General features: G+C 69.9%; 44 protein-coding genes. 24 read left to right on the top strand and 20 right to left on the bottom strand.

Annotated features, from left to right (window positions below; translation table 11 throughout):
- Positions 1–201: 201 nt before the first annotated feature.
- The 5 genes from D7V88_RS05385 to D7V88_RS05365 all read right to left on the bottom strand — a co-directional run bounded on the left by D7V88_RS05385 (position 202) and on the right by D7V88_RS05365 (position 7,780).
- Positions 202–3,405 (bottom strand): AAA family ATPase, encoded by a 3,204-nt coding sequence (locus D7V88_RS05385; RefSeq protein ID WP_120539518.1) that lies wholly within the window; start codon positions 3,403–3,405, stop codon positions 202–204.
- Positions 3,402–4,652, bottom strand: a complete 1,251-nt coding sequence (locus tag D7V88_RS05380; protein ID WP_120539517.1) for a metallophosphoesterase family protein — start codon at positions 4,650–4,652, stop codon at positions 3,402–3,404. Before D7V88_RS05380 ends, D7V88_RS05385 begins: the two co-directional genes overlap by 4 nt.
- A gap of 239 nt (positions 4,653–4,891) precedes the next feature.
- Complete coding sequence (locus D7V88_RS05375) at positions 4,892–5,347, bottom strand: hypothetical protein (protein WP_208726125.1); 456 nt, start codon at positions 5,345–5,347, stop codon at positions 4,892–4,894.
- A 148-nt stretch (positions 5,348–5,495) separates the two neighbouring features.
- The gene (locus D7V88_RS05370; protein ID WP_120539516.1) at positions 5,496–6,458 is read right to left on the bottom strand and encodes an SAM-dependent methyltransferase; all 963 of its coding nucleotides are present in this window, start codon (positions 6,456–6,458) and stop codon (positions 5,496–5,498) included.
- Positions 6,455–7,780, bottom strand: coding sequence for a sensor histidine kinase (locus tag D7V88_RS05365; protein WP_341870652.1), 1,326 nt, complete (start codon positions 7,778–7,780; stop codon positions 6,455–6,457). The genes D7V88_RS05370 and D7V88_RS05365 overlap by 4 nt, the downstream gene beginning before the upstream one ends.
- A 312-nt stretch (positions 7,781–8,092) precedes the next feature.
- On the opposite strand from D7V88_RS05365, the gene D7V88_RS05360 reads away from it, so the two are divergent.
- The 3 genes from D7V88_RS05360 to D7V88_RS05350 all read left to right on the top strand — a co-directional run bounded on the left by D7V88_RS05360 (position 8,093) and on the right by D7V88_RS05350 (position 9,733).
- Positions 8,093–8,713 carry a hypothetical protein gene (locus D7V88_RS05360; RefSeq protein ID WP_120539514.1) on the top strand — a complete coding sequence of 207 codons (621 nt, stop codon included), beginning with the start codon at positions 8,093–8,095 and terminating at the stop codon, positions 8,711–8,713.
- Positions 8,714–8,804: 91 nt separating this feature from the next.
- Complete coding sequence (locus tag D7V88_RS05355; protein WP_120539513.1) at positions 8,805–9,167, top strand: hypothetical protein; 363 nt, start codon at positions 8,805–8,807, stop codon at positions 9,165–9,167.
- Complete coding sequence (locus tag D7V88_RS05350; RefSeq protein ID WP_120539512.1) at positions 9,164–9,733, top strand: GNAT family N-acetyltransferase; 570 nt, start codon at positions 9,164–9,166, stop codon at positions 9,731–9,733. The genes D7V88_RS05355 and D7V88_RS05350 overlap by 4 nt, the downstream gene beginning before the upstream one ends.
- A gap of 4 nt (positions 9,734–9,737) precedes the next feature.
- On the opposite strand, the gene D7V88_RS05345 is transcribed toward D7V88_RS05350, so the two are convergent.
- Complete coding sequence (locus tag D7V88_RS05345) at positions 9,738–10,481, bottom strand: class I SAM-dependent methyltransferase (protein ID WP_120539511.1); 744 nt, start codon at positions 10,479–10,481, stop codon at positions 9,738–9,740.
- Between the two features lie 193 nt (positions 10,482–10,674).
- Here D7V88_RS05345 and D7V88_RS05340 point away from each other — a divergent pair, with 193 nt between their 5' ends.
- Both D7V88_RS05340 and D7V88_RS05335 read left to right on the top strand, forming a co-directional pair.
- Entirely contained in the window at positions 10,675–11,463 is a 789-nt protein-coding gene (locus D7V88_RS05340; RefSeq protein WP_120539510.1) for an alpha/beta fold hydrolase, read from the top strand.
- Between the two features lie 46 nt (positions 11,464–11,509).
- Positions 11,510–11,944: a hypothetical protein gene (locus D7V88_RS05335; protein ID WP_120539509.1), complete on the top strand. Its 435-nt coding sequence runs from the start codon at positions 11,510–11,512 to the stop codon at positions 11,942–11,944.
- Between the two features lie 3 nt (positions 11,945–11,947).
- On the opposite strand, the gene D7V88_RS05330 is transcribed toward D7V88_RS05335, so the two are convergent.
- Positions 11,948–13,189 (bottom strand): radical SAM/SPASM domain-containing protein, encoded by a 1,242-nt coding sequence (locus tag D7V88_RS05330; RefSeq protein ID WP_120539508.1) that lies wholly within the window; start codon positions 13,187–13,189, stop codon positions 11,948–11,950.
- Between the two features lie 169 nt (positions 13,190–13,358).
- Here D7V88_RS05330 and D7V88_RS05325 point away from each other — a divergent pair, with 169 nt between their 5' ends.
- Complete coding sequence (locus D7V88_RS05325; RefSeq protein ID WP_120539507.1) at positions 13,359–13,730, top strand: hypothetical protein; 372 nt, start codon at positions 13,359–13,361, stop codon at positions 13,728–13,730.
- 1 nt (position 13,731) lies between these two features.
- Here D7V88_RS05325 and D7V88_RS05320 read toward each other — a convergent pair whose 3' ends face one another.
- Both D7V88_RS05320 and D7V88_RS05315 read right to left on the bottom strand, forming a co-directional pair.
- Complete coding sequence (locus D7V88_RS05320) at positions 13,732–14,436, bottom strand: molybdopterin-dependent oxidoreductase (protein ID WP_120539506.1); 705 nt, start codon at positions 14,434–14,436, stop codon at positions 13,732–13,734.
- On the bottom strand, positions 14,429–15,088 hold the full coding sequence (locus D7V88_RS05315; RefSeq protein ID WP_120539521.1) for a cytochrome b/b6 domain-containing protein: 660 nt from the start codon (positions 15,086–15,088) through the stop codon (positions 14,429–14,431). Before D7V88_RS05315 ends, D7V88_RS05320 begins: the two co-directional genes overlap by 8 nt.
- Positions 15,089–15,420: 332 nt before the next feature.
- On the opposite strand from D7V88_RS05315, the gene D7V88_RS05310 reads away from it, so the two are divergent.
- Complete coding sequence (locus tag D7V88_RS05310; RefSeq protein WP_147448627.1) at positions 15,421–18,036, top strand: right-handed parallel beta-helix repeat-containing protein; 2,616 nt, start codon at positions 15,421–15,423, stop codon at positions 18,034–18,036.
- Between the two features lie 204 nt (positions 18,037–18,240).
- A complete protein-coding gene (locus tag D7V88_RS05305) occupies positions 18,241–20,049 on the top strand; it encodes a penicillin-binding transpeptidase domain-containing protein (RefSeq protein WP_244237991.1) in 1,809 nt (602 codons plus the stop codon).
- Positions 20,050–20,112: 63 nt separating this feature from the next.
- On the opposite strand, the gene D7V88_RS05300 is transcribed toward D7V88_RS05305, so the two are convergent.
- Genes D7V88_RS05300 through D7V88_RS05285 form a run of 4 tightly spaced genes read right to left on the bottom strand, consistent with a single transcriptional unit; the run spans position 20,113 to position 23,760 of the window.
- A complete protein-coding gene (locus D7V88_RS05300) occupies positions 20,113–20,913 on the bottom strand; it encodes a hypothetical protein (protein WP_120539503.1) in 801 nt (266 codons plus the stop codon).
- The gene (locus D7V88_RS05295) at positions 20,913–21,500 is read right to left on the bottom strand and encodes an imm11 family protein (protein ID WP_120539502.1); all 588 of its coding nucleotides are present in this window, start codon (positions 21,498–21,500) and stop codon (positions 20,913–20,915) included. Before D7V88_RS05295 ends, D7V88_RS05300 begins: the two co-directional genes overlap by 1 nt.
- 12 nt (positions 21,501–21,512) lie before the next feature.
- Entirely contained in the window at positions 21,513–22,469 is a 957-nt protein-coding gene (locus D7V88_RS05290) for an AHH domain-containing protein (protein ID WP_158625006.1), read from the bottom strand.
- Positions 22,470–22,488: 19 nt separating this feature from the next.
- Positions 22,489–23,760: a hypothetical protein gene (locus D7V88_RS05285; RefSeq protein WP_147448626.1), complete on the bottom strand. Its 1,272-nt coding sequence runs from the start codon at positions 23,758–23,760 to the stop codon at positions 22,489–22,491.
- 15 nt (positions 23,761–23,775) lie between these two features.
- Between D7V88_RS05285 and D7V88_RS05280 the strand changes: the two genes are divergently transcribed.
- Complete coding sequence (locus D7V88_RS05280; RefSeq protein ID WP_120539499.1) at positions 23,776–25,260, top strand: serine hydrolase; 1,485 nt, start codon at positions 23,776–23,778, stop codon at positions 25,258–25,260.
- A gap of 87 nt (positions 25,261–25,347) precedes the next feature.
- Positions 25,348–25,920 carry a glutathione S-transferase family protein gene (locus tag D7V88_RS05275; RefSeq protein WP_120539498.1) on the top strand — a complete coding sequence of 191 codons (573 nt, stop codon included), beginning with the start codon at positions 25,348–25,350 and terminating at the stop codon, positions 25,918–25,920.
- 22 nt (positions 25,921–25,942) lie between these two features.
- On the opposite strand, the gene D7V88_RS05270 is transcribed toward D7V88_RS05275, so the two are convergent.
- Positions 25,943–26,857: a LysR family transcriptional regulator gene (locus D7V88_RS05270; protein ID WP_120539497.1), complete on the bottom strand. Its 915-nt coding sequence runs from the start codon at positions 26,855–26,857 to the stop codon at positions 25,943–25,945.
- A 104-nt stretch (positions 26,858–26,961) separates the two neighbouring features.
- On the opposite strand from D7V88_RS05270, the gene D7V88_RS05265 reads away from it, so the two are divergent.
- The 8 genes from D7V88_RS05265 (at position 26,962) to D7V88_RS05230 (ending at position 36,704) form a co-directional block, all read left to right on the top strand.
- Positions 26,962–27,717: an SDR family oxidoreductase gene (locus D7V88_RS05265; protein ID WP_120539496.1), complete on the top strand. Its 756-nt coding sequence runs from the start codon at positions 26,962–26,964 to the stop codon at positions 27,715–27,717.
- A 97-nt stretch (positions 27,718–27,814) separates the two neighbouring features.
- Positions 27,815–29,722 carry a M23 family metallopeptidase gene (locus D7V88_RS05260; RefSeq protein WP_120539495.1) on the top strand — a complete coding sequence of 636 codons (1,908 nt, stop codon included), beginning with the start codon at positions 27,815–27,817 and terminating at the stop codon, positions 29,720–29,722.
- Positions 29,723–29,819: 97 nt separating this feature from the next.
- Positions 29,820–30,371: an RNA polymerase sigma factor gene (locus D7V88_RS05255; protein ID WP_120539494.1), complete on the top strand. Its 552-nt coding sequence runs from the start codon at positions 29,820–29,822 to the stop codon at positions 30,369–30,371.
- Positions 30,368–31,078 (top strand): hypothetical protein, encoded by a 711-nt coding sequence (locus tag D7V88_RS05250; RefSeq protein ID WP_120539493.1) that lies wholly within the window; start codon positions 30,368–30,370, stop codon positions 31,076–31,078. The genes D7V88_RS05255 and D7V88_RS05250 overlap by 4 nt, the downstream gene beginning before the upstream one ends.
- Before the next feature lie 50 nt (positions 31,079–31,128).
- Positions 31,129–31,632, top strand: a complete 504-nt coding sequence (locus tag D7V88_RS05245) for a hypothetical protein (protein ID WP_120539492.1) — start codon at positions 31,129–31,131, stop codon at positions 31,630–31,632.
- Position 31,633: 1 nt separating this feature from the next.
- On the top strand, positions 31,634–34,525 hold the full coding sequence (locus tag D7V88_RS05240) for a CHAT domain-containing protein (protein ID WP_120539491.1): 2,892 nt from the start codon (positions 31,634–31,636) through the stop codon (positions 34,523–34,525).
- Between the two features lie 89 nt (positions 34,526–34,614).
- Positions 34,615–35,856 carry a GAF domain-containing sensor histidine kinase gene (locus D7V88_RS05235; RefSeq protein ID WP_244237990.1) on the top strand — a complete coding sequence of 414 codons (1,242 nt, stop codon included), beginning with the start codon at positions 34,615–34,617 and terminating at the stop codon, positions 35,854–35,856.
- A gap of 53 nt (positions 35,857–35,909) precedes the next feature.
- Positions 35,910–36,704 (top strand): ABC transporter ATP-binding protein, encoded by a 795-nt coding sequence (locus D7V88_RS05230; protein WP_120539490.1) that lies wholly within the window; start codon positions 35,910–35,912, stop codon positions 36,702–36,704.
- A gap of 26 nt (positions 36,705–36,730) precedes the next feature.
- Here D7V88_RS05230 and D7V88_RS05225 read toward each other — a convergent pair whose 3' ends face one another.
- On the bottom strand, positions 36,731–38,137 hold the full coding sequence (locus D7V88_RS05225; RefSeq protein ID WP_147448625.1) for a DUF8189 domain-containing protein: 1,407 nt from the start codon (positions 38,135–38,137) through the stop codon (positions 36,731–36,733).
- Between the two features lie 348 nt (positions 38,138–38,485).
- Between D7V88_RS05225 and D7V88_RS05220 the strand changes: the two genes are divergently transcribed.
- Positions 38,486–39,214: a TetR/AcrR family transcriptional regulator gene (locus tag D7V88_RS05220; protein ID WP_158625005.1), complete on the top strand. Its 729-nt coding sequence runs from the start codon at positions 38,486–38,488 to the stop codon at positions 39,212–39,214.
- Between the two features lie 13 nt (positions 39,215–39,227).
- Here D7V88_RS05220 and D7V88_RS05215 read toward each other — a convergent pair whose 3' ends face one another.
- From D7V88_RS05215 to D7V88_RS05205, 3 genes are all read right to left on the bottom strand, one after another.
- On the bottom strand, positions 39,228–40,625 hold the full coding sequence (locus D7V88_RS05215) for an amidohydrolase family protein (RefSeq protein ID WP_120539487.1): 1,398 nt from the start codon (positions 40,623–40,625) through the stop codon (positions 39,228–39,230).
- 87 nt (positions 40,626–40,712) lie between these two features.
- Positions 40,713–41,351 (bottom strand): M23 family metallopeptidase, encoded by a 639-nt coding sequence (locus tag D7V88_RS05210; RefSeq protein WP_120539486.1) that lies wholly within the window; start codon positions 41,349–41,351, stop codon positions 40,713–40,715.
- Positions 41,348–42,214: a TolB family protein gene (locus D7V88_RS05205; RefSeq protein WP_120539485.1), complete on the bottom strand. Its 867-nt coding sequence runs from the start codon at positions 42,212–42,214 to the stop codon at positions 41,348–41,350. Before D7V88_RS05205 ends, D7V88_RS05210 begins: the two co-directional genes overlap by 4 nt.
- A 211-nt stretch (positions 42,215–42,425) precedes the next feature.
- On the opposite strand from D7V88_RS05205, the gene D7V88_RS05200 reads away from it, so the two are divergent.
- The 4 genes from D7V88_RS05200 (at position 42,426) to D7V88_RS05185 (ending at position 46,942) form a co-directional block, all read left to right on the top strand.
- Complete coding sequence (locus D7V88_RS05200) at positions 42,426–43,391, top strand: hypothetical protein (protein WP_120539484.1); 966 nt, start codon at positions 42,426–42,428, stop codon at positions 43,389–43,391.
- A gap of 111 nt (positions 43,392–43,502) precedes the next feature.
- Entirely contained in the window at positions 43,503–43,850 is a 348-nt protein-coding gene (locus tag D7V88_RS05195; protein WP_120539483.1) for a helix-turn-helix domain-containing protein, read from the top strand.
- Between the two features lie 82 nt (positions 43,851–43,932).
- Positions 43,933–45,099 (top strand): type II toxin-antitoxin system HipA family toxin, encoded by a 1,167-nt coding sequence (locus D7V88_RS05190; RefSeq protein ID WP_244237989.1) that lies wholly within the window; start codon positions 43,933–43,935, stop codon positions 45,097–45,099.
- Positions 45,100–45,148: 49 nt separating this feature from the next.
- Positions 45,149–46,942: a Vps62-related protein gene (locus D7V88_RS05185; RefSeq protein WP_208726121.1), complete on the top strand. Its 1,794-nt coding sequence runs from the start codon at positions 45,149–45,151 to the stop codon at positions 46,940–46,942.
- Between the two features lie 21 nt (positions 46,943–46,963).
- Here the strand turns inward: D7V88_RS05185 and D7V88_RS05180 are convergent, their stop codons facing one another.
- Complete coding sequence (locus tag D7V88_RS05180; RefSeq protein WP_120539481.1) at positions 46,964–47,872, bottom strand: CPBP family intramembrane glutamic endopeptidase; 909 nt, start codon at positions 47,870–47,872, stop codon at positions 46,964–46,966.
- 202 nt (positions 47,873–48,074) lie between these two features.
- On the opposite strand from D7V88_RS05180, the gene D7V88_RS05175 reads away from it, so the two are divergent.
- Complete coding sequence (locus tag D7V88_RS05175; protein ID WP_120539480.1) at positions 48,075–49,397, top strand: ferritin-like domain-containing protein; 1,323 nt, start codon at positions 48,075–48,077, stop codon at positions 49,395–49,397.
- 53 nt (positions 49,398–49,450) lie between these two features.
- Here the strand turns inward: D7V88_RS05175 and D7V88_RS05170 are convergent, their stop codons facing one another.
- Positions 49,451–50,725 carry a DEAD/DEAH box helicase gene (locus D7V88_RS05170; protein WP_120539479.1) on the bottom strand — a complete coding sequence of 425 codons (1,275 nt, stop codon included), beginning with the start codon at positions 50,723–50,725 and terminating at the stop codon, positions 49,451–49,453.
- Positions 50,726–50,786: the final 61 nt, after the last annotated feature.

Below are 50,786 nucleotides of genomic sequence, written 5' to 3'. Positions count from 1 at the left end.
AAGCAGGACGGAAGCGGGTCTTTGGGGGCCGCTTTCGATGAGGGGGACCCCTCGGGGGAGGGGTTGAGTCACTGGGAGCGCGTCGAGGGGGCGCGCTCCCAGTGTTTTTTCAGGGGTCGGCCTGGATCCGCGCGGGGGCGCTGGGTCGGCTGGCCCGTTTCATTTCTGGAGGGAGAAGACGGTGGGGAAGGCACTTCCCGCCTACCCCCCGGAGACGACGCGCAGCGGCTGGGTGCCTTCGCGCGTCGGCAGCCTCGTGGCCCCGGCCAGCTCCAGCACATGCGCGCCTTCGGCCTCGAAGTGCGCGCGCAGCCAGGGGTGGCAGGTGAAGGCGATGACCTGATGGTGTTCGGCCATCCGCGCGAGGAGGCGTACCGCGCCGCGGGCCCGCTCTGGATCGAAGTTCACCAGCACGTCGTCCGCGATGAGCGGCAGCGCGCCGCGCGTCTCCCCGAAGTAGCGGATGACGGCCAGCCGGAACGCCAGGAAGAGCTGCTCGCGCGTGCCTCGGGACAACTGCTCCGCGCTCCAGTCCCGGGCCCCGTCGCTCACCCGCAGCTCCCGCGCATCCCCCGCCGGGATGTAGACGCGGCGGTAGCGGCCTCCCGTCATCTCCAGGAAGGACTCGCTCGCGAGCTGGATGACGCGCGGCTGCTGCTCCTCCTCGAAGCGCCGCCGCGCCCGTCCCAGCAGCGCCAGCGTCAGCCGGTCCGCCGCGTAGCGCGTGGCCAGCTCCGACGCCTTCGCTTTCAGCGTCTCTTCCTGGATGCGCAGCCGGAACACCCGGTCGTCGTTCTCCCACTGGGACAGTTGCGTCTTCAGGCTGCCCTGCTCGGTGAGCACCGCCTTGAGCCGCTCGCCCTCGGTGCGGTAGCGCTCGCGCAGGCCGGACAGCCGCTCCTTCAGGCCCGCCTCCGCGCCCGCCGCGTGCACCTGCGCGCGCGCCACGTCCTCCTTGAGGCCCGTGAGCGCCTGCACCCGCTGGCCGTGCTCGCGCACCCGGAGGACCAGCTCCGCGTACCGTCGCGCCTGCACCGCGCGGCGGCGGAAGGTGGCCTCGTCCTGGCACCCGCCTTCCGCGAGCAGCGCATCCAGCGTCTGGTCCTCATCCAGCACCAACTGATCCAACCGGGCCTTCTCCGCCAGCAGCTCCCCGCGCTGTCCATCCAACTGGCGTTGATCCGCCGCCCTCGCGCGGACCTCCTCCAACGCCAGGGACACCCGCGCCGCCACCGTCTCCGCCGGCCCCTGGGGCAGGTGCGCCGCCTGGGCCTCCGCCAACAGCCGGGACGTCGTCGCGCCACACGCGGCCTCCGCCACGGTGAACTCCTCCTCGTCCGTGCGCAGGTCCAACAGCCGCTGTCGCAGCGCGGAAGCATCACGCCACAACGTCAGCGCCGACGCCGGGGCCAGGGCCACCGGGAAACGCCGCGCCACCAGGAACGCAGCCCACTCCTCGCGCAGCGCGTCCGCGCGTTGCTCCGCGCGCAGTCGCAGCTCCTCCACGCGCTGCTCCTCGCGCACCGCCCCGTCCCACGCCGTGCGCTGCGAGTCCTCCTCGCGCACGAGCAGTTCACGCCGCTCGGCCTGCGTCAGCCGCTCCGCGAGCAGGGACTCCTGCGCGGCCAGGTCGGACAGCGAAGCGCCTGGGGACATGCCCGCCGCGCCGGAGGCATGCAGGAGCTCCCGCTGGAGCAGCTCCTCGCGCGCGGCCATCGTCGCCTGCGCCGCGCGGAAGCGGTCCTCCTCCTGCTTCCGCCAGCGGTGCCGAGCCGCCTGCGCCTCCAGGCTCGCATGCCGCGCCGTCTCCACACGGTGACGCACGAGCAGCAACAACCCCACGAGCAATGCACCACCCACCGCGCACAGCACGCCCACCGAAACACCCGCGAGCACCGCCGCGATCACCGCGAAGCCCAGCGCCACGCCTCCCGCCGCCACCACCCACGACAGCGGCAGCAGCGAATGCAGGGGCACCGCGTCCGTGGGCGCCCGCACGCCGTCCATCTGTCGGCGCTGCTCCAGGCGCTGCTCGGCCAGCCGCTCCAGGTCTCCGCGCACCGCGCGCATCCGGCCCACTGCCGCCTGCCGCTGGCGCACCTGCGCGGGCCGCTCGTCGGGCAGTGACTCCAACTCCACCTGGAGCCGCGCCAGCGACGTCTCCAGCCGCGTCCGCTCCTCGCGCGTCCGCGCCTGCTCCGTCTCCGCCGCGCCGACCGCGCCGTCCGAAGCGTCCAGCCGGCCCGCCAGCGCCTCCATCTCCCCGCGCGCCCGGGCCCCCAGGTCCAGCGCGAGCAACCCGCCCGCGTCCACCGCGAGCCCCAGCTCTCCCAGCGCCTGCTCCAGTTGTCGCCGCCGCGAGGCGAGCGACGCCCTGCGCGCGGGCAGGGCGCGAAGCTGTTCCGAATGTCCCGCGAAGGCGGCCAGCGCCGTGCGCAGGGTCTCGGAGCGCTCGCGCACGGGCCAGGGCGCGGCGTGCCGTTCCCGCGCCTCGTCGATGGGCGCCAGCCGCTCATGAAGCTGCGCCTGCTGGGCCCGGTACGTCTTGCGTCGCTGAAGGACATCCTCCAGCCGCGTCTCACCGCCCGCGGGGAAGGTGTCCAGCACCGGCAGCTCGGACAGCTCCGCGCGGTCGCGCGCGAGCACCGACAAATCCCCCAGCGCGGACTCCAGCCGCACCGCGTGGTCCAGTTCGCGAGCGGCCTCCTTCTGCGCCACCTCCAGCGCGTGGCCCTCCGCGATGCGCCCCGTCAGCCGGTCGCGCGTGGAGAAGTAGAGCGCGGGCCGATCCCCCGCCTCGCGCAGCGCCTGCTGCACGTCCTCCAGGTCCTTCATCACCTTGTTCAGTTCGGGCTTCTGCCCTCGCGGCGCGTACAGCCCTTCCGCGTCCTTGCGCAGCCGCTCCAGCGCTTCGGGCAGCCGCCGCGCGCCCTGCATGCCGGCGGCGAACAGCGCTTCGGACACGCCGCGTTGCTGCGCCAGCCGCTGGAAGGACGACAGCTCATCCAGCCGGAAGGCGAACACCTCGAAGAACAGGTCGCGGGGCACGTCCGCCAGCGCCTGCGCGAGCAGCGTCTCCGGCAGCGGCTGCCCCTCCGGCGTCTGCACCGTGAGCGTGCCCTCCGACGCGCGCTTTCCCACGCGGCGGCGCACCACCAGCGGCCCCGCCTCCGTGTCCAACCACAGCTCGCCGCCGAAGAGCGCGCCCTCGGGTTCGTAGCGCTCCGGCTGGCCGCGCTTCTCGAAGCCGAACAGCACGCCGCGCAGGAAGGCCAGCAGCGTGCTCTTGCCCGCTTCGTTGGGGCCATACAGCAGCGTGAGCCCCGGGGCCGGCGCCCCCGAGTAGCCCGAGAAGTGCCCGAACCCATCCACCTGGAAGCGGTTGATGCGCAGTCCTGGCTTCATGACGTCTCCTCGTGGAGTTGCTCCACGCCGCGCTGTCCCGCCTGCGCCACCAGCTCCGGACGGGGCGCCTCCAGCGCGTCCACGCCCAGCCGCTTCAAGCGCTGGCCCAGCGTCGTCAGTTCCTCGTCGTCCCACAGCGCCGCGAGCGCCGCGTCGTCCTGCTCCAGGCTCCGGGCTTCCTCCAGCAGCGTGCCCATGAAGCCGCCACCGGCCCGCACCGCCTCCAGGTCCACCTCCGGGCGGCTGCCATCCCGGAGCGACTCCAGCAGCACCGGAGGATGCGCGCGCGACAGCCGCTCCCGCAGGTCCGCCTCAAGCTGCGCCCGAGCCCCCGGCCGCGACAGCTCCCGGTGCAGCGGCCCGCGTCCGGCCAGCGTGAGGCGCACCGCGTGCCCGTCGAAGTCCTCCGCGCACCGCGCCTCCACCACCTCCGTCGCCACCGCCTGGAGCGCGTCCAGCGAACCCACGCCGGCCAGGGGCACGTCCAGCCGGTGCCAGCGCACCCGGTCCACCGGCACGAAGCGCCTGCGCGCGACGCCGTCCTCCACGTCCACCACCACGCAGCCGCGCTCGCCCGTCTCGTGGATGTGCCGCCCCTGCGGATTGCCCGGGTACACCGCCACGCCGCCACCGGGCAGCAGGTGCTCCGCGCGCGTATGCACGTGGCCCAGGGCCCAGTAGTCCAGCCCGCCCGCCGCCAGGTCCGCGGCGGTGCAGGGCGCGTAGTTCGCGTGCCCCGCGTCGCCGCCCAGGTTCGCGTGCAAGAGGCCCACGCTGAAGTGCGTGCCGGTGCGGCGGAATCTCGCGGACAGGTTCTCGCGCACCTCCACGTCCGGATAGGACACGCCCTGCACGTGGCACAGGCGCCGGCCCTCGCGCCGCACCTCCACGTCCTCCCACTCCGGCCCGAACACCTTCACCGAAGAGGGCAGCCCCAGCGTGCCGGTGTCCCCGCTCAACGGATCATGGTTGCCGTGGACGATGAAGGTCTGGATGCCCGCCCGGTCCAGCCGCGCCAGCTCCGAGCGCAGCGCCAGCCGAGCGCGCACGGACCGGTCCTTCACGTCGAACAGGTCCCCGGCCAGCAGCAGGAACGTCACGCGCTCTCGCAGACACACGTCCACGATGCGCGCGAGCGCCAGGAAGGTGGATTGCTGGAAACGCTCCAGGAGGGGCCCGTGCGTGGCGACCCCCCGAAATGGCGTGTCCAGGTGCAGATCCGCGGCATGGACGAACGAGAAGCGCATCGTGTGGGCAACGTACCCGAGTCTCCCCGCACGCCCGACTTTCCCTCCCCGGAGGGTGATGCACCGGTGGACACACGGGATGTCCTGGAGTCGCACCGAGCGTCCGACTTCGGAAACCCGCCACGTCGTCCCGCGCCCAAGGCCTCGCGTCGCGCGCTCGCACGCAAGCGGGAGGCGCGGGCCGGCAGTCCACCCTGCCATGCCCGCGCCCCTCGTCTTCCAGAACGATGCCCCTGCGACTAGCGCGTCGTTTCGTTGCCCGAGCCGCCCATGTTGCCGCCGGTCCCGGTGGTGTTGTTGCCGCCGGACGTGTCCATGTCGTTGCCGGTGGCGCCGGAGCTACCCGGGGAGTCCATCGGGTCCTGCATCATTCCGGAGCCTCCGGTGCCGGAGTCCATGCCCATGCCGGAACCTCCCGTGCCCGCGTCCATCATGCCGGAGCCGCCCATGCCCTCTTCCGTAGGTGAGGTCTCCATGGTGCCCGTGTCAGGCGGGGGCTCCGTCTGGGGGCTCGGTGCGGGCTCCGTCTGGGTGGGGGACTGCATCGTGCCCCCGGTGCCCTGGGTGCTGCCGGAGCCACCCGTGCCCTCTTGCGGCGCCATGCTCTCCGACGAGCGGTCCCGATCCTGACACCCGGAGAGGGCCATCGCGCCCGCCACCGCCCCCATCACCAGCCATCGCGTGTAACCCGTCATTCGCGCTACCTCCCATTGGATGTGACGAACCCAAGGCTGGGAGTGATGGCGCGTGGCGGCATCGTCCTGGCTGGCCAAAGCCGTCGGTTCGCCCACCCTGCCTGCCGTGGGGTGGGCGCTCGCCGGGTCGTCCACTCCAGGGCAGGCGTCAGGGTTCGCGACGCAGCACGAGCAGCGCGTACTCCAGCCCGCCATCCATCAGGCCCTGTTGCAGCCACAGGTGGTCGCGCTGCGACTCCATCCGCACGGCGTTGAGCGCGGCGCGCAGGTTTCGGGCGTTCGCGGGCGCGTGCGCCATGTGCTCGTGGACGAGCAGCTCCGACGTCAGCGTCCAGAAGCCCACCGTGCGCGCGGACACGTCGTCATGCACCTCCAGCTCCAGGCCCGCCTGCTGCGCGGCGGCGAGGAATTCGTTCACGCGGCCCAGGTGCGTGCGCCACGCGTCGCCGGACGGGTGCACCGCGCCGGGACGCACCCAGAAGCAGTCCGCGATGGCCAGCAGCCCGCCGGGCTTGAGCCGGCTGCTCGCGACCCTCAGCCAGTCCGCGCGGGGCAGGTCGCACGCGTTCTCCACGGCGATGATGGCGTCGAAGCGCGCGCGGCCCCGCGACTCCTCCGCGGAGGTCATCCGGGCCTGCACGCGGTGCCCTACGCCCGCCTCGTGCGCGAACCGGCGCACCTGCTCCACGTGTTCAGGCACGTTCACCATCGCCGTCACGGACGCGCGGTGTTCCTGGGCCCAGTACAGCGCGCTGCCGCCCAGGCCACTGCCCACGTCCATCACGTCGCCGCCGTCCGGGAAGGGGCCCATGGCGCGCGCCAGCTCCGCGAGCAGCGCCTCCTGTGAGGCCCGCAGCCGTTCGCGCAGCTCCGTGGCCGGCGTGCCGGGCGTGGGCAGCCGGTCCACCAGTCCCATGTGGCAGTGCACCCGGGGGCCGGGGCCATAGCGGGCGAGTCCCCGCGTGGCGAGGGCTTCGTGGTAGGCGCGCAGCTCGTTCGGGAGCGCGTGCGGGCGCGAGCCGCCGCTGGCCGGGAGCGATTCGCTGGCGCCGCCCCGGCCCGGTTCTCCCGGGGCGGGGTGCGTCTTGTGGAAGGCTCTCAGGGGCTTCATCGGTACTCCCGGGGAAGCAGGATGCGAAGCAGGGCACCGCCGCCCGGCGCGTTGTGGCGATGCAGCAGGCCCCCGCTGGCGCGCAGCAGGCACTCACTGGTGTAGAGGCCCAGGCCCGTGCCCTGGGGTTTGGTCGTGTGGAGCTCTTCCGCGGGCGCGGTGAGTCGCTCGGGGGGGAAGCCGGGTCCGTCGTCCTCGATTTCGACCTCCAGCCGTCCGCTGAGCGGTTCGGTGCGCGCGCGGATGAAGACCTGGGAGGCGCCCTGTTCGCCATTGCCCTCGCATGCGTTGACCACCAGGTTCTCCACCACCCGGCGCAGCGTGATGGGGCCTCCGCGCAAGAGCGCGAGCTGGGGACGGGGCGGCTCCAGCTCCACGTGGATGTCCACGTCCGGGAAGCGCAAGGAGACCTGGGCCTGCACGGCCTCCAGCACGGGCCCCAGCTCCACGGGCTCGGGTTCGGTGCCGGCGAAGCGGCGGCCCTTGGCGCGCACCTCCTTCACCATCTCCTCGATTTGCCGGAGGCTGTCCTGGAGCTGGCGGGCCTGGTCCTCGAACTCGGAGCGCGCCAGCAGGCCGCGCTGTCCGCCGATGGCCTTCATCATGTCCGCCGCGCTGCCCGCGTGGAGCAGGGCCTGCTCCATGTCGTGGTGGTGGCGCAGCATCTCCGCCATGGCCTGGGTGAGCTGGCCTACGTCGCGCTCCTGCTGCTCGATGAGCTGCGCGTGCACGGCGGCGCGAAGGCGCTCCGCGTCGGCGCGGGCCTGGTCATGGCGCACGGCGAAGGCGCCCAGGTACACCTGGGCGAACAGGACCGAGGGAATCACGACGGCGAAGAGCACCGCGTGGTCGGGGCTGACGCGCAGGGGCAGGGCGCACAGCATGCCCACGAGCGTGCCCACCGCGAGGAAGGGCTGGCGCCACGTCACGCGGTACTGGCGGCCATGCACGGCGGTGGTGAAGACGAGCACCAGGGCGAAGACGAAGGCCCCCGGCATCGCGGCCAGCGCCATGAGGCTCGCGAGGAAGAAGTGCAGCGTGGCCATGCAGGGCAGCCGCCAAAGCCAGCCCCAGGTGGCCAGCCGCGTCCGGCGCGAGTGCACGAAGGAGAAGGCCAGCCCGTTGACGATGCCGGGCACGAAGCACGCGAACGCGGTGGAGAAGGGGATGGCGAAGAACGTGCGCGCGCCGGGGGCCCACGCGATGGCGGCGAGCAGCGCGGTGCCCGCGAGGACGGTGCCCACGCAGGAGCCCACGCGTTCGGAGGCGAGGATGTGGGCCGCGTCCTGGGCGCGCATCCAGCGGCGGAATGCCGTCACCACCCAGGAGGACGATTCTGGCGGGGTGCTCCTGCGCGGACCGCGAGGCATGCGGGGGGCAATCCGCGGCGTGGCATCGCCCGCGCGAGGCCGGCCATGGGCGTGCCCGGACGGATGGCTGTGGTCCTGTTGCGGCCTCATGCTGGTCACCCCCCTGCACCAAGCACAGCCTTCTGCGTCGCGAAGCAAAGGCGAACCCGGGTGCCCGGTCAAACCGGAGGGAGGGGCACTGTTGGCCAGTCCGCCGTGCTGGTCTGTCGTCCCGATGCGTTACGCGCTTGGGTGCGCGTGTGGGGCGGAGTAGAGGGGGCGCCCATGCGTGACAGAATCCAGACGGTGTTGCGGCAACTGGTCCAGTCCTCCGAGTTGGAGGTGCGGTGGCTGCATACGTTGTCGTTGCTGGAGTTCATCGGGGCGCGGAAGATTTCGCGCACGGTGGCGGACCGGCATCCGACGTTGGAGGTGTTGGGGCACCTGGCGGACGAGACGCGCCACGCCTTCACCTTCAAGCGACTGGCGTGCGAGGTCGCGGGCCGCGAGGACGTGACGGAGTTCCTGAGCGTGGGCGCGGCGTCCACGTGGTTCCAGTCGCTGGACCGCGAGCTGGCGACGTGGGCGATGCAACTGACGGGGCAGACGGACGTGCACCTGCACTATCTGCTCACCACGGCGGTGGTGGAGCGCCGGGCGATGGTGCTCTACCCGCTCTACAAGGCGGCGACGCGGCACGCGGTGGTGCGCGAGGAGTTGGGCCGCGTGGTGGTGGAGGAGCAGGGCCACCGGCGCACCATCGAGGACGCCTGCGCGCAGCGGCTGGCGATGGTGGGCGCGACGCTGGAGCCCGCGCTCGCGCTGGAGGCACGCCTGTTCGAAACGTTCCTGGGCGTGCTGGAAAAGGACGTGGCGACAGCGCTCGAAGGGTCCCGGGCGGCCTGAAGGGGCGGATTGCAAAACCCTGGCACGGGGACTAATTGATTCACTTCCGCCTCAGAAGTGAATCAAAAGTGCCCGCCAGGGAGCGCCCGCCATGTCCCACCGCCTGCAGCCCACTGTTTCGGACCCCGTCATGGAGCAGGTCCAGCGGCTGCGACGCGAGCTGGGTGGGGACATCTCGGAGGTCATCACCGAGGCCATCAGCCTGTTGGACAAGGTGGTGCTGGAGGCGAGGCGAGGCGCGCGGCTCACGTTCGTGCCCCTCCAGCCCGGGCAGCCGGTGCGCGAGTACAGCTCCCCGGCGCTGACCCGCCTGGAGTGGAGGGCGCTGGAGGAGCAGTCCATCGTCCTGCCCGCGAAGGACTTCGACCGGGTCGCCGCCGCGGTGGAATCCCCAGCGAAGCCGGCACGCGCATTGCGTGAGCTCTCCCGCCGACGTCGGCGAGAGCGTCCTTGAACAAACCGAAGCCCCCCGTCATCCCCGCGCCGTACACCGAGGCCCTGAGCCGCGAGGACGCGGCCAGTGGCTTCCAGTGCGAGCACGAAGCGCTCAACCGCTTCTTCCAGCAGGACGCTGGCCAGAACCAGCGGAGGGATGTCAGTCGCACCTGGGTGCTTCACCGTCCGGACACCCGTCCTGACTGGCCCCGGGTGCTCGGCTACTACACCCTCACCGTGGGACAGGTGTCCCGGTCCGAAGCGCCCGAGGACGTCATCAAGCGCCTGCCGCGCTATCCCCTGCCGGCGGTCGTCATCGGAAGGCTCGCGAGGGACTCGCGCGTCCGCGGCGCGGGAGTGGGTGAGCAGTTGCTGGACGACGCGCATCGCCGGGCGTTGGCCATCGGTGAGAACGCGGGCGTCGTGCTCGTCATCGTGGATGCGAAGGATGCTCCGGCGGCGCGCTTCTACACGCGCTTCGGCTACCGACCGCTGCTGTCTTCCTCGCCCGACGCGCCGGAATGGCCCCGGAGGCTGTTCCTGCCCGCGAGCCACCTGCGCGCGTCTTTCGAGGACGACGCCTGAAGCCTCACGCCTCGTCCGGCGCGTCCGGCGAATCCTCGCCCCCGCCCGCGCCGGACAACAGCACCAGCTTGGAGCCATTCCACGTGGCCTGGAGGTTGCGGGCCCGGCGGGCTCTCTTGCGGCTGAGCTCCACGCCCACCGCGTCCATGCCCAGCGCGTTGGCCACCGCGAGCGCCGTGCCATGGCCGCAGAACGGATCCACCACCGTGCGCGTGCGCGTCTGCTCCAGGATGAAGCGGCACGCCACCAGACATGCGGACAGCCCCATGCCGCGCGTCCACGTCACCTCGCCGGCCTCCGGCAGCACGTCCGCGGTGGACTTTCCCGCGTCCGCCTTCAGCCCCTTGGAGAAGCACAGCAGGTGCGAATACGCGGGCCGCCCGAACGTCACCGTGCCCGGCGTTCGGCGACACACCACCTTGTGCCAGAGCGTCTCGAAGCCCGCCGCGTCCGCCGCCTTGGACACCAGGTAGCCCTTGTCCACCCAGGCCCCGTCCTTCTTCACGTCGGACTGGTAGAACACCGCCACCCCGTCCTCCGGCACCCGCGACAACACCCGCGCCGCCGCCCCCACGAACCAGTCCTTCCACTGGGGCACCGTGAGCGACGGGAACTCCGACACGTCCGGCATGGACGCCACCACCGAGCACCCCGCCAACACCGGGCGTGCGTCCAGCCACGCCAACGCGTCCTCGCAGTACACCGTGCGCTTGGGCCCCGCCGCTCCGCTTCGCTCGTCGTCCGTCATGACGCGACGCAGTCTGCCAGAGCGCACCCGCTCCCACCCTTCATTCCCATCGAGCCCTACCTGCTGGGGAAGCCCGTCCTTCCAGGGAACAGGCAACCCCCGAGCATATGGACGCCCCTGCCTCGTCGTGGCTTGCTACACTTTCCGTCTAACCCTGCTTGACCCACTCCCCCCGGAGTAAGGATTCCCCCTCATGGCCACGACGACCGCGACGGATGGCACCCTCTTGCATTACCGCGTGCTGGGCGACGGACCCCGCACCGTGGTGCTGGTGCATGGGTGGATGGTGTCGGGCTCGGTGTGGGACGCGATGATCGAGAAGCTGGACCTGACGGGGCTCCGGCTGGTGGTGCCGGACCACCGGGGCACCGGCAAGTCTGGACGTCCGACGTCTGGCTATTCGCTGGAGCAGTACGCGAAGGACGTGCTCGCGGTGGCGGACCACTCGGAGGCGAAGCGCTTTGCGCTCGTTGGCCACAGCATGGGCGGGCAGATCGCCAAGTGGGTCGCGTCCGAAGCGCCCGAGCGCGTGTCGGGGCTGGTGCTGCTCAACTCGGTGCCCGCTTCGGGGCTGCCTTTGCCTCCGGACGCGGCGGGCCTGTTCCGCACGTCGGCGGGGGACCGGGAGAAGCAGAAGACCATCCTCGGCCTGGCCTGCAAGCAGTTGTCGCCGGAGTCGCTGGAGAACCTGCTGAAGGACTCCGGTGACGTGTCGAAGGACGCCATCGAGCAGTGCTTCGACGCCTGGACGGCGGGCGGCTTCGCGCACCGGTTGGCGTCCATCACGGCGCCCACGCTGGTGGTGGCCACGGATGATCCGTTCCTGCCGCCGGTGTTCCTGAAGCAGGCGGTGGTGGCGCTCATCCAGAACGCGCGCCTGACGCACCTGCCGGGGCCGGGGCACTACCCGCAGGTGGAGCGTCCGGCGGAGACGGCGGCGTTGTTGGGTTCGTTCCTCGCGGGCAGCTCCGCCCAGGCCTGAAGCAGCATCCTCCAGTCGGTTGGACCGGGAAGCAGGAGCGAACGCGATGGCCTGGAGCATGTCCTTCGAACACGACGCCGAACACGACGTGGTGACGGCGAACTTCACCGACTGCATCCTCGTGTCGGACGAGGACGTGTATCGCTGGCGGCGCGAGGTGGAGGAGCAGTTCGCGAAGTTCAACGGCCGGGTGGATCTGCTCATCAACCTGGATGGGCTGGTGGTGCGCCACACCGCGGGGCGCACCTTCGGCAAGGAGCGCCGCGAGGTGCTGGAGCGCAACACGCACCGCTCGTTCCGCTACGGCGGCGATGAGACGACGCGCGTGTTCATCGCCACCAGCGGCGCCATCAACGGCGCGGCGGTGAACCACTACCCCACGCGCGAGGCCGCCCTGAAAGCGCTGCTGGCGGAGCGGGACGCCCTGCGCAAGGGCGGCTTCATGCCCTTCGTGTCCAACTACCGCAGCACCAAGCTCTGAGGCTCAGGCGGCGGGCCGGGGCCAGCGCTTCGTCTTGACGTATTCGCGCTTCAGCTCCGGCTTCGGGTCGGGCGCGTCCACCGGCTCCTCCACGATTTCGAAGAGGCCGTGGTCGAAGGGCCTGCCGGGAGCCGGGGCCTTGGGCAGCAGCCGCTCCCGCACGCCTTCCGCGGCGCGGGCCTTCGCGCGGTAGTGGCAGTAGGGGTTGTTGCCCGGCCGGCCGAACAGCGCGTGCGCGGTGAAGCTGCACCCGGCCATGCACGTTTCCGCGAACGGACACGTGCGGCAGAAGCCCCACAAATCCTCCACCGTGCGCGTCCGCGTGAAGGCAAGCTGGGGCGTGTCGTTCCAGATGCGCTCCAACGGCTGCTCACGCAGGTTGCCTCCCACGTAGTGGGCGCTCTGGAGGGAAGGGCAGCCCTTCACGGCGCCGTTGGACTCGATGCCCATCACGTATTTGCCCGCCTGACAGCCCTGCCAGTGGTCCCGGCCTTCGGAATGCACGGAGCGCAGCCGCGCCTCCTCCGGCCCGAAGTAGCCCAGGTTGTTGCCCGGCATGACGGTGATGCGGTCCTGGCGCGCGTGCAGCTTCAGCCGGTCGATGCGCGGCATCAGGTCCATCAGGTCCCACGGTTGCAGCAGCAGGTCCGGACGGTCCGCCGCGCGTCCGAGCGGCGCGGTGATCTGCACCTGCCACGCCCCGATGCCCTGCGTGCGCAGGTGCGCATAGAGGCCCTCCAGGTCGCCCTGGTTGAGCCGGTTGAGGTTGGTGTTGGCGGCGGTTCGCACGCCCGCCGTCTTCAGGAAGCCGAGCGCCGCCGTCGCGGAAGCGAAGCTGCCCTTGGCCGCGCGCATGAGGTCGTGTGTGGGCTCCAGTCCGTCGATGCTGACCGACGCCGCGTACAGCCCCGCCTGCGCCATCCGCGACGCCAGCTCCGCGGTGATGCCGCGTCCCCCCGTCGTCAGGCCCGGACGGATGCCCGCGGCCTTCAGCGCCTGGATGATGTCGAGGAACCCCGGGTGCAGGTACGCCTCGCCGCCAATCAGCACCACCTCCCGGGCGCGCATGGCCGAAAGCTGCGTCACCACCCCCAGCGCCTCCTCGGTGCTCAGCTCGCCCGGACGCGCGGTGCCCGCCCGCGAACCGCAGTGCGTGCAGGGTTGATCACACGCCAGCGTCAGCTCCCACACCACGTAGGCGGGGTGGTAGTCGGCGCGGCCCACATCGAGGCGACGTTTCACCATGGGCGCGCAGCCTAGCGGGACACTCCTGTCGGGTGCACCCGTGACATCCATGTCCTGGGGGGAGCGGCCTCCGGGGCCGTTCTGCTGCGGACTCTCAGGGGTGGGTCCTGGCACCCTGCTTGCTTTGAGCCGGCCGGCTTCAACCCCCACTCCGACAAGGATGTCCTGCATGTCCCCGCTGTCGAGCTGCCCGTCCTGCCAGGGCTTCAATCCCGCCGCCGCCCGCGCGTGCCTCCACTGTCAGCGCCCGTTGGGCCCGGGGCGTCCGCCTCGCAGGGCGTCGTGGGTGGCCACGCTGTGGACGCTCACGGGGGCCAGCGCGACGGCGCTCACGTTGATGGCCTGCTACGGAATGCCGCCCTGCGAGGACGGGACCTTCGATTGCGTCGAACCGCCGGACGCGGGCAACTGCGACGTGCGGGCGGAGGCGGATGGAGGCGATGTGGATGCGGGGGACGTGGACGCGGGGGACTGCGTGCCCGTACCCGACGACGCGGGTGTGGAGCGGGACGCGGGCATGGAGGCCGACGCGGGGCCGTGAGCTACACGCCGGCGAACCACTCGTAGCCCCGGTCCTCCCAGTAGCCGCCGCTGGCCGCTGGGAGGAACCGGACGGTGGTGAGGTACTTCACCATCTTGTAGCCCAGCTTCACGCCCGAATAGAGCCGCAGGGGCGCGCCGTGGCCGGGCTCCAGCGGCTGGCCGTTCATGCCGTACGCGAGGATTGTCTGGGCATGCAGGGCGCCAGGCGCGTCCCATGAGGAGTAGTAGCCGCTGTCGAACGAGCGGAACTCCACGAAGCCCGCGCGAGGGTCGGCGCCCACCGCCCGCGCCAGGTCGCTCACGCGCACGCCGTGCCATGACGCCACCGCGCTCCAGCCCTCCACGCAGTGGTGGCGGATCCGGTAGTCGGTGCGCGGCAGCCGCTGCAACTCCTCCAGCGAGAAGGAGCGAGGCTGGGACACGAGTCCGCCCACCTCCAGACGCCAGCCGGCCGGGGCCAGGGGCACGGTGTCGGAGATGAAGTAGTGGGGGAAGTCCCTGGGCGGGGTGAGTTGCTCGACGGGCTCTTCGGGCGCGAGCCGGGTGGGGCTGAAGAGGGCGGTCTGCGCGCGCTGGTTGAAGCGCTCCATCGCGCCGAGGAACCCTTCGCGCGGGCGGCTGGAATCACAGGCGCTGGTGGCGAGCGCGGCGGCGCCCAGCAGCACGCGGCGGCGGGTGAGGATTCGGGGCCCGGCCTCAGACATGGGGCTTCCTCCCGCCGGTCACCATCTCCCCGAGGGTGCGCGGGTGCAGGGCGACGAGCACCACGTGGCCCACGGTGAAGAAGGCGAGCAGCGCGAGCAGCAGCAGGTGCACCGCGCGCGCCGGGTCGTAGCCACCGAAGAGCGAGGTGAGCCAGCGCAACTGCACGGGCTTGTGGAGGGCGAGGCCGGACAGGACGGACAGCGCGCCCAGGACGAGCGCGGACGTGTACGCCAGCCGCTGGAGTCCGTTGTAGAGGCCGACCTGCGCGGGCGCGGGGCGGATCCGCAGGTAGTACGCGAGCGTGGCCACGGCATCGCGCGTGTCGCGGTGGGGAAGGAACAGGCGGCGGCGCCACTCGCCACTGAAGGCGAGGTAGAGCACGTACGCGACGCCATTGAGGGCGAGGAACCAGCCAAAGGCGAAGTGCCAGGCCCGTGCCCCCGCGAGCCAGTCTCCCAATCGCAGCCACGAAGGAGGCATGGCGCCCTGGAAGGGATAGAGCGCGTAGGCGTGACCGCGAGGACCCATGCGCGGATACGCCGCGAGGATCTGCAATCCACTGGCGGCGAGGATGGCGAGCAGCGGCACGTTGGCCCAGTGCATGAGGCGGATGGGCCACGGTTGGGGACGGCGCTGTTCAGGCGGGTGCACGCGGTGGAGCACAGCACCGGGGCCCGGGGCGCGGCCACGCGGGACGGTGACGGCTGCGCGTTGGAGAACGTCGCTGGGGGATTTCGTCGGCCAGTGGATGGCGGACGTGCGCGCGGGGGTAGGGATTGCCCTGTGCGCGCGGTGGAGCGAGCAGTATGCGAGCGAGCGAGGGCTTGCGGAGAAGTCGCGCCCGCCCAGAAGTCGCGGGCGAGTGGCGGACACTGGACGACGCGCCGCGCGAGACGACTCGGAGGAGCCCGGCGAATTGGACGTGGCAGGGCGACCCGGTATCGTCTCCCTTTGCCCAAGCGTCTTCCGAGGACGGTGCGACCATGCGACGAATCCATGCGGTGCACCTGGCGGGAGCCCTGCTGCTGACCACGTTCGGCTGCGTGCAGGAGGAGCCCTCCTTCGATGTGGCGCCGTCCGGTGGTGCGCGGCTGGTGGTCGCGCTGCCCCGTTCCCTGGTGGCGACGAGCGTGGCGGAAGTCACGTCCACGGCGACGAATGGCTCGGGGAAGGAGGCGTCGTCGAGTCTGGCTCTGGAAGACAACGCCAACGCCAACCTGTGGGTCGGCGAGATGGGGCCGGTGACGGTGGCGGGCGAAACCGTGGGCCTGCGCGTGGATGCCCGGGATGCCACGGGCGCGGTGGTGGCCACGGTGAGCGTGCCGACGGTGGCGCTGCCACCGTATGGCGATGCGCTGGTGGTCGCGGTGCCGCAGCCGGAGGCCGCGCCGGGAGAAGCGGGCGGCAACACGGCCCCGCGCATCGACGCGGTGGTGGCCTCGGTGTTTCGGGGGGTTCCGGGCGACCGCGTGGAGCTGCGGGCGTGGGCGCACGACCTGGATGCCGGTGAGGTGCTGGCCTACGCGTGGAGTGCTCCCGGCGATTCGCTGGAGTGCCCGGAGGACCCCACGCAGCCCACGTGCACGTGGACGGTTCCCGAGAACCCCGAGAGAAAAACTGACGTGGTGCTGGGGCTCAGCGTCTCGGATCCGCGAGGCGGAGTGTCCTCGCTCAGCTTCCGGTTCGCGCTGGGTGAGGTGGGCGCGGTGGCTTCGAACAAGGACATCCAGTTCAACCGCGCGCCCTTCCTGGAGGCGGCCGTGGACACCCAGCAGGTGGGCGTGGGGCTGCCCATCGCAATGGAAGCGAAGGCCACGGATGAGGACGGGGATGCGCTGACCTACACGTGGAGCGCCACCTGCACGGGCAGCTTCGAGGGTGGCAACACGTCCAGCGTCATCTTCACCCCCACGGAGGATCCCGCGGAGTGTGGTTGTCAGGTGGAAGCCCGGGTGGAGGATGCCTTCACGGGCGCGGACACGGCGATCGTCGCGAAGCTGTGCGTGCGGCGCAGCGAACCGCCCGTCATCGGCCCCCCGACGCAGTCCGCCCCGAGCGCCCGCGCGGGCGAGCGCGTGACCTTCACCGTGACGGCGACGGACCCCCGGAGCGAGCCGCTGACCTTCACCTGGAAGACGAGCGCGGGTGCGGTGGGCACGGCGGTGGGCGACGGCACGACGAGCACGGTGGACTGGACGGAGCTGTCCTGCGTGCCGACGGACGTGGCGCCTACGGTGGAGGTGACGGTGACGAACGCGTCAGGTTCGAGCGCGCGGCACACCTTCACGGTGGAGTGGACGGACCGGCGCTGCGGCGCGCTGGCCGGAGCGTGCGCGTTCACGATGGCGCAGACGCAGGTGACGCTGTCCGCGGACTGCGTGACGCAGGGACCGGTGTTCATCCCGGACGGCTTCACGTTCGACGGGGCGGCGCACACGGTGACGGCCGTGGAGGACGTGGACGCGGGGGAGCACTTCCAGGGCGCGGTGCTGCGCAACCGGGGGCCGGTGGCGAGCGTGCGCAACGTGACGGTGACGGCGCGCAACCTGTCGGATGTGTGTGACGCGGGCGCGGCCCGGCTGCGCGGCATCTTCCTGGAGGGGGCGAGCGGCGTGGTGGTGGACACGGTGGTGACGGACCTGCACCAGAAGGGAAACCTGAGCGGGTGCCAGGAGGGTGTCGCCATCGAGGTGCGCAATGACGTGGTCGGCGCCACGCCGGTGAAGGTGGACGTGCTGCGCAACCGGGTGACGGGCTACCAGAAGGGGGGCGTGGTGGTGGTGGGGCAGGTGGTGGCGACGGTGGAGGCCAACATCCTGGAGGGTGGAGGGCTGGTGGACCACATCGCGCGCAACGGCCTCCAACTGGCTTACGGGGTTTCGGGCCGGGTGGAGGGCAACCAGGTGACGGGCCACGCGTACACGGGCGAGGACACGGGGTCCGGCATCCTGGTGGTGGGAGGTTCGTACTACGGCGCGGGGCGTGCGCTGTGCCACGACCTGTTCATCCAGGGCAACGAGCTGACGGGAAACGACGTGGGCGTCAATCTGGCGCAGGCCGAGGGGGCCGAGTTCAGCGCTCCTTCGGAGCCCACCCGCATCCAGGTGCTGGAGAACGTGCTGAGCAATGACGCGCTGACCAACGGGTACGTCTATCAGGCGGCCATCTCGGACTCCGGGACCGGAAACCTCATCAGCCTCAACAGGATCAGCGGGGATGGCTACGACCCCGTGGCGCATCCAGACGAGGCGTTCTCCGTGGACGTGGTGACGGTGAGCGGGGAACGCGAGGTGGCCTTCGCCACGCCAGCACGGTCGGTGGAGGGAGGGACCTGCTCCGAAGCGCTGGTGGTGCAGGGGCGGGATGTCGCGGACAACCTCGCCTCGCTGGTGGATCCGACAGTGGAGCTGACCGCGTCGGAAGGCGGAACGGCGTTCCACCTGCAACCAGATTGCTCGGATGCGTCTGTGGCGTCGGTGGAGCTCGCGGGTGCGCAGCGCGAAGCGGTCTTCTACGTCCGGGCCGGAGCGGCGGGCGTGGTGACGGTCACGGCGACCGGCGACGGCGTGAGCGTGACGCAGGACCTGACCGTCCGCTGATCCGGAGCGGGGCGCGCCCCATGCTCCGCGTGTGCGTGGCGCGCGAGGGTGCGCGACGGACGGTCCGGGAGGGACCGGGGACGGCACATCGTAGTCGCCTCGGAAGCCACGGCGCGGTACACGGGGCGCGTGCACGGACGGGCGGTCATCACGTGGGTGGGGCTCTGCCTCCTTCTTCTGCTTCCCTCCTGTCTGCCGCGCGCCGTGAAGAAGGGCGTGCCGGGTGGGCCGGAGGACGTGGCCCGCGTGTACCTGGAGGCCTGGGCGCGCAACGACCCCGGTGCCCAGCGACAAGCGCTCGTGCAGGTGCCCGAGGACTTCGACGCGCAGCACGCGCGGTGGAGACAGGGCCTGGGCGTGGTGGCCTCGCGCTTCGAGGGGCTGGACCTCGAAGCCGAGGATGACAGCGTCGCGGTGGTGGTCTTTCGCGGCGTGCACACGCTGCGGGGGCTCGGTGACTGGGCGGTGGAGTCGCGGCTGCGCTTCGAGCGCAAGGGTCAGCGCTGGCTCTTGCGCTGGACGCCGGAGGTGTTCCATCCGGAGGCGCGCGCCGGAGACAGCTTCGGACGGCTGCGAACGTGGGGCCCGCGCGCCGCGCTGCTCGATGCCAGCGGAGCGCTGCTCACCGTGCCCGGAGAGGTCATCAGCATCGGTGCGTATCCGGGGAGGGTGAGGGACGGCGCGGCCGTGGCCAGCGCGCTCCAATCACAGCTCGGAATGGACCCCGCCAGGGTCCAGGCCCTCCTGAAGTCCGCGGCCTCTCAGCCCGAACAGTTCGTGGCGTTCATCGACGTGCGCCCGGAGCGCTACCAGCAGGTGCGCGCCGTGCTGGCGCCGGTGCCCGGCATCTTCTTTCGCAAGAAGGCCGCGCGCCTCACCCCGGCGGAAGGCTTCGCCGCGCACACGCTGGGCCGGGTGGGCGAGGTGACGGCGGAGGCGCTCCAGGTCCTGGGCCATCCCTATCAGGCGGGAGACCTCGTGGGCCTGTCGGGCCTGGAGCGGGCGCAGGAGAGGATGCTGGCCGGAAGCCCCGCCGGAGAGGTGCGACTGCTGCGCCGTTCGGGAGAGGCCGTGGTGCTCTACCGCTTCGAAGGCGCGGCGGGGACGCCGGTGCGCACCACGTTGAGAAGGGACGTGCAGGCCGCGGCGGAGGCAGCGCTCGCGGATGTCACGAGGCCCGCCGCGCTGGTGGCGGTGGACTCGGCCACGGGCGAAGTGCTGGCGGTGGCCAGCCGTCCCCTGGGCGAGGCGCTGCACCGAGCGCTGACGGGGCGCTACCCCCCGGGCTCCACGTTCAAGGTCGTGACGGCCGAAGCGCTGCTCGCGAGCGGTGTGAAGCCAGACACCCGCGTCGACTGTCCCGTGGAGGTGACGGCGGGTCGCAGGCGCTTTCGCAACTTCGAAGCGGAGGCCTTTGGGGAGTCGAGCTTCCGGCAGGTGTTCGCGCTCTCGTGCAACACCGCGTTCATCCAGCTCGCCGCGAGGTTGGGGCGCAACGCGCTGGAGGACGCGGCCCGGCGTTTCGGCTTCGGGGTCCGCTACGACGTGGGGCTGCCCTCGCCCGGTGCCTCCTTCCCGGCGCCCGGGGACGATGCCGACCGCGCGGCGGCCGCGATGGGACAGGGACGCGTGCTGGCCACGCCACTGCACATGGCCACGGTCGCGGCGGCGGTGGACACCGGCGTCTGGCACGCACCGCGCTTGCTGGCGGATGCGGAGGCGGGCCCGGAGGCACGGCTGAGCGCGGGCACCCCGGCGGGCCTCCGCAACCTCATGCGCGCGGTGGTGACGGAAGGAACGGCGAAGTCCGCGGTGAGCCTCCAGGGGCTCATGGGCAAGACAGGGACTGCGGAGTTCGGCACGGCGCTGCCGCCCGAAACCCACGCCTGGTTCATCGGCCTGCGCGGAGGCATGGGCTTCGCGGTGTTCGTGGAGGGAGGCGGAGTGGGAGGCCGTGTCGCCGTTCCCATCGCTGCGCGCTTTCTCCAGGCACTGGATGCGGCGGCGCGCTGAGCGTCAAGGCAGTGGGTTGTCGCGTGAGGCGGCTCAGTCGATGCGCTTCACGGTAGCAAAAGGCTATCGCTCCGCGTCGTGAGCTTCGGCCGCAGGGGACTTCGAGGCCTGGGTCTCCAAGGGGAGCCTGGCCATGGGCGGACAGTAGGGATGGGCCTCGCAAGGCCCTGGGAGGCCCGTGCGTTCCCAGATGCGAAGCAGGGCAAGCCCCTCGAACCAGAGGAACCGATAGGGAGCGAGCTTGGGCTCCGAGGCCGTCACGGCCTGCACCTGGCGCTGAATGTCCTCCTGATGCAGGACGCAGAGCGCGGCGAAAGCATCGTTGAGTGCGAGGCCCTCTCGCCCGACGAGGCCGCGAACCCATGATTGTCGGTGCTCGTTCAGCTCGCCCCCCAGCGCTCCGAGTCGTGCAAGCAAGGTATCGAGTCGAGGACTCCTACCGCCGCGCGTGAGCACGAGTTGCTGGAGGAGCAGGGCCCAGCACGCATCGTCCTCGTACTCCTCCTTCTCTTGCCAGTGGTCCGGTGAGGTCTCCGCAAGAGGGTGCGCGAGTTCCCAATGGCTGGCGAGGATGGCGCCGAGAAGTGGCTTGTTTCGACTGACTGCAGGAGCGGCCCACTGCCGGGCCCTTTGATGCTTCAGGAAACGGAGCCAGTGACTGGCGGCGTTGTGGAGTTCCTCGCGAAACCTCGATGGATTCCCCTCGACCAACAAGGCACCTGCGGCCAGGGTGTGGAAATGCAGAGACACCTCTTCGAAACCCTGGAGGGTCTCCTGCCGGCTGCCCGTCAGGTCCAGGCGGGAGAGAAGCCAGGGGAGGGCTTCCTCCGAACGCTGGCAAAGAGAGAGCAGGTCGATCCGCATCACAAGGCGAATCCATTCCAACCCTCTGCTGGGAAGGCCTTGAGGCCCGTCACTCCGGCAGAGAGGAATGCTTCATGGAGCGATGCGTGGAGGAAGATTTCGCGCATGCGAGTCCGGGCGCGGAAGAGCAGTGCCCCGGACTCGACGTCCTCCGCCTTCACCGCCAACCGTTTGATGCGGAAGATCTGACTCGGGTCGAATGGGCTGGGGACGTAGTCCGACCGCTCCATGTCGATGATGTCCTGGACGTCCAGGACATTGAGGATGGAATGCTCCGTGGAGGCGACGCGTCCTTTGTGGTCCAGCAGCGTGACGGGGAGGGTCTCGAAGCGATTGGCTCCGAGCTGGACGAGTACATCCACCATCTTGGCCGAGACAATGGGGAGTCCCAGGGTGTTGGTGACGAAGTCGAAGACGTTGATGAGGTCCGGATAGTCGTTGGAAAAGCCCATGGCGCCACCCCGAGGGAAACGATCTCCCAGGGGCATGGCTTCGAAGAAGTCGGGATCGTCAGGGCTGCCGACGGGCAACGCCTCGAGCACGGCCCCATCGTTCACGCTGGCAGGAGTCAAGACCCAGTAGCTCATGCGAGATGGCTTTCAGCCAATGACACCGAAGAGGTGCCGGGTTTTCATGCCCTTGGCATTGGTGGTCCAGAATTTGATTAGTCCACCGTAGGCATGCAGGTCTTCTTCCTTGATTACGCCGAAGGCCACGGCCGCTGCGGCATTGCTCAGAAGGACGACGAGGGACCAGAACTCGTCCTCGAGCGTGTGAAACACCTTCAGGATGGCCTTGAAAAGCGCGAGATGTTTCTTGGTTCTCTTGGCCTCGTTGAAGATCTTCTTGAGCGCCGTAGCGACCTCCTTCATTCGGGCCTTGAGCTGGAGGGTATAGACTGGGTGATCAGAGAAGTGGGCGATGAGCCGATGGACGGGGCTGTACTTTGGATCCGCGGGCAGCATGATGATGTTATGCCCATTGTTGATATTGTAGAAAGAACGCTTCAACACCATCATCATGTCGGCGTCAAATGGGGAGTTCTTCTCGAAGAAAACCGACTGGGGGATGAGGTGGTGTGCCTGCCACGGATAGGGATGTCTCTGGCCATTGGGTGATAGGTTGGAGAAGTTGCCGCGTTCTCCCGGAAATGTACTGCCCTGTTCGGGGAACGCAGCCACACGCATCCACTTCTCCCGGCTGGCGGTGACATACAGGGGCGGCTCATCCGCGACACGACGGCCCCTTTTGAGATAGAAGAGGACACTCGCCGTGCTGAAAACCGAGCGGCTGAAGTCGTTGTAGATCTTCATCCGTGGCTCGTCCTGGAAGATGAATCGAGGCCCCCGATATGCGTAGTGGTCACCATTCGTGAGCAGCGAAGTCTCTGGCTGATTTGGGTCCGCATGGAACGCATCGGAGTCAGACAGTTCCTGGATGTAGCTGTCGGGATAGCCTTTCTTCAGCTCTGGAAACTTGCTGTCCTTGGGCGGATTGCGCGCCCTGAGGTTGGCTTTTCGCGCTTGTTTGATCGCACTCTTTTTTCCTGCGGGCATGGGCGTTCCTCCAGATGCTCTATCGGAGCGGCGAGACCACGATGGCTGCGCGCATTCCCTCATCGGAGCTGGAGAGGATGACTGGCGTTGGGGTGGGGCTGTAGCCGCGCTGAAGACCTCTGACGGCCGCACACAATCCGAGCGCCCCCGATGCCGCACCCGTGTCTCCGAAGCCAATCGCTGGGAGCCATGATGCAAGCCGTTCGTGCCCCAGCCCTGCGGCTCGAAGGTGGAGCATCAGCATGCCCCACTCACGGGCTCGAAATTCTTCGCCGTTGTGATCTCCGATGAGCAGGAGACACGCACCATCCGCCTCGGCAGTGTGGAGCGCGGAGGTCACGCATTGCGCAAGCATTCGACCGTCAGGAGGCAGGTCGCCTCCCCGGATTCTCTCATCGTCTCCCAAGACGACGGCCCGGAAGGCGACGCGCGGTTCTTTTCCCTTTGAGACCAGGGGCGCCTCCTGCTCCGGAGACAGCCAGAGCGCGACACTGCCCTCCCCCGGGATGAAGCCTGTCGGAGTGTCGGCCGTCTTGATCCTGCGCTGTTCGAGGAGCCCTGGGAGCACATCAGGGCCGCAGAGGCTGTCGACCGCGATGATGAGGCAGTGCCCATGGCGGCGTTCGACGAGTGCGTCCATCGCGGCCTTCAATGCCTTGGGGAAGGCCGCGTGCCCGCCACTTGCGATGTGCCAGGTCTTGGCCTTCCAGGAGACTCCTGCCACCTCGAACGCACGCTCCAGCACGCGCCGGCCGAGTGCTTCATGTCGCCGGGGCTCATCCTCTTCAAGCTCGGGTGTGAGGGGAAACCCGCGCTCCAAGGGGTCTGGCAATGCCAGAACGACGAGGGTGTCCCCTGGCAGGCTGGACAGGTTGACCCGAGTGCAGAGGTCCTCCAGCGCCGCGGCGACCAGGGCTACCAGCCTTCCGACATTCGAGAACCCCAGTGTGATGACAGGCACTTCGCATGTCATGACGGATTGCCCGAGGCTCTCTCGTTCGCATGCATGGGGCAGATAGGGGGACGGACGGGTTCGGGAGATGCCTGCCCGAAGCGCGGCGCAGCCTTGGATCAGCGCTCCGAGGGGGCTTGCCATCCCAAGCGCCTGAATCACGAGACTCATGGAGGAACTCCCAAGATGCTTCGCCGACAGCGCTGATGCCCGGTCCATGGACTTTCGCAGATGGACTGGATGGAATCCACTCTGGGTGAAGAGGCTTCTGGCGCGGTCTGCGTTCTTCTTCGCGCCGTCCATGCAATCGCCGGCCCGCTGAAGCGTGTGGAGGCTCATGAGCGGAGCGACCCCATGAACTGGATCCCTGTGCGCCTCTTGAGTGTCCTTGCTGCCCTCCTGCTGTTCGTGCCCGTCGCGGGCGCCGCCCCGAAGGCACAGGAGCTGGACCGACTGGTCACGCAGTACCACCAACTGCGCCAGTTCAACGGCGCCGTGCTCGTCGCCAACGAGAAAGGGGTGCTCTTCAAGAAGGGTTACGGCTTCGCCAACTTCGAATGGCAGGCGCCGAACACGACGGACACGAAGTTCCGTCTGGCCTCCGTCACGAAGCAGTTCACCGCGATGGTCATCCTGCAGCTCGTCGCGGAGGGAAAGCTCCAACTGGACGACCCGCTCGTGAAGCTGCTGCCGGACTACCGCAAGGACACGGGCTCGCGCGTCACCCTCACGCACCTGCTGAACCACACCTCGGGCATTCCCAGCTACACGTCCGCGCCGGACTTCTTTCCGAAGGTGTCGCGCAATCCCTACAAGGTCGCGGACTTCGTGAAGCAGTTCGCCAGCGGCGACCTGGAGTTCGAGCCCGGCTCGAAGTTCGCCTACAACAACTCCGGCTACTTCCTGCTCGGCGCCATCATCGAACGCACCACCGGGAAGACGTACGCGCAGGCAGTCCAGGAGCGCATCTTCGACACGCTGGGGATGAAGAACTCCGGCTACGACGTGTACGCCACGGTGCTCCCCAAGCGTGCGAGCGGCTACGAGCTCAAGCCGGAGGGGTACATGAACGCCCCCTACGTGGACATGTCCACTCCGTACGCGGCCGGCTCGCTGTACTCCACGGTGGAGGACCTCTACCTCTGGGACCGCGCGCTCTACACGGACGCGCTGCTGCCCGCGGCGCTCAAGCAGAAGATGTTCACGCCCGGCCTGGAGAAGTACGGCTTCGGGTGGACCATCGAACCGATGAAGCTCCAGGACGACAAGACGGAGCTGGCCACGGTGACGCACAGCGGCGGCATCAACGGGTTCAGCACCCGCATCTACCGCGTGCCCGCGAGCCGGGAGGTCGTCATCCTCCTGGACAACACGTCGCGCGGCGACAAGCTCAAGGAGCTCGCCAGCGGGTTGTTCAGCGCCCTGCATGGCATCACGCCCAGGGCGCCCCGGCCGGGCATCCGGGAGACCTTGAGCGCGACGCTCGACAAGGCGCCCGTGGCGGAGGTCATCGCCCGGTACCGCGACCTGAAGGCGAAGAAGGCGGACGCGTATGACTTCTCCGAGGGGCAGCTCAACGGACTGGGCTACGAGTTTCTCCGTACGGGGCGGGTCACGGACGCCATTGAAATCTTCAAGCTGAACGTGGAGATGTTCCCGAAGGACGCGAACCTCTACGACAGCCTGGGCGAGGCGTACCTGGCCCACGGCGACAAGGAACAGGCCCGGGTGAACTACCGCAAGGCGCTGGAGCTGGAGCCGGGGATGCCGAGCGCGGAGGCGGCGCTCAGGGGGATGGGGACGCCGGCGGTGGCGCCTGCATCGAAGGCCATTCCCTGAAGGACATCCCGGGGAACGAATGGACCCGTTCCCCGGGGCGTTCTGCTAGGTGAATGTCCGACGTTCGTCCCTTCCGGAGGTGCCTGGATGAAGCTCTATTTCAATCCGAAGAGTCGCGCGGTGATCGCCAAGTGGATGCTCGATGAGTGCGGCGCCGAGTATGAAATCGTCCCCATCAGCTTCGAGAAGGGCGAGCACAAGGCGCCCGAGTTCCTGAAGATCAACCCGGCCGGCAAGCTGCCCGCGCTGGTGGACGGAGCTACCCGGGTGTTCGAGGGTGCGGCCATCTGTATGTACCTGGCCGAGAAGTATCCCCAGGCCAACCTCGCGCCGAAGGTGGGCTCACCGGAGCGCGGCCGGTTCCTGTCCCTGATGGTGTACTCGACGTCCCAGTTGGAGCCCTCCATGGGCGACTTCCTGCTGAAGGCTCCGACGGCGCCCTCGCGTGGTTGGACGGACTTCGAGGGTGCCCTGAACGCCATCGAGAGGGAGTTGGGCGAAGGGCCCTACCTGTTCGGCGACTGGTTCACCGCAGCCGACGTGATGATCGGCTCGATGTTCATCTGGCAGCGCATGTTCGGCTCCAAGTCGGGCCGTCCGAAGATCGATGCCTATGTGGACCGGCTGCTGGCCCGTCCCAAGGGCATGAAGATGGGCTGAGGCCTCCGGGGCGCGCCCTGTCTCAAGCGCGCCCCGTGTCTTCCCCTGCCGGCGCCGCGAACCCACGCGCCAGCCAATCCATGAACACACGCACGCGAGGCGAAAGCTGCCGGCTGCGCGGATAGAGCAACGACACCGGCGTCGGCGTGGGCGGATTCGCTGGCAGCACCAACACCAGCGTGCCTCGCGCCAGGTCCTCCTCCAGGTGGTAGCGAGGGGCCTGCATGATTCCGAATCCCAGCCGCGCGGAGGCCACCAGACTCTCCGCCCCGTTCACGGACACGGTGGCCGGAAGCACCACGTGGCGCACCTCGCCGCCCACCGTGAACTCCAGCGGCAACAGGGTCCCCGTCGCGGAGGAACGGAAGCCCACCATCCGGTGCCCCTGCTGGAGCGCTTCGATGCTCTCCGGCACGCCATGCCGCGCCAGATACGTCGGTGACGCGCACGTCACCTCCTCCAGCATCGCGACCCTTCTCGCCACCATGTCGCTGTCGTGGAGGTCCCCCACGCGCAGCACGCAGTCGATTCCCTCCCGGACCAGGTCCACCAGCCGGTCCCCTTCGCTCATGTAGAGCTCGATGCCCGGGTACCGCTCCAGGAACTCCGGCAGTCGGGGCAGCACGAACCTGCGCGCCAGCGTCCCGTGCACGTCCACGCGCAGCAGTCCCTTCGGCTGCGCCCCCACGAACGCCGCGTCGGCTTCCTCCAGGTCCGCCAGCAGCGACACGCAGCGCTGGTAGTACGCCTCCCCGTCCAGCGTGGGGCTCACGTGCCGCGTCGTGCGCTGGAGCAGGCGCACGCCCAGCCGCTCCTCCAACTGCTTCACCGCGTCCGTCACCGACGACCGGGGCAACCCCAGGTCCTGGGCCGCCTGCGTGAAACTCCTCCGCTCCACGATGCGGGTGAAGACCCGTAGTGCATCGAACCGGTCCATTGTCCGCCCTGTCGAACAGTGATGACGAACCGTGCCCGATTATCCGCAGACCAGAAAGGTCCATCTTCCTCTCATCCACGCAGCAGCGAACCCGGAGAGAGACCATGACCGCCCCGACCCCGACCCCGTCCTCCAAGAAGACCGCCATCGTGACCGGCGCCTCGCGCGGCATCGGGGCCGCCGTGGCGGAGCGGCTCGCCCGCGATGGCTTCAACGTCATCGTCAACTACGCGGGCAGCAAGGACTCCGCCGAAGCCCTGGTGCGGAAGATTGAAGCGGCCGGGGGCCGCGCCCTCAGTGCCCAGGCGGACGTGTCCGACCCCGCCGCCGTCGCGCGGATGTTCGACTCCGCCGAGACCGTGTTCGGCGGCGTCGACGTGCTGGTGAACAACGCGGGCGTGATGATGCTCAAGCGCTTCGCGGACAGCGACGACGCGCTGTTCGACCGGCAGATCGCCATCAACTTGAAGGGCACCTTCAACGGCCTGCGCGAAGCCTCGCGGCGCCTGCGCGACGGGGGCCGCATCGTCAGCTTCTCCACCAGCGTGGTCGGGCTGAAGCTCGAAACGTACGGCGTCTACGCCGCCACCAAGGCCGCCGTGGAGACCATGACCGCCATCCTGTCCAAGGAGCTGCGTGGCCGCTCCATCACCGTCAACGCTGTCGCCCCCGGCCCCACCGCCACCGACCTGTTCCTCGATGGCAAGTCGCAGGAACTCGTCGACCGCATGGCGAAGATGAACCCGCTGGAGCGCCTGGGCACCCCCGAGGACATCGCCGCGTCCGTCTCCTTCCTCGTCGGCCCCGACGGCGGGTGGATCAACGGCCAGGTGCTGCGCGCCAACGGCGGCATGGTCTGAGGCTTTTCTCCCGGAGGAGGTGAGGAGAAACAAGGGGCCATTTCGTTGGGTGGAGGCAGGCGCGAAACCGGCGCCCCCTTCCAAAGGAGCAGCACCCATGCCCTCCCACCTTCGTTCCGCCATCCGGCTCACCGCCGTGGCCGTCGCCACCGTCAGCGTCGGCGCCTCCGCGCAGACCTACGCCTTTCCCGGCAGCAGCGCGGACCTCCCCGACGGCAGCCACTGGTGGATCTCCAGCGACCACGACGGCACGGAGAACCGGGACCTCAACGCCGCGCGCTTCGACGCCACCGTCAGCCGGTTCACCCGCGTGAAGATTCCCTTCGCGGACTACGCCGTGAACCCCAAGAACTCCGACTGGGTCATCTACGGCCTGCCCGTCTCCGCCATCGCGGACGGCGAGGTGGTGACCTGCTGGCGCAACGCCCCGGAAGGCCTCAAGCCCGCCGTGCACGGGGGCGACGACGTGCCCCATCCGGGCCGCACCTCGGATCCGCTCATCATCCCGCGCTCGGGCAACCACCTGAACATCCGCACGAACGACGGGAAGGTCATCCTCTACGCGCACCTTCAGCCGGGCAGCATCCCGGAGGCGCTGTGTCCCTTCAACGCCACCTACGTGGCGGACGCCGAGGACCGCGTGGGCGACCTTCCCCGCGAGACGATGGTCCCCGCCGCGCAGCGGGCGTTCGTGAAGCGGGGCCAGTTCATCGGCCGCGTGGGCAGCTCCGGTGCTTCTTCAGGTCCGCACCTGCACGTGCACCTGAAGCCCATGCTCAGCGAGACGACGATGGGGGTGTCCCTCCCGATCACCTTCTCTCAGGCGTGGCAGAAGGACGGGGCGGTGACGTACGACTCGTCGCTCGACTTCGTTCCGCTGCGCGCCGAAGCGCTGAACCAGTTCCCCTCCGCCATCCACCCGGATCCGCTGCTGCGCCGGGGCTCCATCACCGGCGACGCGGCGATGGAGGTGGCGATGGCGACCTCGGGCGACATGGTGGTGACGGCCACGCGCGACATCTCCGGGCGGCTCGTGATGGGCTCCTGGCGGCTCGCGGGGGATGGCACCTTCACGAAGCTCTTCGGCGCGAATACGACCGACGCGTCCACCCACGTGTCCATCGCGAACCCCGGCCTGGGCCGCGACGTGGTGACGGCCGCGCGGGACGCCGACGGCAAGCTCAAGCTCACCGCCTGGCGGGTGTCGTCCGGCGGCAGCTTCACCCGGCAGGCGGAGGCGGGTGGGGATGCCATCTCCAGCCAGATGGCGCTCGCGTCCATGCCGGGCGGCAGCCTGGGCGTGGTGAGCGCCGTCCGCGACTCGGCGGGCCGCTTGAAGGTCAGCACCTGGGAGACCTCCTCCAGCCTGGACGCCATCACCCGCCGGGGCAACGGCTTCGGTGAGGATGCCACCCATGTCTCGCTCGCGGCCGTCGCCAATGGCCGCGTCGCGGGAGACACGGGCAGCAGCTTCAAGGGCGTCATCACCGCGGTGCGCACCCCGGCCGGCAAGCTGAGCGTCACGGCCTGGGAGATCGGCTCCACGGGCCTCGTCTACAAGCGCGGCACCTACCTGGGCGGCGACGTTGCGGACGTGGCCATCAGCAGCCTCTCCTTCACCAACGTGCGGGACCTGGTGGTGGTCAGCGCCCGGCTGCCCACGGGCGTGCTGCGCAACATCTCCTTCGACATCACCACGGCGGGACAGCTCGTGCGCCGTGACGACGAGGACGCGAGCGGCGTCTCGGACGTACAGGCGGTGCGGGTGGTGGGACAGCACCTGGTGACGCCGGTGCGGGATTCGGCGGGCAACCTGCGCGTGTTCACCTGGGACGTGGACTCGGACAGCAAGGTGCACCGCACCGGGCAGGAGCTGGCGGGCGACATCCTGGACGGCATGGCGGTCACCTCCACCTATGTGGGCGCACGCTTCGTCATCACCGCGGTGCGCCTGGCCTCGGGTGGCGACGTGCGGTTGATCGCCTGGGACGCGAACCTTCCGTAGCGGGTGTCCTCCCCCGAGCACCGTCTTGGGGGATTGGCGGCTCCGCCTTGCCGCCTGGGGGGGATTCAACGACCATCGGCACCCTTTCCCGGAGGGGATGCACTTGGAGCTGCGACACGGCCACTCCGCGGGGGCCTCGCCGGACGCCGGGCTCGAAACGCTCCGGCGCGACCTGGAGAAGGCCCTCGCCAGCGTCTGCCCCCCGTCCCTCGCGGACCGGCGGGACGACCTGTTGCAGGTGGCGATGATGCGCGTGGTGGAGCTGCGCAAGCGGGACCCGGGACGCGCGGCGCTCTCGTCCGCGTACCTGTACCGGGTGGCCTACACGGCGCTCATCGATGAGCTGCGCCGGGTGAACGCTCGCAAGGAGGTGGCGCTGGAAGAAGTGGAGCAGGCGCCCGTGCAGCCCGTGGCGCCGGGAGACCCGGAGCGTTCGGCCGGCGCCGCGCAGATTGCCCGGGCCGTGCGCGACTGTCTCCAGGGCCTCGTGCAGGACCGCCGCCTCGCCGTGACGCTGCACCTGCAGGGACACACCCTCCACGAAGCCGCGGAGCTGCTGGGCTGGGAGAGCAAGCGCACCGAAAACCTCATCTACCGTGGACTCAGCGCCCTGCGCGCCTGCCTCTCCACGAAGGGAATCACGCCGTGAGCGACCACCGCCCCGAGGATGACTCCATCGACGACGCGGGCGTGGAGCGGCTGCGGACGGCGCTGCGCGACGACGCGGCGACGCCCGGAGAACCGGTGGACGCGGACCTCGTCTGGCGCGCCGTGACGCAGGAACTCCCGGCCGATGAGCGCCGGGCGGTCATCGAGCGCGTCGCGGCGGATCCTACGTGGGCCCAGGCCTGGCGGCTGGCGATGGAGATGTCCCGTGCGGCCGCGAAGGCGGATGCACCGGCGAAGGTGCTGTCGCTGACGGACCGCAAGGCGGCGCAGGGCAAGCGCTCCTGGAGCGGCCGTCCCGCATGGGCCGCGATGGCGGCGATGTGGGTGGTCCTGGTGGGTGGGGTCCTGGTGTGGCGGCAGCAGCAGCGCGAGGACCCGGAGCGGATCCGGGGCGGCGAGGCGGAAGCCATCACCTCCGGGGTGCCGGAAGCCACCGCGCTTGCCCGCGACCGCTTCGTGCTGCGTTGGAGTGGGGTGCCCCAGGCGACGCACTGGAGCGTGCAGGTGTCGTCGGAGGACTTGAAGGTGTTCCACCGCGTGGAGCGGCTGGAGCAGCGGGAATACACCGTGCCGGCCCCGGTGCTGGCGGAGCTGCCCTCGGGGGCGAGGGTGCTCTGGCAGGTCGAAGCACGGTTGCCGGATGGAAGCGTCCGGCGAAGCAGCACGTTCGTGAACCGGTTGCAGTGAGCGCGCGGCAGGGGCCGCGTCCAATCCAAGACAAGGCAGAGGGGGATGTGATGAAGACAATCAATGCGCAGGGACGATGGGGGCGGGTGTTGGCGGTGGTGGCGCTCTTGTGGGGTGTCACGGCGGCGGCACAGGCCGCGCCCACCCCGGTCACGGTGCTGGTGACGACGGATGTCCTGGTGGGTTCCGCGAACGACACGGTGGTGGCCTCCGTCGTGGACGCGGGCGTGCTGCGCACGGGGCCCGCGGTGCCGGTGACCTTGCGCATCCTGAGTGACCGGGGCGTCGTGCTCGCGACCGTCACGGGAACCGTGGGGCCGGGGTCCCCCCTGCGGTTGACGGCCCGGGCGCCCTCGAGCGCCGGTGTCCGCGCGCAGCTCGTCCTGCTGCCAAGCCGCCTGCAGATGTCCGCCGGCGTCCTGGTCCTCGAACGGGAAGATCCGAGTGATCCGCCTCCGAAGAGGGCCGTCTGCCTGGCGCCGGCCAAGGACCCGACCACCACCATGCCGGAGCCCGTCACGGTGGAGGGCTGCTGGGTGGAAGTCGAGGAGTGACGTGTCCGGAGGGCGGCGACAGCACGCGAGGCGACCGGGGCTCCTCACCTTCGTGGTGGGGCTGACCCTGTGTTGCCTCGCGGGGGCCGCCCCTCCCGCGGAGCCCCCCGCGCTGGCCCGGTGCGAGGAGGGCTTCCTTGCCCACCCGGAGGGCCCCGAAGCGGCGATGTGCTTCTTCCGAGAGGCCCAGGGACTGGAGGGGCGCGACGAGGCCCGGCGCAGGCTCCAGGGGCTCATCGAGCGTCACCCGGATCGTCCCTGGCTCACGCTGGTCCTGGGCCATCTGGAGCTGCTGTCCGAGCCCCGCCAGGCCGAAGCGTCCTACCGTCACGCGGCCCTCGCGTTCCGGCGCCGGGGGGACGCGGAGGGCGAAGTGATGGCCGGCATCAACCTGCGCAGCGTGCTGGGGATGCTGGGGCGGGCAGAGGAAGCGCACCAGTGGGTCCTGCGGGTGGGCGAGGTGGCCCGGGCCTCCGGTGACGCGCGCTTGCAGGTGCGAGCGCTCATCCTGGAGGCGGCCGAACTCTCCGACCTGGGCCAGGACCTGGGGCGCGCCTATCTGCTCCTCAAGCGCGCGGAGGCCCTCACCTTTCCCGGGGGCACCGACGGCATGAAGAAGCAACTGCTGAGTCCCCTGGCCACGGTGAGCGTGAACCTGGGACGCCTGGACGAGGCGCTGGACGCGTACGGGAGGCTCGCGGAGCTCGCGCGGCGCACCCGGGACGCGGGCACGGAAGCGCGCGTGCGTCTGGCCGTGGCGAACCTCGCGCTGCTGCGACACGAGGAACGCCCCGAACCGGGAGGCCGTCCGGAACTGCTGCGGCTCGCGCGGGAGGCGCTCGCGGCGGCCGAACGCGCGGGCAGCAAGGCCTTCGAGGCGATGTCCCTGCGCCTCGTGGCGGAGCTGCTGGGCGACGGTCCGGAGGAGCGGCGCGACGCGGAGGCGTTCCTGGAGCGCTGCATCGACATCGCACGAAAGACGGGGTTGCCCGAGCGCCGCATCTCCTGTCTGTGGACGCGCGCCGAGCGCCGCGCCAGGGGGGATGCCGCCGCCGCCGTCGCCGCCGAGCACGACGCGGACGAGGCCCTGCGCCTCGCCGCCGAACACGACAACCCGCTCTACCTCGCCCCGGCGTGGAGGGCGCACTCGATGGTGGCCTTCCGCACGCGGCCCTTGCCGGAGGCGCTGCGACAGGCGGAGCGCGCGCTCGACGCGGTGGAGGTGCTGCGCCAGTTGCAGCGCGACGCCTCCAGTCAGGCCGAGCTGTTCTCCGGTTGGGCGAGCGACTACCACCGGCTCGCCGGCCGTACGCTGGAGGCCGGTGAGGCTGCCGTCGTACCACCCCGGGAAGCCCTGGAGCGCGCCTTCACCGTGAGCGAGCGCCTGCGGGCGAGGACCCTGTTCGAAGCGCTCGTGGCTTCCCGTGCGTTGGCCGCCGGGGAGGACGCGCCGGAGCGCCGGGAGCAGCGGGCCGGCGTGCTGCGCGACCTGTCCGCCACCCAGCGGCGACTGCTCGGAAAGGAGCTCTCCGCGCCCGAGCGCACGCGCCTGCTGGGGGAACTCCAGGAGCTGGAGCGCCGGGAGCAGGAGCTGCGTCTCTCGCCCCGGCATGCCGCGGTCCAGTTCGCCTCGCTGGAGCAGACGGAGCAGCGTCTGGGCGACGACGAGGCGCTGCTCGTCTTCCTCGTGGGCGCGGACCAGGATCTCCAGGCGGAGCGCGCGGGAGGCGCCTGGGTGCTGGCCGTGACCCGGGAGGGCACGCGCGCGCACCGCATCCCTGAGCGTGCGCGGCTGCGTCCCGCCGTGGCGCTCCTGTCGGGCCTCATCGAACGGCGTGACGGTTCGGAGGCGGGTGCCGCCGCCGCGCTGCATGCGCAACTGCTCGGCCCCGCGCTGCGGGAGCTTCCGCAGCGCGTCTCCCGCCTGTTGCTCGTGCCGGACGGGCCGCTGCATGACCTGGCCTTCGCCGCGTTGCGGGAGCGCGTGGACGGTCCGCCGTTGATCGCCCGGTACGAACTCGCGCTGGTGCCCTCCGCGAGCCTGCTGCACCACTGGAGGGAGCGGTCCACGAGGCCTCTGGGAGGCCAGGCCCTGGTCCTGGCGGATCCGGACCGGAGTGCTGCCCCGGAGGGCGCGACGGTGGTGGCCTCCGCGCGAGGCGGCGTGTTCGGTGAGACCGCGAGCCTGGGCGCGCTCCCAGAAGCCAGGCGCGAAGGGCACACCGTGGAGGCGTCGCTGGAGGACACCGCCGTGAGGCCGCGCCTGCTGGTGGGCGCGGAGGCCTCCGAGCAGGCCCTCAAGGCCACCGCGTTGGACGACGTGCGCATCCTCCACCTGGCCGCGCACGCCGTCGTCGACGTCGAGGCCCCCGAGCGGTCCGCGCTGGTGCTGGCCCCGGGCGCGGCGCAGGAGGACGGCCTGCTCCAGCCCCGGGAGATCTCGGAGTTGAAACTGGGGGACGCACTGGTGGTGCTCTCCAGTTGTCAGGGCGCGTCCGGCGCGCTGCTCGCGGGGGAAGGGGTGCTGAGCCTCGCGAGGGCCTTCTTCGAAGCTGGAGCGCATGCCGTGGTGGCGAGCCTGTGGCCCATGCGCGACGCCGAGGCCGCGTGGCTCCTGGAGCGCTATTACAGACATCTGGCGTCGGGGCAGGGCGTGTCCCTGGCCCTGCGTTCCGCCCAGCGCGAGGCCTGGGAGGACGGTCAGCCCGCGGCCGCCTGGGCGGGGCTCGTGGTGATGGGGGATGCGGCGCTGGTCCCCGTGCCTGCACCCGAAGCGAAGGCCGCGCACATCACGGGTTCGTTACGAGCCTGGAACCTGTTCGCGCTCCTCTGCGCCGTCGCCCTGGTCGTGGGCGGCTTCTGGTGGTGGCGGAGGTCTCGCGCGAAGGCGTGACCGGGCAGGGACGCCTGGCCGCCCGAGGTGCGGGGGGCGGGCCGACGGCACGGGTGGCACCGGAAGGGAGTGATCCCCACCCTTGGCTCGTGAGCGACCCGGTGGCGGAGACCGAGACGGATGCACGGTTGCAGGCACTGGAGGGCCTGCTGGCCCTTCCCGCCGCGGAACTCCAACCGACCCTGAACACGGTGGGCCAGCTTGTCTCGGAGCTGCTGAAGGCGGACAAGGTGGACGTCTTCCTCCTCGACACGAGCACCCAGTGCCTGGTCGCGGTCGGGACGAGCGACACGCCCATGGCCCGCCTCCAGAAGTCGTTGGGCCTGGACCGGCTTCAGCTCGCCAACGGGGGCCGTGCCGTCCAGGTGTATGAAACGGAAGCGCCCTTCATCACGGGCCGTCACGAGGAGGATCCGGAGGAGCTTCCCGGCATCAAGCACCGGCTGGGGGCCCGCTCCTCCGTGATGGTGCCCCTGCCCATCGGCATGGAGACCCGGGGCGTGCTGGCCGTGACGTCGGCCCGGAATGACTTCTTCACGCAGGGCGACCTGCGCTTCCTCCAGGCGGTGGCGCGCTGGGTGGGCCTGGTGGCCCACCGGGTGGAGCTGGTGCAGGAGCTGACGAACCTGGCGGTGAAGCAGGCCCGCCGGGCCGCGGCGGAGGAGCTCATCACCGTGCTGGCCCACGACATGGCCAACTACCTGCTGCCGCTCCAGGCTCGCATCCAGCTCATCCAGCGGCGGGCCACGCGCAACCAGAGCGTCGAGGACCAGCGGGATGCGAATGGCGCGGCTGCGTCCCTGCGCTCCCTCACCCGGCTCATCCAGGACCTGCTGGACGTGGGGCGCCTGGACCAGGGGCTCTTCACGTTGCGCCCCCAGCCGGTGGATGTGGCGGGGCTCGCGCGGGAGGTGGCCTCCACCGCGAACACGCCCGGACATCCGGTGAACTACCGGGGCCCCGAGGAGCTGGTGATGCTGGCGGACCCCGAGCGCCTGCGTCAGGCGCTGGAGAATCTGGTGGCGAACGCGCTGAAGCACTCACCGCCGGGGCTTCCCGTGCTCGTCGATGTGCAGATGCAGCGGCGTCTGGAGGGGCCCTGGGCCCGCCTCGCGGTCATCGACGAGGGGCCGGGAATCCCCGGCGAGCAGCTTCCCACCCTTTTTGAACGCTTCGCGAGGGGCCCTGGCTCCACGGGGCTGGGAATCGGCCTGTTCCTCGCGCGTCGCATCGCCGAGGCCCACGGAGGCACCCTGGAGGTGACGTCGAGACCGGGGGATGGCACGCGCTTCGAGTTGGCGCTGCCAGAAGACCTGGCGACCTCCAGGTAGGCAGGCAGGGAGCCCTCGCGCGTCAGGGGGCCGCGCACTAGGGTGCCGGAGCGATGAGTGACACGAGCCGTGAGACGACGCCGAAGCTGACCATCGAGGTGAAGGACCTCTACAAGTCCTTCGGCGGCCAGCCGGCGCTCCGGGGTGTGAGCCTGGTGGTGCCGGAGGGCACGACCTGCGTGCTGATGGGCGTCTCCGGCTCCGGCAAGACGGTGCTGATGAAGCACATCATGGGGCTCATCCGTCCCGACAAGGGCGTGGTGCTGGTGGAGGGCGAGGAGGTGGCGAAGATGAACGAGCCCGCGCTCAACCAGATGCGCCGCAAGCTGGGCATCCTCTTCCAGGCCAACGCGCTCTTCGACTCGCTCAACGTCTTCGACAACGTGGCGTTCCCGCTGCGCGAGCGCACCAACACGCCCGAGCCGGAAATCACCAAGCTGGTGAACCAGACGCTGGAGAAGGTGGGCCTGTCGCATGCGGCCACGCGCTTCCCGGGAGAGCTGTCCGGCGGCATGCAGAAGCGCGTGGGCTTCGCGCGCGCGACCATCCTCCAGCCGAAAATCCTCCTCTACGACGACCCCACCGCCGGTCTGGATCCGCTCACCACCGCGGCCGTCAATGAGATCATCACCAAGGGCAAGCAGCAGTTGGGCGCCACGTCGCTGGTCATCACCCCGGACGTGGCGTCCGCCTTCGGCACCGCGGACAACCTGGCCCTGATGCACGAGGGACTGATTGTCGAGTACGGCCCGCCGGAGCACTTCAAGCAATCACAGCACCCGGAGGTGAAGGCCTTCCTTCGCAACTGGCTCCGGCGCCGCTCCGAACAGCGCCCGCCCAAGGCCTGAGCCTGGGGCGGGGCGTCGGCGGGGAACTACCAGCCGTTGTTGAACCAGGAGTGGCGCAGGGTGTTGTCCGTGCCGCGATAGAAGACATCCAGCCGGCCGGGACCCCAGCTCGCGACATCGGGCGCGGAGGTCATCTCACCGCCGAGCCAGTTCCAGCCGCTCCAGCCGGAGCCCGTCCACGAGTTCACCCAGAGGCTGTTGTCCGCGCCCCGGCCGAACACGTCCAGCTTGTTCACGCCGCGCGAGGCCACCGCCGGAGCGGAGGTGAAGGTGCCGCCCAGCGAGCCCCAGGCGCTCCAGGCCGTGCCATTCCAGTACTTGTGGAGGAAGGTGTTGTCGGTGCCCCTGGCGAACAGGTCGATGCGGTTGGGGCCCCAGCTCACCGCGGCAGGGTCCGACGTCACGACGCCCGGAATCACGTTCCACGACGTCCAGCCCGAGCCCGTCCAGGACTGTTGGTAGAGCTGGTTGTCCAGGCCCTGGCCGAACACGTCCAGCCGGTTCGTGCCCCAGGACGCCACGGCCGGGCCGGAGTTGAAGGCGCCGCCCTGCGAGTACCAGGGGCTCCAGCCGGTGCCATCCCACGCCTTGTGGAGCATGGAGTTGTCCGAGCCGCGCGCGAACACGTCGATGCGATTGGAGCCCCAGCTCACCGCCGCCGGGTCGGACGTAATGACGCCCGTGTGGAGGCCCCAGCCGCTCCAGCCCGCGCCCGCCCAGTACTGGTGGTGCATCTGGCTGTCCAGGCCCCGGACGAACACGTCCAGCCGGTTCGCGCCCCAGGACGAAGCTCCCGGGCTGGAGGCCAGGCCGCCGCCCAGCGACTCCCAGGGGACGCCGTAGGTGATCTTCGCGCCCTGGACATCCGTGGCGCTCAGGTTGCCATCCCCGTTCCAGGCCGGGTTGCAGTAGTTCATCACGGAGCCCAGGTCCCACGGCCCGATGAGCCAGTCACCCGAGGAGCCCTGCGCGGGCTCGGTGCAGGTGGAGGGCCGGTCCGGACGGTTCTGCTCGTGGGCGTAGCCCAGCGCGTGACCGAACTCATGCACCGCGATGGCGTCGATGCAGTACTTGAGGGTGCTGGCGCACGACTGGCCCCAGTTGGCGAACGTGAAGTTGAGCACCATGCCCTGGGCCCTGCCGTTGAGGCCGTTGCCCAGCGCCTTCACGTGCGGGCCCACGTCGCTGATGTTGATGCGGACGCCGCTGGACGAGAACGGACACGTCCCCCAGCCGTAGAAGCGCACGCTCGAATTCGCCTCCCACGTGCGCGTCACCGCGTCGCGCACCCACTGTCGCTGGGTGGCGTTGCCAGCGGCCGGGTTCTCCCAACACACGGGGATGGTCAGCGGCCACCACAGGGTGGAGGACGCCACATAGAGTTCGGCCTCGCTGTGCCGCAGCTCTCCTGGAGGCGTCTGCTCGGAAGGCATGGATGCCTCCGGCGCGCTTCCACAGCCAACCAGTGCTCCGAGCCCGAGCGCGACGAGCAGCGCCCCCCCTGGGCGATGCGTGCTTTCCTTGAACATGGTGTCCCCTCTTGCGTCCGCCCGCTCCTCGGACGGGGCCTGTATGGCCCACGCATCCCCGGACGAGACAAATCATATCCTGACACGAAGCCTGATGTATTGGAAGCGAAAGCGGGTTAATCCAGTGCGTTCAGGAAATTCTCCAGATGCGGGCTTCGAGGAGGCATTGCATCTGTTTCTTGAATCACAGTCGCTTCTGGCGGGCGGGGTATGCTCCGGCGCATGACCTCTGGTGAGAGCAGTCCCCGAAGAGTGCGTAGGCGGCTGTCGCGGGACGCCGTGGTGGAGACCGCCGTCACGCTCGTCCGGGAGCAGGGGTTGCGACAGCTCTCCATGCGGACGCTGGCCGAACGGCTCCGGGTTACGCCCATGGCCATATACAAGCACGTCGCGAACCGGGACGCACTCGTGCTCCTGTGTGCGGAGGCCATCCTCCAGACACGGGTGTTGCCCGCGGAGCAACGTCTGGTGTTGCCTGTGAGGCAACGTCTGGTGTTGCCCGCGGAGCAACAGGATCCGGTGGCGTGGCTCCGGCAGCTCGCGGGCCGTCTGCGCGCCGTGGGGCTGGCGCACCCGGGGCTGATGGAGTTCCTGTTGGAGCAAGGCCCCGTCGTCCACACCGCGCTCGTCATCCTCGACCGGACCGTGAGCGGACTTCACGCCGCCGGCATCCCGTGGAAGGAGGCGGGGGCACTGCACAACACGTTCTTCTCCTGGCTGGCCGGGGCCATCCGTCGGCAGGAGTCGTGGGACGTGGGTCCCCCAGGGACGCCCCCGCCGTTCGAACGGTTCTTCGCGGCGGCCCAGGCGCTCCCCGCCAGGGACTACCCGGGGCTTGCCCACAGCGTGCCGCACATGCGGGCCACCGACGTGGAGCGGGAGTTCGAGGCGAGCCTCGGCTTCATGCTGGAGGGCATCCAGCGGCGCATCGACGCACGACAGGCCCCCGCGCGGAAGCGGCCCCCTCGTCGCCAGCGCTGAGGCTGGCTTCGCGTCACGCGTCCTTCGCGCCGCCTCCCATGTCCCAGTGGGCGGAGAGGTCCGCCCGTCCGCGCAGGAGCGCGTCCGGTCCTCCCACGCGGGCCAGCACCGCGTCGCGGGCTTCGATGACCCGGCGCCGGACCGTGGCGAGGTCCACGTCCACCAGGGCGCCCTGGAACTTCGCCCACCGTCCGCGCACCATCACCGATTCGACGTTGCCCGCATGCGCCTGGAGCACCACCGCGTCGCGGGGGCGGTTGAGCGGCGTCAGGTTCAACGCATCGGCGGCGAGGACGATGAGGTCCGCGTCCTTCCCCGGCCGCAGCGAGCCCGTGACGCGTCCCAGCCCCAGGGCCTCCGCGGCGTCGAGCGTCACCATGGGCAGCATGCGCGCGGCCTTGAGCGCGAGGACCCGGGACAGCCCGTCCTTCTCATGGGCCCGGGCCCGCTCCACCTGGAGGGCCAGCCGCATCGCGGTGAACAGGTCCCCGCCGTTGCTGGAGACGACGTCGCATCCGAGCGTGGTCCGGACCCCCGCGCGCAGCGCGCGTCCGGTGACGGGGAAGCCCATGCCCATCTGCAGCTCCGTCTCCGGCGTCACCGCGACGGCGCCGCCGCTGTCGGCGATGCGCCGCAGGTCCTCGTCGGAGCTCCATGTGCAATGGACGAAGAGCACGTCCGGACCGAGCAGGCCTTCGGCCGCCATCCGCTGCACTTCGCTCGGGCCCGACACGGGCCACGCGGAACAGTGGGCGGTGATGGGGACGCCCAGCTCGCGCGCGGAGAGGATCTCCGCCCGGCTCTGCTCCCAGGGGACCTGCATCTCCGTCAGCGCGATGCCCATGCGGACACGCCCGCTGTCGGAGGCCAGCCGGGTGGAGCGCAGGCGTCGGGCGTCCTGGAGCCGGCTCGCGGGAGTCGGCAGCGCGGTGCTCTGTTGGGGACCCGCCGCGTAGCCGTAGGCGAAGAGGGCCCGGATGCCGGAGTCTTCCAGCGCCGTGAGCGCGGCGTCCGCGTGCGCGGGTGACTCCACGCAGTGCGAATAGTCCACGAGCGTGGTGATGCCCGCGTCCAGGGCCTCCAGCGCCCCGGCCAGGTTGGCGGCATGCAGGTCTTCCGGCTGGAACGCGGGAGACAGCTTCACGCGCACCGCCGCCAGGTAGTCCATCACCGTCCAGTCCGCGCCCAGGGCGCGCAGCGGCGTCTGCCACGTGTGCCGGTGCGCATCGATGAGGCCCGGCAGGAGCAGCTTCCCGCTCAGGTCCACGATGCGACAGTCCCCCGCGTGCAGTTGGGGACCCATCGCGACGATGCGCCCGTCCTCCACCAGGACGTCACCTCGCGGCAGGTCCGCCTGTTCGGGGTCGCAGGTGATGATCTCCGCCCCACGCAGCAGCCATCGGTCGCCCATGCGGTGCTCCTCCTGACAGGCCCAGTGGGTATACAGTGTATACCCACTGGGCCCGGGAAGGCTTCCCGAGGGGACGACAGTGGCGGTCTACTGGCAGGTGATGCCGGGGAGGCCCCGGTAGGCACCCTGCGCGGTCCACCGCGTGTAGGGCGTTCCGCAGGAGCCCGCGTACGGGTCATCCGTGCCGTAGCCGGGGACCCAGTATTCGAAGTGCAGGTGTGGCCCCGTGGAGGCGCCAGACGAGCCCACCCGGGCGATCCAGTTTCCGCAGGCGAGGGTCGTGCCCCGCGCGAACTGCTGGGTGTATGCCTTCAGGTGCCAGTATTTGGTCTGCGTGTTGTCCGGGTGCCGCATGATGATGTAGTTGGCCGTGTAGAGGCCGCATGCCGCGTAGGGGTTGGCCTGGTCCCAATAGTTGCACCGGTCGAAATAGCCATCCACGGACGCCTCGACGTAGCCCCGGGCGGCGTTCATGGCCCAGACGCCGTAGTCCATCTTGCTGAACCCGCCGACCAGGGCGTAGTCGATGCCCGTGTGGCCGCTGTAGCGCACGCCACCGCAGGCGTAGTCCCGGCCGCCGTAGTCCTTGTAGGCGCTCACCACGCAGCCGCCGTTGCCACACTGGTCGGCGAGCTGTGAGGCGGGAAAGCGGAACATCGTCTGGGCGGAGGACACCGCCGGGAAGGCCAGCAGCGCGAAGGCCAGCGCGAGGGTCAGGGTCTTCACGGCTCACCTCCCACATCCGGAGCCGCGTGGCCCGTGCGCACGTTGAGCTTCCAGAACGCACCGCCGCCAGCGTTGTAGCGAAGCACGTCCTCGTTCAGCCATTCCATGTGGTGGGTGGAGACGGGCGGGGGCACGAACTCCTTGGGCGGGCCTCCAAACAGCATCCAGTTCTCCAGGCCGACGTTGGTGAGTTGCCGGGCCGGAGCGCCCTCCACGTTCGTCACGTAGAACGACGCCACGCTGGTGCGGCCGGACACGAACACCACGGTCCTGCCATCCGGGGAGATGCTGGGCGTCGCGTCCACGCCGGGGCCGTCCGCGAGGACCTTCACGCGGCCCTGGAGGTCGATGATGCCCACGGCGGTTTCATGCGGCCCCTCGCTGTTCATCAGGAGCGTGGCGACGAGCGCGTCTCCCTTCGCCGTAGGGAACAGGTCCCCGCCCACGCCTCGCGCGAGCACCCGGTCCCGGCCATTGGCGTCGCGCATGCGCAGGGTGCCGTCACCCTCCAGCAGCGCCACGTCCGTCCCCACCGAGCGGGCTTCGCGGTACTTGAACTCGCGGTCCACCACGCGCACCGCGCCGGTGGCTTCGTCGTAGCGGACGATGGCCAGCAGCGGCAGCTCGTCCGTGCCCAGCGGCTCCGTCGGAATCTCCGCGACGACGCCCGCCAGCATTCCCCGGCCCTGGCCGAAGAGGTGGATGAACCGGGCCTTGGGGCCGAACTCCTTCGCGACGGCGGGGACCAGGGACTCACGCGCCTTGGTGACACGGCGCAGATCCGCCGGATTCAGGCGGTCCGCCGCCAGGGCGCTGGTGGCCGCCAGCGTCAACACGGTGAGTGTCAGGAATTGCTTTCGCATCTCGCTCCACGGGAGGGGGAAACAACGGGTGAGGATGTGTCGACAGGGTTTTCTCGCGACCTGTGAATGAGTTGCTTTGAAAATGGTTATTCATGTATTCCTTGAAAATTACATGTTTGTCATCAGGAACCGGGCTGTCCGGGATGCGGCGTGTCGTGGCAGGCTCCGGGGCCCCGAGGCCGGCGGGGGTGTGACCGAAGAGGGTGTTCCCATGTCCATGTCCCGCTCGAAGCTGCGCCGTGCCTTCTCCCGCCTGTGGCTGCTGGCGCCCGTCACCACGCTGGGGGTGGGGTGTTCCTCCACGTGGGGCTGCGATTCGGATTCCCGCCAGGAGACGTTCCGCGTCGCCACCATCGAGTTGACGGATGGGGGCGTGGCCACGGCGCAAACGCCTTGTTCGGAGGTGTGCGCGCAGTTGGGGGCCCACGCGCCGTGCTCGTTCACGCGTTCCTCCCAGGAGCTGGCCGAACCCGACGAAGTGAGCTGCCAGGTGGGGACCCTCTGCGAGGGGCGCCGGCCGGAGGGGCTGTGCAGTGATGGTTCGGTGGAGGGGCGGGTGCCCGCGCTGGGCGTGCTCTTCGCGAAGATGGCGCACCTGGAGGCCGCGTCCGTCCCGGCGTTCGAGCGGCTCGCGGACGAGCTGGCCGCGCACGGAGCGCCGGAGCGGCTGGTGCGGGCGGCGCGTCGTTCAGCGAAGGAGGAGGTGCGGCACGCGCACGCGATGGCGTCCCTCGCGGTGCGTCACGGGGCCACGATGCCGGAGGTGAACGTGGCGCCGTTCGGAGCCCGGTCGCTGGAGGCGCTCGCCATCGAGAACGCGGTGGAAGGCTGCGTGCGGGAGACCTTCGGCGCATTGCTCGCGGGGTGGCAGGCGCGGTGCTCGGAGGATGTGTCGGTGCGCGAGACGCTGTCGGCCATCGCGCCGGACGAGCTGCGCCACTCGGAGTTGTCCTGGGACATCGATGCCTGGGCGCTGGCGCGGCTGTCCGAGGACGCTCGGGCGCGGGTCGAAGCGGCCCGGCGTGAAGCGTGGTCCGCGTTGGAGCGCGACGCCGCGGACAGCCTCCTGCCAGAGGACGTGGCCCGTCAGTCCGGGCTGCCTTCGCCGGAGATGGCACGGCGGTTGGTGCGGGAGCTGGCGCGGACGTGTTCGCCCGCGACGACGGCCCTGGCCTGAACTGGCGGGCTTACGAGCCCTCGGTTTTTGGAATCAATCTATTGGTTCTAAATGGAGGATGGAATCAATAGATTGGATTTTTGGGTCATCCCTGGGTCACCATGGGCGTGCATGCCTCGACAGAATCTGACGAGTGAGACGACGCCCTTCGCCGTAGGCCGGGCCATCTCGGCCTTGGGACAGAACATCGCGCGGGCCCGCATCCGACGTGGCCTGCGTCAGGTGGACCTCGCGAAGAAGACGGGGCTGGCGCTCGGGACGCTCCGGCGCATCGAGGAGGGGAGTCCCACCACCGCGCTCAGTGCCTACTTCACCGTCTTGTGGGCGCTTGGGCTCGAACGCGAGTTCGCCGACCTCGCCTCGCCGGATCGCGACGAGGAAGGAAAGACGTTGGAGCTGGCTCGCCAGCCGGAGCGCGTGGACGTCCATCGCAAGGATGAGCTCGATGCCGACTTCTGACGCGTCCCGATGCTACGTGTACATCCAGCTCCCGAACTCTCTCGACGTCGTGACTTGTGGGCTCTACGTCCAGCAAGAGGGAGTGGGGCAGTTCGTCTACGGCAGGAGCTATCTGGAGAATCCCCGCGCCGTCGAGTTGGAACTCTTCGAGCTTCCGCTGCAACCAGGCACCTTCAGGACGACCCGGCTTGGAGGTATCTTCGGCTCCTTGCGAGACGCTTCGCCCGATGCCTGGGGTCGCAGGGTCATTGAACGCCAGTTGGGCCGCGGAGAGCTGACCGAGGTCGGCTTCCTCCTCAATTCGCCGGAAGATCGAGCCGGGGCGCTGTCCTTTGGCATGGGCAGCACACCGCCAGCCCAGGTTCATCAGTTCAACAAGGTGCTCTCACTGCCTTTGCTGTTGGAAGAAGCCAGCCGGTTCGAGCAGGGACTTCCGCCCTCCCCCCAGGTCGATGATCTGGTGAATCCAGGAAGCTCCATGGGCGGAGCTCGTCCCAAGAATGTCGTCGAGGATGACGAGGGCTTGTGGATCGCCAAGTTCCCGTCGCGAGGTGACCGATGGAACAACGCCGCGGTCGAACTCGCGATGCTGAAGCTCGCCGACGAATGTGGCCTTCGCGCTGCTTCCGCGAAGAGGGTCCGTATCGCCGGGCAGGATGTGCTCCTCGTCCGTCGGTTCGATCGGGAACGCACCGAGCACGGCTATCTGCGACACCGGATGGTCAGTGCCCTGACGGTGCTCCGCGCCGATGAGAATCCACGCGCGGGTCCGAATGAGCGCAAGCCCTGGTCATACATCTTGCTGGCGGATGAGCTGAAACGCTGGGTCAGCGAGCCGGCGGAGGACCTGCGAGAGTTGTTCCGCCGGATGGTGTTCAACGCGCTTGTTTCAAACATTGATGACCATCCCAGGAATCATGCACTCATCGCAGCCGGAGCCCACTGGAGTCTGTCGCCTGCCTACGATCTGACGCCGGCACCGCAGGCCAGCACCGAGCGCGATCTGGCGATGGAGGTGGGAAGCGCGCAGCATCGCCGAGCCAATCGCCGCAACCTCTTGAGTGAATGCGTACGCTTCCGACTGTCGAAAGAAGACGCCACCCGCATCATCGACACGATGAAGCAGCGCGTGTCACTCCGGTGGCGTGACGCCGTCCGAAGCTGTGGGGGCTCTGATGCGGACGTGAGTTCCATTGAGCGAGCCTTCGACTACGAGGGCTTCGAATACGGCTCCGACCTTCGGGGTTGAAAGTCGCACCCAGGGTATGGTCTCGGGCTCCCCCTTCACCCGGGTTCCCATGCTCCCAAGGCGATTCCTCTCCCTCGTCGTGCTCGCGACGACTTCACTCCTGGCGAACACAGCCCAGGCCAATACCGTCTACGGCGTCTGGCAGGGCTCGGGAGGCCAGAGCTCCTCCAGTCCTGGCAACCGGGTGTTCCTGCTGGATTCGCAGACCTCCAACACCCCCGTGACGTTCACGCTGACGTCGTCGGCGGATGCGTGGCTGTACCTGCTGGATGCGAATGGCACCATCCTCGCGCAGGACAACAACGGCGGGGGCGGAACGAACTCGCGACTGTCCGTCACGTTGTCCCCGGGCAGCTACAAGCTGGTCGCGGCGACCGCGCTGGCGGGGCAGAGCGCGGAGTTCACCTTGAGCGCGGACACGGTGGCGCTGCGCTATCCGAAGTCACTGGAGCTCAAGCCCACGAGCCGCTTCGCCTGGATCTACGATGACCATGGCACCGGCGCGACGAATGACATCTCCGTCTGGCGCCCGGACCTGTCCCAGTCCCCCGGCTTCTTCTCGCTGGGCGACGTCGCCATGTCCAACCGGGGACAGGCCCCCGCGACGACGTTCCTGGTGCGCGGCGAGGGCGACCTGCTGGCGCGTCCGTCCAACTACAACTGGATCTGGAGCGACTCCGGCTCCGGTGGAACGCACGACGCCTCCTTCTGGGAGCCCGTCGCGCCGGCAGGCTACACCTGCCTGGGCCACGTCGCGGTGCTGGGCTATTCCAAGCCCTCCACGGACCTCATCCGCTGCGTGCGCAGCGAATACGTGCTGCCCGCCAACCCGGCGTGGGTCTGGGACGACAAGGGCTCCGGCGCGAACGACGACATCGGCGTGTGGCAGGCGGTGGCGCGCGACCACCGCGGCCTGCCCGCGTCCACCTTCGTCTCCCGTCCCAGCCACGGCGACACGGGCGGCAGCCGCTACTGGGTCCTCAACAAGAGCGCCACGTCCAACCCGGAGCTGCGCGGCCTGCCAGTGGACGCGCAGGCAGTGGCCACGTTCGCGCCCCGCGTCTGGCTGCACCCGGAGGAGCTCTACTTTCCGTCCTCCACGCAGTTCCATCTGGCCAACGTCCACGAGGAGAACGGCCACCTGGTGACGAACCAGGCGCTGGGCTGTGACTCCTGCACGGATCCGCAGTTCCTGGACGGCCAGCGCCCCAATCAGACGTCGGTGCCCGTCTACGCGCAGGTCATCCCGCGCACCCAGGGCGGCCAGCCGACGAATGTGACGGACGTGCTGTATTGGAATTTCTACCCCTACAACAATGGCAAGCGGGTGTGCATTGGTTGGTATTCGCCCTGGGGCTGCGTGGGTGGCTATTCCACCTTCGGCAACCACGTGGGCGACTGGGAACACCTCACCGTGCGCTTCGTCGACGGGCGCCCCTCGCAGGTCTACCTGAGCCAGCACGCGAACGGACAGCTCTTCACCTTCGGCGACAAGGCCGTGTTCCTCGCCGGCTGGCACCCGGAGGTCTTCTCCGCCAATGGCTCGCACGGGCTCTACCCGGACGCGGCCCGGCACATCTACGAAACCATCTTCAACGGCGACTTCCTGGCCGACGACACCGGGGCCGGGCTCGCGTGGGACACCTGGAACAACGTGGTGGCCATCCCCTGGCAGCCGGCGGGGACGTACACGGGCTCCCTCGCCTGGATGAACCTCACCGCGTACTGGGGCAACCCGGAGGGTGGCTGTGACAACCCGACGGGCTACTGCGTGAACAGCGGCGGCCCATCGTCGCTGCGGAACCGGTCGGTGTATCAGCCGGAGTACATGACGCTGGAGTAGCCCCCGGGGCCCGGGCTGCCGTCAAAGTGGCGGCAGCTTGTCCAGGAAGCCTGACTTCGACAGCCACATCACCAACGCGAAGCTGATGGTGTTGAAGGCCGCGTGCGCGACAATCAGGGGCAAGAGCCGTCCCCGGAACCAGAAGACGAACCCGAACCAGGCCCCGATGACGAAGGTCTGGAAGACGGCGAGGATGCCTTCGTAGAAGTGGCCCACGCAGAAGAGCAGGGCCGCGACCAGCACCGCGGGCACCCAGCGGCCCAGCACCACGCGCAGACGGGGCACGAGGAAGCCTCGGAAGACGAACTCCTCGAAGCCCGTCACCACCACCATGATGGCCGCGAAGGCGGGCACGCCCAGGCCGGTGTCCATGAGCGCGGTGGCCATGCCCTTGCGCGCCAGCATCTCCTTGCCGGCCAGCTTCAACGCCACGGCGACGGCCGCCATGGGCACCGACGCGGCGATGTGCACCGCGTAGGTGGCGGCGAGCACCGGCACGCCGAGGAGCAGCTCCTTGCCCCAGCCCTCGCGCACCAGCCCCATCTGCGCGGGCCCCTGGCCGTCGCGCCACACCAGCACGGCCACCAGCAAAATCATCCCCAGGGCGCGGATGCACAGGGGCGCCATGGACATGGAGAAGCCCTTCTCCTGCTCCGCTGCGGTGGCGACCCAGGCGCCCGCGCCCGTGCCGCCCAGCGCCACCAGGAGCCCCAGGACGCCCAGCCAGGCGCCCCGGCGCGTGGCCTCCCAGGGGCGCAGCAGGGCCAGCCCCCAGGCGAGCAGCGCGACCGCGACGACGGCCAGGGCGGCCCGGCCCGCGGTGCCCACCGTCGAAGGCCCGAGGACGGCGAGGAACACGAACGCCGCTTCGGACAGGGCCCGGCGCCGCGATGGGGCGTTCTCCAACAGCACGGCGACATCACGACGCACGGGGTGTTCCTCCGGTCCAGGGTCACGGGGCAGGGGCCTCGTGGGATTCCGGACACGCTAGCGGCTTCGCCCTCAGGTTTCTGATCCCTCCTCGGTTTTCCGCGCAGGCGACGCGCGCTTTCCAACGGGAGCGCCCTGGGAGGGAAGGGTGGCATCCTCATTGCTCCTGCGTCCGGGGCACTTCATCCCTGGGAGTCGTTCCTTGAATGCACGTCGACTGCGCCACCTCTTCTCACGGGCCCTGCGGGCTTCGCTCGCCACCCCGCTGGTGCTGGCGGGCTGCGGCTCCGATGCCGGCGTGGACCTGGAGGGCTATGCGCCCATCGCCTGCGACGACAACGCCCCCGCGGTCAGCGACCTGACCCTCTCCCCGCAGCCGGACTACCTCCAACTGCGCCTCCTCCAGTCCTACACCGAGCCGCCTTCCTTCGAGGGCACGGCCACCTCAGGAGCCGCGTGCTCGACGGCGTCGGATGTCCCGGCGTGTCAGGCGGCCCTGGACGCCACGCTGCCGGAGGAGGGCTTCCATCACACCTGCTTCCAGCTCTGCGCGGACTACTTCCTGGCGACGACTTTGGGCGACGAGGTGAAGACGTACTCGACGCTGGAGTCCCTCAAGGGGTTGTTGGGCACCGTCGACACCGCGCAGGAGGCGACGCTGGTGGCCTTCGCCGCCGGCTATCAGGTGAGCTGCGGGCGACTGGAGCGGGGCGCGGTGAAGCAGAACGCGGGGGGCACCTTCAGCGTCATCGGGACCCGGGGCTACAGTTGTGGCGAGGGCACCCAGGTGACGCAGCACCTGCTGGAGGTGTCCGCCTCCGGTGAGGTTCGAGAGCTGGAGCAGCACGTCCTGGAAAAGGGCAGTGGAGGCTGCGCCGTAGGACGGCGGCCCGTGGGGCTCCAGGTCGCGGGGGCGTGCGAGAGTCCGGACGTGCTGGGGCGCTACTTCGCGGAGGTCGCGCACCTGGAGGCGGCGTCCATCCATGCCTTCCTGCGGCTGCGCAAGGAGTTGGCCTTGCACGGCGCGGGTCCGGACCTCCAGGCCGCGGCGCTCGCGAGCGCGGTGGACGAGGTGCTGCACGCCGACGTGACGGGGAGGCTCGCGCGCCGCTTCGGTGCCACGCCGCCGTCGCCCTCCGTGACAGAGCTGCCGGAGCGTCCGCTCGCGGAGGTCGCGCGGGACAACGCCGTGGAGGGCTGCGTGCGGGAGACGTACGGCGCGCTGGTGGCCCACCATCAGGCCCTGCACGCGCGCGACACCGGAGTGCGCGAGGCCATGGCTCGCATCGCCGAGGACGAGACGCGGCACGCGGGGCTGTCCTGGGACATCGACCGGTGGGTCCGTCCGCGCCTCTCCGCCCAGGAGCGGGACGCACTGCGGGAGGCCCAGCGGCACGCGGTGGCCCTGCTGCGCGAAGAGGTCGCGGCGCCACTCGACGCAGGGCTCGTCACTGAGGCGGGACTGCCCACGCCCGAGGTCGCCCTGGCCCTGCTGGACACGCTGGAGCAGGAACTCTGGGCCTGAGGGGATCCGCTCACTCACGGCGCGGGTTTCCCAGGCGCCGTGATGCGGATGCGCTACGGCTTGCGTTTCGGGGGACGCACGGCAGCGGCAGCCGCGGCGGCTTCGCGCAGCTTGTCCTTCTTGCTCTTGCGCCGGCCCTTCACGCCGCCGTTCGGATCCAGGGGCGTCGCGGTCGGTGAGGCCTCTTCCGTCGGCTCGAAGCCCGGCACCTGCTCGCGCGCGATGTCGAGCTGGTGGCGCTTCTCGATGAGTCGGAAGTGGGCTTCGGTGTCCGCGCTGACGAAGCTGATCGCCACGCCCTTGTCGCCTGCGCGCCCCGTGCGGCCGATGCGGTGCACGTAGTCCACGGTCGAACGGGGCAGGTCGTAGTTCACCACCGCCGGCAGTTGAGCGATGTCCAGGCCGCGAGCGGCGACGTCCGTGGCGACCAGGACGCGAACGCGCTTCGCCTTGAAGTCCGCGAGCGCCTGCGTGCGGGCTCCCTGGCTGAGCTCTCCATGCAGTGACGTCGCGGCGATGCCGGCGCGGTTCAGCTTCAGCGCGACATGGTCCGCCGCGTAGCGACTGGCCACGAACGTGAGCACGTGGCTCCACGCATGCGTCTCCAGCAGGTGACGCAGCAGCATCGTGCGCCGGGGCACATCCACCTGGAGGGCCCGCTGGACGATGAACTCCGTCGAGGGCAACTCCCCGTCGTCGACGTCGATGCGCGTGGGCTCGTGCAGCAACTGCTCCGCGAACTTCTGCACCGCAGGCGGGAAGGTGGCGGAGAACAGCAGGTTCTGGCGGCGCGCGGGCAACAGCGCGAGCAGGCCGTTGAGTTCGTCGGCGAAGCCCAGCGAGAACAGCCGGTCGGCCTCGTCGAGCACCAGCGTCTCCACCTCGCCCAGCCGGAGCGCGTTCTGCGACGCCAGGTCCAGCGCGCGGCCGGGCGTGGCCACGACGACGTCCGCGCCGCCCCGAAGCGCCATCATCTGCGGGTTCGCGGAGACGCCGCCGACCGCGAGGCAGGTCTTCAGCGGCTTCTTCAAATAGCGGCCGTACTGCTGGACGGACTCGACAATCTGCGCGGCCAGCTCCCGCGTGGGCACCAGGATGAAGGCCCGCACCGGCCGGACCGACCCTCCGGGGCGCGCCCTCAGGGCCTCCAGGATGGGGAGCAGGAACGCGGCGGTCTTCCCGGAGCCCGTCTTCGCCGAAGCCCATACGTCGCCGCCACGCAGCACCACGGGGATGGTCGCGCGCTGCACCGGCGTGGGTTCGTCGTATCCGAGTTCGGCCACGGCGCGGGTGAGCGCGTCCGACAGGCCGAGCGAAGCGAATGTCATGGGAGGGGAGCCTTGGGGTGGCGCGAGGACGCGGGAGCCTACCCTGCCCGGAGTCCCGCCC

This window comes from Corallococcus terminator, from assembly GCF_003611635.1.
Lineage (GTDB): Bacteria > Myxococcota > Myxococcia > Myxococcales > Myxococcaceae > Corallococcus > Corallococcus terminator.
This window is presented reverse-complemented; position numbering and strand designations above follow the sequence as displayed.

What these genes read in the sequence shown, in the direction of transcription:
- D7V88_RS05385 (WP_120539518.1), bottom strand. Translation starts at nt 3,405, where the DNA reads ATGAAGCCAGGACTGCGCATCAACCGCTTCCAGGTGGATGGGTTCGGG.
- D7V88_RS05380 (WP_120539517.1), bottom strand. Translation starts at nt 4,652, where the DNA reads ATGCGCTTCTCGTTCGTCCATGCCGCGGATCTGCACCTGGACACGCCA.
- D7V88_RS05375 (WP_208726125.1), bottom strand. Translation starts at nt 5,347, where the DNA reads ATGACGGGTTACACGCGATGGCTGGTGATGGGGGCGGTGGCGGGCGCG.
- D7V88_RS05370 (WP_120539516.1), bottom strand. Translation starts at nt 6,458, where the DNA reads ATGAAGCCCCTGAGAGCCTTCCACAAGACGCACCCCGCCCCGGGAGAA.
- D7V88_RS05360 (WP_120539514.1), top strand. Translation starts at nt 8,093, where the DNA reads ATGCGTGACAGAATCCAGACGGTGTTGCGGCAACTGGTCCAGTCCTCC.
- D7V88_RS05355 (WP_120539513.1), top strand. Translation starts at nt 8,805, where the DNA reads ATGTCCCACCGCCTGCAGCCCACTGTTTCGGACCCCGTCATGGAGCAG.
- D7V88_RS05345 (WP_120539511.1), bottom strand. Translation starts at nt 10,481, where the DNA reads ATGACGGACGACGAGCGAAGCGGAGCGGCGGGGCCCAAGCGCACGGTG.
- D7V88_RS05340 (WP_120539510.1), top strand. Translation starts at nt 10,675, where the DNA reads ATGGCCACGACGACCGCGACGGATGGCACCCTCTTGCATTACCGCGTG.
- D7V88_RS05335 (WP_120539509.1), top strand. Translation starts at nt 11,510, where the DNA reads ATGGCCTGGAGCATGTCCTTCGAACACGACGCCGAACACGACGTGGTG.
- D7V88_RS05330 (WP_120539508.1), bottom strand. Translation starts at nt 13,189, where the DNA reads ATGGTGAAACGTCGCCTCGATGTGGGCCGCGCCGACTACCACCCCGCC.
- D7V88_RS05325 (WP_120539507.1), top strand. Translation starts at nt 13,359, where the DNA reads ATGTCCCCGCTGTCGAGCTGCCCGTCCTGCCAGGGCTTCAATCCCGCC.
- D7V88_RS05320 (WP_120539506.1), bottom strand. Translation starts at nt 14,436, where the DNA reads ATGTCTGAGGCCGGGCCCCGAATCCTCACCCGCCGCCGCGTGCTGCTG.
- D7V88_RS05310 (WP_147448627.1), top strand. Translation starts at nt 15,421, where the DNA reads ATGCGACGAATCCATGCGGTGCACCTGGCGGGAGCCCTGCTGCTGACC.
- D7V88_RS05300 (WP_120539503.1), bottom strand. Translation starts at nt 20,913, where the DNA reads ATGCGGATCGACCTGCTCTCTCTTTGCCAGCGTTCGGAGGAAGCCCTC.
- D7V88_RS05295 (WP_120539502.1), bottom strand. Translation starts at nt 21,500, where the DNA reads ATGAGCTACTGGGTCTTGACTCCTGCCAGCGTGAACGATGGGGCCGTG.
- D7V88_RS05290 (WP_158625006.1), bottom strand. Translation starts at nt 22,469, where the DNA reads ATGCCCGCAGGAAAAAAGAGTGCGATCAAACAAGCGCGAAAAGCCAAC.
- D7V88_RS05285 (WP_147448626.1), bottom strand. Translation starts at nt 23,760, where the DNA reads ATGAGCCTCCACACGCTTCAGCGGGCCGGCGATTGCATGGACGGCGCG.
- D7V88_RS05280 (WP_120539499.1), top strand. Translation starts at nt 23,776, where the DNA reads ATGAACTGGATCCCTGTGCGCCTCTTGAGTGTCCTTGCTGCCCTCCTG.
- D7V88_RS05275 (WP_120539498.1), top strand. Translation starts at nt 25,348, where the DNA reads ATGAAGCTCTATTTCAATCCGAAGAGTCGCGCGGTGATCGCCAAGTGG.
- D7V88_RS05270 (WP_120539497.1), bottom strand. Translation starts at nt 26,857, where the DNA reads ATGGACCGGTTCGATGCACTACGGGTCTTCACCCGCATCGTGGAGCGG.
- D7V88_RS05265 (WP_120539496.1), top strand. Translation starts at nt 26,962, where the DNA reads ATGACCGCCCCGACCCCGACCCCGTCCTCCAAGAAGACCGCCATCGTG.
- D7V88_RS05260 (WP_120539495.1), top strand. Translation starts at nt 27,815, where the DNA reads ATGCCCTCCCACCTTCGTTCCGCCATCCGGCTCACCGCCGTGGCCGTC.
- D7V88_RS05255 (WP_120539494.1), top strand. Translation starts at nt 29,820, where the DNA reads ATGCACTTGGAGCTGCGACACGGCCACTCCGCGGGGGCCTCGCCGGAC.
- D7V88_RS05245 (WP_120539492.1), top strand. Translation starts at nt 31,129, where the DNA reads ATGAAGACAATCAATGCGCAGGGACGATGGGGGCGGGTGTTGGCGGTG.
- D7V88_RS05230 (WP_120539490.1), top strand. Translation starts at nt 35,910, where the DNA reads ATGAGTGACACGAGCCGTGAGACGACGCCGAAGCTGACCATCGAGGTG.
- D7V88_RS05225 (WP_147448625.1), bottom strand. Translation starts at nt 38,137, where the DNA reads ATGCCTTCCGAGCAGACGCCTCCAGGAGAGCTGCGGCACAGCGAGGCC.
- D7V88_RS05215 (WP_120539487.1), bottom strand. Translation starts at nt 40,625, where the DNA reads ATGGGCGACCGATGGCTGCTGCGTGGGGCGGAGATCATCACCTGCGAC.
- D7V88_RS05205 (WP_120539485.1), bottom strand. Translation starts at nt 42,214, where the DNA reads ATGCGAAAGCAATTCCTGACACTCACCGTGTTGACGCTGGCGGCCACC.
- D7V88_RS05200 (WP_120539484.1), top strand. Translation starts at nt 42,426, where the DNA reads ATGTCCATGTCCCGCTCGAAGCTGCGCCGTGCCTTCTCCCGCCTGTGG.
- D7V88_RS05195 (WP_120539483.1), top strand. Translation starts at nt 43,503, where the DNA reads ATGCCTCGACAGAATCTGACGAGTGAGACGACGCCCTTCGCCGTAGGC.
- D7V88_RS05185 (WP_208726121.1), top strand. Translation starts at nt 45,149, where the DNA reads ATGCTCCCAAGGCGATTCCTCTCCCTCGTCGTGCTCGCGACGACTTCA.
- D7V88_RS05170 (WP_120539479.1), bottom strand. Translation starts at nt 50,725, where the DNA reads ATGACATTCGCTTCGCTCGGCCTGTCGGACGCGCTCACCCGCGCCGTG.